Below are 57,671 nucleotides of genomic sequence, written 5' to 3' on the forward strand. Positions count from 1 at the left end.
TCAGCAAGAATGGCATCAAAACCATCAGAGTCGTTACTTGCAGTGAACTGTGCAAACTCATGACTGGCAGCGATGTCCAGTGTGGCTTTAGAAACATCAATTCCCACACAGAGTGGATTTGGCAGACTCATTATTACCCCTCCTTGCAAATACGTTATGGAATACGGACAACTGTTCGGGTTTCAGATGAGTGGCTGGGTGTATGCGCCAATCGCTTACAGACGGGCTAGGAACCCTAGGCGGCATCAGGCTGCATACACCGCACCAAATCTAATCGTATTTATTTTAACCTACATTTAAGATACAAGGCGGTAGGTAATGCAATTCAATATTAAGGACATACGCAATATCTTTTACCCACTCTGCCCGGTGGTAACCCGCTCCATCCAGAATAATATGGGTTTTTTGCGAAAGCGGATAAGGTTCCCGGATTGTCCCGAAAAAATACGCGATGTTTTTAGCATTGATGCTCGGATATTCACGGATCACCGTGTCTTCAATGCGTTGTCAATTGAGGGCACCCAGAATATTGAGACGGGTACGACTGCCGGTGGTTTCGACCACTTTTACCTGATTTTTTCTTGCTTTCATCCAGCCATAGCTGAGCTTTGTGTACTGGGAAGGATGCACCGCATCAATAAATAGGATCAGTTCACTCTAACCTACTCCGTTTTTCAGAGGCGGGTAGTCATCAATAAATTGTTGCTGTTTATCTGCATCGAATTTATGTGAAACCTTCTTCCCTTTTTACTTTTTACTTTTTACTTTTCCCAGAAGCCTAACCAGTTATCATAATCAGCAGGTGGTTTTTTATTTGACGTGTTATTTTTTTACTTTAAAACAAGACATTTTATTACCCCTTAAATATATCGATAATTTACTAGCTAGATCGAAAGAATTAATATTAACAATCGCTTACGCATAAATAGTGTGTATTATGAATTTCATTGCATTGAATCTAATGCTGTTTGGTGCATATAAATTGCAGTAAAATCTTAATTGTAGAGTTGTATTGCAATCACAGTTTTCAACACATTAAATATATAATTAAATTATAGATACTTTTGTCAATCAAATAATAAAAATTGAAATTTAACCCCATAAATGTGTCGGCTAATATAATTGATAAATAAGAATTTATTCTGCAAACAAAATGAGGTTAAATTTACAATGGAATTGGAAAATATTATAGATACACAAGACAATAATGTTAAATTGCATATTTTGACTTTAGAAGCATTAAACATGATTAAAACGAAAGGTTTTAATCAACCAACTTCCGCATCTCCACTAAGTGTCGTATCCACCGTATTAAGCATTTTATTAAAACTGACTTACAAAAAATTGACAGAGCCTAAGGAAGTTGATGTTATTGGAATTATTCAGGATACATTAATTAAATATACCAGTGAATGGTTAGAGTCAGAATATCAAGCTGTAAGAAAAGATGCAGAAAGCTTACAGGATGCTATCTCCGCTTATCAAAAAAATCCAACAGATGAAGCAAGGCAGCTTATTGTCGTTCGTAATGAGATCTCAATATCCAATATGCGTCGTTTATGCATTCTCAGCATTAATACTGCTAAAAGTCAAAGCATTCCTCAATTATCAAGTATTTGTGCTCTTTCCTGCTTATTGTATTTCTTTACATTAAGAGACACGATAGTTAATGGCGCTGAATGGGGTTATGCACCTGATAATCTTGAAAAATACAGTAAATCACTAACTGAGCAAGCGGATATTATGTTCAATGATATCCTCATTGCTGCTCTTAATAATTATAATGGTGATGATCTTTATGAGCCACAAACCCAGGCAAAACGTTCAATGATATATTGGACAAGTGACTATACTAATATCCAATCCCATTTGACTTTTGGTGCACAAAGAAAGCCTTCACGGGTTTGTTTAGATCCAAATGACACAGACAATTTATTTATCGACCATAACTATAATAATATTTTCCTCGGTGATGTATTCCTGAATGGTGGTCGTTCATCTAATGACGGGAGCTATAATTATCTTTCAGCAACAGAACGGAGAAGTTATGAGAGAGGCCCGACTACAATCACCTTACAGGTTAAGTCAGCAGGCCGCTATCGTTTACGTATGTATTATGCTTATATGTCAGATTCATTCAATTTTGATTATGCAGTCAAAATGAAGCTGCAACAATCTCGTCTTATTTTTGATCAAAATATCAAGTTCTTTGAAGAAAGAGTGTTAACACCTTATAAATCAGGCTCAAACTACGGGCCGGTTGTATATCGAACAACTGAGGTTGATTTAGAAGCAGGAACTTTAGAGTTAACATTACATGAAGATAATTATCTATCTGGTAAAGGATTCATTCAGCATATTGAGTTTTTAGGTCTATAATGTAGCAGATTCTAATGAAGCATGAGAGTTATCAACTTAAATTTAAAATCTTTTAATCGAAGTTGGTAACTCATTTATTTCCAAGTTGAAATTTTTGGTTATGTATTCAATGTATGTATTCTAGTTTTATAAAGTCAATTTTAATGCCGAACAAAGCCAGTAGAATAAGACAATTGAACTAATCGAATGCTATCGTGTGTATTGCTATATCAACAGATTGAATACTTGACCAATTTATCAGATTAAATCGAAATTTATTTTTAATTCATAATATTAGAATAAGTAGTAGTATTTATTCAAGTATAAAAATTAAACGGACTTAAAAACAGAATTTGGTCACGTATTAAACCCATTGATTAGCACTCTGACCTCATTTTTCCTCTGTGGGGTAATCTGTTTCCCCACACCTTCACCTACATTTACTCTTTTTAAGATGCTATAACGGTATTTACTTTGTTACTATGCTTTACCGTGTTTTAGTGCTCGTGCAATGAATTGTGGGGTAATGTGCGGGGTAATAAAATGATTTTTCCTCATTATGTAGAACTAAAACTTATTAAAATTCAACAGGAAATAAAGTAATGTTAAGTTATCGCCACAGCTTCCATGCCGGCAACCATGCTGATGTGTTAAAGCACACAGTGCAAAGCCTGATCATTGAATCAATGAAAGAAAAAGAAAAACCTTTCCTGTATCTGGATACTCATTCTGGCGCAGGCCGTTTTCAATTGAGTGGGGAACATGCTGAGCGCACGGGAGAGTATCTGGAAGGTATTGCCCGTATCTGGCAGCGTGATGATATTCCGGAAGAATTGGTGACGTACATAAATGCCGTGAAAGCACTGAATCCGTCTAGCTCTCTACGCTATTACCCGGGTTCTCCGCTGATTGCTCGTCACTTATTGCGGGAATATGATGAGCTTAATCTGAGTGAATTACATCCCAGTGATTTTCCTTTGTTGCGTACGGAATTCTCCCGCGACAAACGCACCCGTGTCCTGCGGGAAAATGGTTTCCAGCAGTTGAAATCAAAACTGCCACCACGAAGCCGTCGTGGATTTGTGTTGATTGACCCATCTTATGAATTGAAATCGGATTATCAAAATGTCGTTCGGGGCATTCAGGAAGGGTATAAGCGCTTTGCGACAGGCACTTATGCACTGTGGTATCCCGTTGTTCTACGTCAGCAGATTAAACGCTTGGTCAAGGAGCTTGAAGCAACGGGCATCCGCAAAATTTTGCAAATTGAACTAGGCGTGCGTCCTGACAGTGATCAACGTGGTATGACGGCATCAGGCATGATCGTCATTAATCCACCGTGGAAATTGGAGCAGCAGATGAAGGCTATATTGCCTTGGCTGCATCAGGTGCTGGTTCCTAAAGGTACAGGGCATACATCAGTAGAGTGGATTGTACCTGAATAAGGCAAGGGTTCCGCATGGCGTTATCATTAGATGTATTTCATTAAATATATTGTTATTCAATGGATTATCTCTGAATACGTTATGGCGTGATATCACTCAATAGGCGTGGCCTATGGTAATGAGAGTTAGAATCGTCCTCCGTCTGTGATAACTTTTTGTAATAATAGACGCCAGGTTGAACTTTAGCAGTAACTTAATTGATTAGACGGAAGTGACCTAAGATGAATAAACATTATGATTATATTGCAATTGGTGGCGGCAGTGGTGGCATTGCTTCCATTAACCGTGCTGCCATGTATGGGCAGAAATGTGCCCTGATTGAAGCAAAGGCATTAGGTGGGACATGTGTTAATGTGGGCTGTGTACCGAAGAAAGTGATGTGGCACGCTGCTCAAGTTGCGGAATCTATTCATCAATATGGTCCCGATTATGGTTTTGATACCACCGTTAATCGTTTTGACTGGAAAAAACTGATTGCCAGCCGCACTGCCTATATTGATCGTATCCACCAATCTTATGAGCGCGTATTGGGGAACAATAAGGTAGATGTCATTCAAGGATTCGCCCGTTTTGTTGATGCACATACTGTCGAAGTTAATGGTGAAAAAATCACAGCTGACCACATTCTGATCGCAACAGGTGGTCGCCCAGTACGCCCTGATATTCTCGGTGCAGAATATGGCATTGATTCAGATGGTTTCTTCGATCTTGATGAAATGCCGAAGCGTGTTGCCGTAGTGGGCGCTGGCTATATTGCGGTTGAAATCGCCGGTGTTTTGAATGCGTTAGGCAGTGAAACCAATCTATTTGTCCGTAAACATGCCCCTCTGCGTTCTTTTGACCCGATGATTGTGGAAACATTGCTGGAAGTCATCAAAAATGAAGGGCCGATACTGCATACGGAAGCAATATTACAATCCGTGATTAAAAATAGTGATGGCAGCCTGACAGTTAAATTGCAAGATGGCCGGGAGCAGACGGTTGATACGTTAATCTGGGCGATTGGGCGCGAACCAATGACGGATAAGCTGAATCTGGCTGCGACAGGTATTGAGCTGAATGAGAAAGGCTATATTCAAGTTGATAAATATCAGAACACGAATGTTAGCGGTATTTATGCGGTTGGTGATAATACAGGGGCGGTGGAATTGACGCCAGTAGCGGTTGCAGCCGGACGTCGTCTGTCAGAACGTCTGTTTAATAACAAACCGGAAGAGCACTTGGATTACTCTAATATACCAACCGTGGTATTCAGCCATCCACCCATTGGCATCGTGGGATTGACGGAGCCACAGGCCAAGGCCGAGTATGGTGAAGATCAGGTTAAGGTTTATACATCATCATTTACCGCAATGTATACTGCCGTGACACAATACCGCCAGCCATGCTGCATGAAACTGGTCTGTGTGGGTGCCAATGAGAAGATAGTAGGCATCCACGGTATTGGCTTTGGAATGGATGAAATGCTGCAAGGTTTTGCGGTTGCCCTGAAAATGGGAGCAACGAAAAAGGATTTCGATAATACGGTTGCGATCCATCCGACTGCGGCGGAAGAGTTTGTTACCATGAGGTAATTTTGTAAAAAAGCCGCTGTCATTGCTTTTCAAATAATAACAATCTGGGATTTTGATAATTAGGTCAGATGATTTAGTGCTCTGACCTTTTTTGCATTTATGAAAGAGGCGTTAGGCTTAGACTTGGAAGAAGAATTCAAAGCTGGCCGCATGCATATCATTCTTGATGGTTAGGAAATTGAATCACTTCTTTTCGCTGATGTCTGATCCAAAACTGCATTTATAAACGTCAGTCAGGACAAGATATGGTGTACTCTTTCGTATAATAAATCCGTTTTAGTCGGGTTTTTAACCTAAAGCCCGGTTTCACCGGTTTTGTTCGCACTTCCATTTCCAGCACTTTATAGACCCGTGGCAACAACGTGCCCCGTTTGCGGTTGGCCAGGAAACCGTAATAGCGCACCATTTTAAAGTGGCAGGCCGGAATGTGGCTGGTATAGCGGCGCAACATCTCTTCCTGTGCTATCTCCCGTGCCCGATGCGGGTCATCAGGATCAGTGAGGCCATAACGGGCGTCAAACGACAAAAACGTTGCCAGCTCATTCGGTCAAGCAATTGATATTCCATCTTTTCATCGGAAAGGTTATGGAAATGTTTCAGGATAATGATACGAACCATCACCTCTGTGGGTCACGGCGGGCGTCCCCCTTTAGGAGAAACAATGCGGGGCGGCCCGCGATATCTTACGCGACTATGTGACTGAACATCTGGGCGATGAGCAAGGTAACTACATGTAAATGAAACTATATAATTTCTAATTATAAAAAAAGAAATAAAGTCATATTAATATAATGTATTATTTAACTAGATTTTTTAAAATTATTAAATAACAAGAAGTTAAGGTAATCATGTTAAATATATTTAATTAAAATAACCAAATATATTGATTGTATTTTTCTTGTTTGTTATCCTTATGTAAAGTCAAGCTTTTTGTTAAAAACCTGTTTTTAGTATTATAAAAATAAAAGGAGTTTTGAATTGGGCTCTGAATTTTGCTTTATCAAATATGGCACTGATAAAAAATCGAATAAACTAATAAATGATTTTGAATTTCATGAGTTATTTACTGGAATTATATTATTTCGTGATAAAACGAATGTATCAAAATTTGAAAATGAAAAATATAATGCTTTTTTGATTGGTAATATATATAACATATCTACCATTAGATCTATTCTTGGAACATTAGATGGAAGATCTAGTGTGCTAAGTGATGTTGAGGTTGTATTATCAATTAGAGAAAAATTTGGCAATTCTATTCTTTCTATAGCAGAAGGAGACTACTGCCTTTTTATTGAAGATAAAAAAGGAAATCTAGAAGTAATTACAGAGTCTCGAGGATTAAATTTAGTAAATTTAGTACAAACTGATTCTATTTGGATTACTAATAGTTTAAAAATTGTTGGTATAGTAGAAGAAGAAAAAGCTTTTGATTTTAAGCCTGAAATAGAAATTGTTAGAAAATCATTAAAGCCAGATAATTTTTCACCAATAAGAAATGTATCCAGATTAAAACCTGGAACAATAAATAAATTAGCATTTGATACACAGGGATATCCTTATTTAGAAGTAAAATATATTGCATCTTCTGTAGATGAAAATTCGTTTGATATAAAAAGAAGCGTCCTTTTGGATATAATTGATTCGGAATTGAGAAGTTCAATCTCTAGATTGTCTAAAAATAACGAAACTATAGGTATTCCATTATCAGGTGGATTAGATTCAAGCTTAGTTACTGCTTTATCATCACAGTATTTTAATAAAATTAAAACATGGTCTATAGGTACAGAATTAAGCAATGAATTTGAATTTTCTCAAATTGTTTCTGATCATCTTGGTACCGAACATGAAATTAAAATTCTTAGTGAAGATGAAATTATATCAGGTATAGTAAAGTCTATTTATCATAATGAAATATTTGACGGACTATCTTCTGAGATTCAATCAGGACTATTTAACATTTATGAATTAGCAAAAGGAAAAGTTAATTCGCTGATAACAGGGTATGGTTCTGATCTATTGTTTGGAGGAATATTAGAACCTAGAAAATTCTATATTGAACCAAATAAAATATTGTCTGAACAAGTTTATAGAACTAAATGGACTGGGGAGTTTTCAACTCATGGAGCTGTAAATTATGGATTAAATGTTTACCACCCATTTTGGACTAACAACCTTATATCTTTATGTAATAACTTAGACCCATACTATAAAATTAGAGATAATGAGGTGAAAAATATTTTGCGTGAGTATGCTGATAGTATAAATTTGCTTCCAAAAGAGATAGTATGGAGAAAAAAAATAGGTATTCATGAAGGATCATCTGTTAATAAATCTTTTGCAAAAATAATAGGAACTGAGGTAAATAATTACCAAGATAAAACAAGGTTTAGTTACTCTATATATAAAGAATTTTTAACAGGAAGGCTATCAATAGAGGAAGCAAATCAAAATAAGTTGCGTGAAATTATAAAAAGGAATTAATATGGTTATAGAAAGAGATTTTAACTCAATTAGAGTAATTATACTTAATCATACGAATAAGCATAATCCATTTAGCGAACAATTAGAAAATTCAATTAAAAAATCTTTAATTAAAGCTGAACAAGATGTGAATGTAGAAGCCATTGTTGTCTATGGTGGAAAAAATCGTTCTTTTTCTTCTGGTGGAGACTTCAACGAAGTTAAAAATCTATCAGGAGAAAATGTAGAAACATGGATAGATCGAGTAATTGATCTATATTGTGCAGTTTTAAAAGTAAACAAACCAACAGTAGCGGCAGTAGATGGTTACGCTATAGGGATGGGATTTCAATTTTCTTTAATGTTTGACCAAAGAATTATGTCAAATGAAGCTAAGTTTATAATGCCTGAATTAAAACATGGGATTGGTTGCTCTGTAGGTGCAGCTATACTTGGTTTTACACATGGGCATAATCTAATGAGAAAAATTGTATTTGAATGCGAAGAGCTTTCATCAGAATTATGTGTTAAATACAACATTGCAAATCAAATAACAAATAAAGAAATTCTTTTAGAAGCAGCAATAGAACGTGCTAATTCACTAGCAAAATATCCCAAAACAGCATACTCAAACACAAAAAAGTTCATGAATAAAAGATTTATTGATATATTAGAAGAAAATAGAAAAGAATCAAAATTAGTTCACAAAAATTCGTTTAGTTCTAGGGATTCTCAGAGGCATTTTAAAAAAGTACTTGGTGAAAAATATTAATAAGGACAATTAAAATGAACAACTATTTACAATGGTCACCAATAATGAAGTCTGGCTTTGGTGCTAAAATTAGTGCAAATGACTTTTTAAAATCTTCTGCAGAAGAAGTTAAAAACATTCTTATGAAGCAAGGTTTTGTCATAGTTAATCAAATAAATCTTGATGCTGACGAATTTCGTGATATTTATAGTAAATATGGAAAAATTGTTGAGTATGCAGATGAAAAGATAGATGTTGGCTTCGGATATCGTGATACATTGAAACTTGAAGGTGAAAAAGGAAAGATTGTCACTGGCCGTGGACAACTTCCATTTCACGCTGATGGTGGATTATTATTATCTCAAGTAGATCAAGTTTTCTTATATGCTGCAGAAATAGAAAACATGAAATTTAGAGGAGCTACTACTGTTTGTGATCATGTTCTTGCATGCAAGGAAATGCCTAAGCACTTATTAAATGTTTTAGAAAATGAAACTTTTGAAGTTCGGGTGTTGGAATATGGCTACTATGTAGATGTTTCTCCTGCTGGATGGTTTAAAGTTCCTGTGTTTACTGACCTTGGATGGGTAAGAAAAATGCTAATATATTTTCCATTCGATGAAGGGCAGCCAGCTAGTTGGGAACCTAGAATTGTTGGATTTACAGCTGAAGAAACAAAAAGGTTTTTCACCGAACTTACTCAATTTATGAAAAATCCTCGTTATTATTATAAGCATTATTGGGAGAAAGGAGATTTAGTTATAATGGATAACAGAAGAGTTATTCATGAAAGAGAAGAGTTTGATGACGATAATATAATTCGTCGTCTTTACCGCGGACAGACTGCTGAAATTTAAATTATCTTTTTTTAGTAGTGGATCTTTCACTGACCCACTACTAGGAACTGAAATTTAAATAATTCATAAATTGTTTAATATATAAGCTATAAATAATGAATGATAATAAATTGAAAAATAATAACCTATTAGAAGATAATATATCATTGTATTCTAGATACAGCGTATCAACTCTTTTTTTAAAATTCTTTGTTACTTTATTATTAACAAATAAAATCACAAAGAGTGTTTCTTTGAAAATAATCAGATTCACCTTAATTAAAAACAATAAATTTCTTATTGGTTTTTTAAATGGAGTTTATTTTGGAGGGAGGAACATAAACGAGGTAAGAAATAATGTAAGAATTTTATCAAAAAATAATATTTACAGTGTATTAGATTATGCAATTGAAGGGGAAAATGATGAGATTTTCTTTGATAATGCTGTTGAATCAACATTGAAATTGATTGATCTTGCTAGTGAAGAAAAAAACATACCGTATGTTGTTATTAAACCCTCATCATTAGGTTCAATTCATGTTTACGAAAAAAAAGCAAAAGATATTAATTTTTTTGGAGAGAATATAAATTCTTGGGATAGAATATTAAAACGTTATAATAAAATATTTTCTTATGCAGAACTCAAGTCTGTTAGAGTAATGATCGATGCAGAGCAGTCTTGGATTCAAACAGCAGTGGATAAAATTGCAATAGATTGTATGATTAAATATAATAAATCTTCACCTATTATAACATTGACAATACAGTCTTATAAAAAAGAAGCAGTTGATCTTTTGACGATGATTCACAGTATTGCTATTAATAACAATATTAAAGCTGGTGTTAAAATTGTCAGAGGAGCTTATTTAGAAGAGGAAACTAACAATAAAGAAAAATCAGTTGGAACATTCTTTTCAAAAAAAGAAGACACTGATTCAAATTACCATTTTTTAGTTAAATTTATTTCAAAAGAAATAGATTTTTTTTATCCTTTCTTTGCAACTCATAATGAAAAAAGCATATCAACTATATTAAATGAAAATGAATTGAAAAATAGATCGTTTTGGATCGGACAGTTATATGGAATTAGAGATGATATTTCATCAGAACTAGCTTTTAATGGTATTAAAACATGCAAATATTTACCATATGGTCCAATTGATAAATCATTACCATACTTATTAAGAAGAATTAACGAAAACGCAGTTGCTACTGATACTTTCGTTAAAGAGAATAAAAATATAAGAAAAGAAATAATTTCAAGATTAAAACATAAATTAGAATGGCAATGAATATGTTTAAGCTAAAAATAGGAAATGATGTTCTCGATATCTCATCTGATGAAACAATTTTAAAATGTGCTTATAAGAATGATATAAAATTAAAGTATCATTGTGCCTCTGGATATTGTGGGAAATGTAGAGTTAAACTTGTTTCTGGTAAGGTTAACTTAGAGCACTCAGGAGGTATATCTAGAGAAAAAATATCAGAAGGATATATTTTGACCTGCTGCTCATATCCCATTAGTAACATTGAAATATAAAAATTGGAAATAATAAAATGAAATTTATTGTTTTATTTTTATCTATAGTTATGTCAGTGAAATCATATTCGTTTAATGAAATTAAATTTAGTTTTGTTGAAGGAGGTGATTTTTATGTAGGTAATGTATTTGGTGTTCAAGATTATGAATCTAATTTTAACGTTAAATTAGATTCATTTTATATAATGAAAAATGAAGTAACCTATTCACTATATAAAGAAATATATGAATGGGCAATATTAAATGGTTATGAATTTGATGATGGCTGTAATGGTGCATCTTATGAAGATTGTCTTCCCTCTGAACAAGATAATGGGAAACATCCTGTAACTAATATTGAATGGTTAGATACTATTATCTTTTCAAATGCATTAAGTGAAAAATCAAATCTCAACCCTGTATATTTACAAAAAGGAAATGAAATTATTAAGAAAAAAAAAGAATTAAACATTTATATAAATAAAAAAGCTAATGGTTATCGTTTACCTACATTAAATGAATGGCATGTTGCAGCAAGAGGTGGAAAGCCTGCATTACGATTAGGAAGATATGGATATTATCATTCAGGGAGTAATGACCCCAAAAAAGTAGCATGGTATCCTGAATTTAATCTAAATCATTTTGGCACACAGATAGTAGGTAAATTATCTCCAAATGATTTAGGTTTATATGATATGAGTGGAAATGTTTCTGAGTGGATTTACCACATTTATGATTTTAATGGAACTAAAATGTATTATTTTTGTGGGGGTAGTTATCTTTCTCACTCAAAGAGTTTATCAAGCTGTGATATGCATAGTTCAAATTATTTTCTTCCAGATGTTGGATTTAGATTAGTAAGGAGTTACTTAAATGAGAATTAAATATTATTTCATCTTTATCTTTATCTTTTCATTTGATACATTATCTTGTAACGGGAGTAAAGTAAATCTAAATAATGGTGCTAATTTTTTAGATTTAAATGGAGATGGAAAAAAAGATGTGGTTTTTTATGCGGAATTTGAAAATAACACATCACATCCAAGCAACACTTTAACAATCTTTATAAAAAATAAAGATAAGATATTTAATATAATTCCTGTTCCAAATGATAATACTTTCACCTGGTTTGATTTTAAATTATCTTCATCTGAAATAAAAATACAAGATTATGAACTAAGAGTCAAGAACGGGACTTATTATATGATATTATCAAAGAAAAAAATTAATAAAGAAGATGTATTTGGAGAATCCCCCGTTGAGTTCATTACATATGAGATAAAATATAATAATGAAGATGCTGGTATTTCTGATTATTATTGGGATTATGTTAATGAATTTATTACAAAAAATAAATATAAAAGTGTTAGTGATGCTATTTCAGAATTCGATGAGGAATGTAACTAATGAAAATAATTTTTTTGTCTTTTTTGTCTTTTTTGTCTTTTTTGTCTTTTTCTTGCCATTCAGAAGAACTTAAATTTTATATAAACAAAGTGCAAGAAGAAATCGATAAAAAAATTGATTTATGTTTAGGAGAAACTGAATGGCCAGCTTCAAATAGTGATAATTCTATATGGGTCAATGCTAGAATGGAGTCTCTTGTTGATTCTGGTTTAGTTAAATCAAATTTAAAAGGAAAGAATAAGATATGGATACTTACTGATTTAGGAAAAAAAGAATTTAATAGAAATGGTGATTTCTGTTACGGTAGAATGATGGTAAAAGAGATTTTGAATATCACTTACGTGAATAAAAAAAAGGTTTCATAGTTTTTAACTATTACATAGACTTACTGCCAAATTGGGCTAAAAATAAATCAATAAGATTCGCGTATACTTATCTAGATAATATTATCTCAGGCATTAATACTGAAAAATATCAAGTCGAATTTGAAAAAACCAACACTGAGATTATTAAAATAATAAGTGATCCTGTGCAAGTTGAAATTCTTTACTAATTAACCCGATATATGGACACTGACTTAATTCAAGTGGGTGAGTGAATTTTTCTGACAACGTAGTCGCAAACATATATTCGGCTTCAGTGAGCCATTGTCATTTTTAGAAGACGACTGCACCAATTAATAGGGATTAGAGCCTGGTGTGTATATGACTTCTGATAAAATAATGTCAGAAGTCGGCTGCACTAAACACGATTATACTCAGTATTCGTGTGCACTAAAGTGAAGTGTGAGCATGTTAGACACACCACAAATTACCGAGCGGGGCGTGATGACATTGCCTGATAAGGCATGGCAAGAAGCTCAACGCAGAAATGAGGTCATTGAACCACTGGCAGTGCTTAATACGGTCGGTCATCAAGCCGCTGATGCTGCTGTTCAGACATTGGGTTTATCCCGGCGGCAGGTATATGCCCTGATTAGCCGAGCTCGGCAAGGCTCTGGTCTTGATGGTTAGGAAATTGAATCACTTCTTTTCGCTGATGTCTGATCCAAAACTGCATTTATAAACGTCAGTCAGGACAAGATATGGTGTACTCTTTCGTATAATAAATCCGTTTTAGTCGGGTTTTTAACCTAAAACCCGTTTTTTAGGCACATTGATCCTAAGAAGACGTTTGCAGCCATCGTTTTCGCTCCATCCGATGAAGCCTCTCTGACAGTAATTCCGCCGCCCTCAGCCCCCTCTGGGTGCCCGCAAAACGCAGACGGTTACCACACAAGAGACATTGATAAGGAACGGTGCCCAAAAATCCCTTCATCAGCACCGCGAAGCCCGGTTTCACCGGTTTTGTTCGCACTTCCATTTCCAGCACTTTATAGACCCGTGGCAACAGCGTGCCCCGTTTGCGGTTGGCCAGAAAACCGTAATAGCAAACCATTTTAAAGTGGCGGCCGGAATGTGGCTGGTATAGCGGCGTAACATCTCTTCCTGTGTCAGCTCCTGCTGTCGGTGTTGCTGTGTCCGGTGATCGTAATATTGGTGCACGACCGTCCCTCTTTTGGCGAAGTACACTTTCCAACGGCGCTGATATTGCGCTTCCAGGTAACGACACCACTGGCGATAATCGCGTATATGACCCAGGCCGGGGCACAAAGCGGGAGCTGCCCTGTCGTAGCGGGTACGCAGCAGCCTGACGACGGCTATGCACTAGATAGACTCCACGACCTTTTTCTTAAAAAACAGCCTGCGCCAGACCCCTGTTTGAGATCCAGGCCACCTTGGGTCACCGACAAATGAATATGAGGATGCTGGTTCAGCTGACGACCGTAGGTGTGCAGCGCACAGAAAATTCTGATTTCAATGCCCATTTTTCGGGCAAAGCGGAGCATCGCTTGGGTGGCACAACGAAACAGCTCATTGAGCAGCGGCAGTTGTCGTTGAAGAAAGGCCAGAGTACATGGGGCATCGTAAAGGTGATGTGCTGCCAGTCACAATCAGGCAGAATGTGCTGTTGTTCGGCAATCCATTGTTCGGTCGCTTTAAGCTCGCAGGCACTGCACACTTTGGACTTACAGCTCTGGCAAAAAAAGTTACCAAGAACGAAAAGCGTAATCGGGTTAATTTCGAACAACAAATTTTGGTTGATAGTGTTGTATACGCTGACGTAACATTCGTGGCTACTTATTTAATAAGTGGGCGTCCAACAGTGCCTGAAATTGTTATGAATGCCATTGTTGATTGATTGTTTTCAAACAGAAAAATATCGCTATGCAAGGATGTAGGATGTTTAGCAAATGCTTGGTCAGTAGTATGTCTTTATCATAACAGAGCAAGCCGCCCTACTTGCTCTGTTATGCTTGTTAATAGAGATTACAACCCCGGCGCTTTCCACAATGAAGTCGTTAACCCATCATCCACCAGATGAAGTTGGTCTGCATATACCGCTTGCCAATCTTTCTTCGCTTTTTGATAAACCTCGCGGTGGCTTAAATTCGGCTGGTATTCCCGCTCCCAACGTACCAATTTTTCTCCTGTGGCGGGCAGTGAGTTATATAACCCAACGCCAACACCTGCGGCAATCGCACAACCCAGAGCAGTTGCTTCTTTAACCACGGGTACTCGTACTGGCAGCCCGGTAACGTCAGAGAGAATTTGGCTCCAGAGTTTGCCTTTTGAGCCGCCACCTGCAAATACCAGTGAATCAGGTTGAACGCCAGAGAATGACGAAACCATATCGAGGTTGCACGCTGAGACAATAGCCGCGTTCTCTTCCAGTGCGCGAAATAGCGTTGCCTTATTGCATTTTTCCGGATCAATCGAGAGGTTGAGGAAAGACGGAGCAGCGTGATACCACGATTTAAAGCGCATGACATCGGAGAAAATCGGCATAACACCATGTGCTCCGGCAGGAACCCGCGCTGCCATATCTTCCAGCAGATTGTAAGTATCAACGCCCAATCGTTCTGCCAGCAATTTTTCTTCTGCGCAGAAAGCATCACGGAACCAACGCATGGTGAGGCCAGTAAAGAAACTGATGGATTCTGCCTGTGCCATGCCGGGGATAACATGCGGGTTGATGCGGATATTCATGTTTGGATCAGTGATCGGTTCCGGCAGGTTAACAACTTGCTGCCAGAATGTTCCGCCGAGTACTGCAGTTTGGGCGGGTTTGACGACACCAATACCAAGACAGCCGAGTTGAACGTCCCCACCGCCCATAATCACGGGTGTACCGCTGCTCAGGCCACATTCTGCCGCTGCTTGTTCCGTGATATAGCCGAGCAAGGTTCCTGTTTCTTTGACGGGGGAGAGAATATTGGATCGCAGTCCGGCCATTTCCAGCAGGCTTGGGCGCCAATTGCGGCTGACTAAATCCAGCATGCCTGTTGTGCCCGCGTTAGAGGGGTCAACGGCCAGCTCACCGCTTAAAATATAAGCCAGCCAATCACTGATCATGGTTAAGGTGCTGGCTTGCCGATAGATATCGGGACGATGATGCGCCAGCCAAAGCAGGCGCGGCATTGCCCCCAATGCCAATGTTTGGCCGGAGTAGCGGTAGACGTCATACTCAAAGGTATTGTTGTAAAGCTCTTTCAGCTCGCTGACTTCATGACTGGAGCGGGCATCTACATTGGCACACGCCCAGATAGGATCGCCACTGCGATTATAAAGGACAATGCCTTCTCGCATTGAACAGGCGGCAACGCCCTGAATCGCGTTGGCAGGCAGTTCCGCCTTTTGCAGTGCCTGCCGAATGCATTGGCAGGCCAGTTGCCAGTTGTTTTTCAGATCAAATTCCATCGAACCCGCAACATTCGGTACAGGTTGGTGTATCCACTCAGTTTGCCCAACGGAAACCTGATTCCCTTCGAGATCAAATATAACTGCACGGATACTGCCAGTTCCTGCATCAAGCGCCATCAGATACTTCCTTGATGGGTGAACATGAGCGCGTTGATTCATGATGCTATCCTCGTCTGTTGTTATCTTCTTTTTATTCGATATGGCACAGGGGATGGGTGGCGATTATTAGTTGATCAAATTAGCATAGCTCTCGCAGTCTGTTCTTCTGTCACCAGTGAATTGATATGGCCTCCGTTCAGCGCAGCAACGATAGCGTCTGCTTTTTCGATGCCACCCGCTACACCAATCACATTCGGGATGTTTTTCATCTCTGGCAAGGAGATACCGATCAGTTCCTTATGGATATCAATATCACTGACCAATTCACCTTCCATGTTGAAGAAGTAACCAAGAATGTCTCCGACAGCACCTTTGCGGCCAAACATCAATTGTTCGCCATCACTAATATAGCCGGAACGCATAATTGTTGCGTTTTGCTTCTGTTTGATAGCGCCAATCCCGACAATGGCAGTATCGGCTGCACAAGCAGCCAAAATCACGTCCCGTACACTGCGTTCTTCGCGGAATGTTGCCGCAACTTGATGTGTGGAGGCTCGCAGTGGTGCAGGAATGATGCTGACAGGACAGGCTGCATCAAGTTGACCGATGCCAGTCATATAAGAGCCAACACCTCCCGATAGCGTCACCAGTCGAATTCGCTGGGATGAGATAAAACCGCTCAGGTGCTGTAAAGTGCACATGGGAGTTTCGCCAAATCCAATCGCCAATAGCTGATAAGGCTCAATCAGCGCCATCAACAGGTGAGCGGCTCCGATACCGAGACGGGCATTCAGATTCATGCCATCAAGGGTAGGTAATACGCGAATCTGTCTGAGATTAAAGCGTTTTTGCAAGGTATCTTCCAATTCCAAACACCCTTCATAGCGTGAATTGATCTGAACGCGGATCACGCCAGACTGCCGTCCTTTCTCTAACAGACGGGAGACCTTGAGGCGATTGAGGCCAAGCAATTCACCGATGTCCCCTTGCGTCAGACCATCGTGATAGTAAAACCAGGCAATTCGGGCCATTAGTTCTTCTTCACTTATGCTATTTCCTGGATAGTTGTGACTTGAATAGTCAGTTTCTTCAGATAACATATTTCTCTCTGATACTAATTGTTTCTTAGTTGATTTGGTCGACATTTTTATCCACAAAGAAAGAATAAGCACGAAAGCTCCTGATGCGCCAGAGTCTTTTTGTGAAAATTTGAACATATTTTCACATAATTTTAATTTTTCCACAGAGTGTGATCAAAATACTGCAATAATTCCAAATTATGAATTAAAGTTTTGAACAAAAATACTTTTAATAAATAAATATTCATACTTAGTTGTATTAGTGTCAAAAACGAAAGCTCAGAATTCCATAAATTACAGTGATGTTACACGGTGATGCTATCACTAATACAGATGATCCGTTTTTCCTGAAACTGACTATGAATTTTACTGATAGTGCACCAGTCAGCCTTGTCCTACTGGTGACGTTGGCACTGGATAGGTGTTTGAACAGGGTCGTTAAGCTGATTATCTCAGCAACGTTACGGCTGGAACGGTGCTATTGGTGGCGTAAATACTGCTTTTTGACATGGTTAATCTATGGATGCTGGATCTTAATGTATTGTTGTTCAGTGCCAGTAATTTTATCAGTATCGTTACCAAATTTGTGATTAGTAGCAACACTGGTAGTCTTCTGTTTTACAACAACATATTTTTGGAACGTAAAAGACACTCCTGAAAAGTATTGACGTGGGATTCAGATACATCACCAGAATGTCGTTCTATCTATATCACCCAAGGAACTTCAAAACAGTTGGGGGAGCTTTTGGTGGATATGGCTGCCAATCAGGTAAAAAAAGAGAAAGCGAAAGTGGCATTTTTCTATTCAAGCCCGACAGTGACGGATCAGAACCAGTGGGTGAAAGAGGCCAAAGCGAAAATTGCAAAGGAACATCCGAATTGGGAAATTGTCACCACTCGGTTTGGGTATAACGATGCCACTAAATCTTTGCAGACAGCGGAAGGCATTTTGAAAGCATGGGAGGATTTGGATGCGATTATTGCTCCTGATGCCAACGCTTTGCCAGCGGCAGCTCAAGCAGCAGAAAACCTGAAGCGGCAGGATGTTGCGATCGTTGGGTTCAGTACCCCAAATGTAATGCGCCCTTATGTTGAAAATGGTACGGTCAAACAGTTCGCTCTGTGGGATGTGGTCAAGCAGGGCAAAATCGCCATTCGTGTTGCTAATGAGATATTGCAAAAAGGCGATTTGAATGTGGGAGATAAATTGAATATTCCTGATGTTGGCTATGTTGAAATTTCACCTAACAGCGTGCAGGGATACCGTTATGAAGCGAAAGGCAACGGTATCGTTGTTATGCCGGAGCGGGTGATTTTCACCAAAGATAATATCAATCAGTACGATTTCTAATCAAGATGATTTCTGATTCATGGGGCTGACATGCAGCCTGACTCTGACACCTTTCTGGAGGAAGAAATGGCAGATTTAGATGATATCAAAGACGGTAAAGATTTTGGCATTGATACACCGCAAAAGAACACGCTGTTTGAACTGAAAGGCTGTGGTGCGTTGGATTGGGGTATGCAGTCCCGTTTGTCTCGAATTTTCAATCCCGCTACCAATAAAACGGTGATGCTGGCATTTGACCACGGTTATTTTCAGGGGCCAACAACGGGTTTGGAGCGTATTGATATTAATATCGCCCCGCTATTTGAACATACCGATGTGCTGATGTGTACCCGTGGTATTCTGCGCAGTCAGGTTCCGCCTGCAACCAATAAACCTGTGGTCTTACGCGCGTCTGGTGCCAATTCCATTCTGACTGAGCTATCCAATGAAGCGGTTGCGGTGGCAATGGAAGATGCACTTCGTCTTAACGTCTGTGCGGTGGCGGCACAGGTTTATATCGGTTCAGAGCACGAACACCAATCCATCAAGAATATTATCAAGCTGGTGGATCAGGGGATGCGTTATGGGATGCCAACGATGGCAGTGACGGGGGTCGGTAAAGATATGGCTCGTGACCAACGTTACTTCTCGCTGGCGACTCGAATTGCAGCCGAAATGGGGGCGAACATTATCAAAACCTATTATGTTGATAGCGGTTTTGAGCGGATTGCAGGAGGTTGTCCAGTGCCGATTGTCATTGCGGGTGGTAAGAAATTACCGGAGCTGGATGCACTGAATATGTGCTATCAGGCGATAGATCAGGGTGCATCTGGGGTAGACATGGGGCGCAACATCTTCCAATCGGAAGCGCCTGTTGCAATGCTGAAAGCGGTGCAGGCAGTGGTGCATCACAATGAGAAACCCGCTCAGGCTTATGAAATTTTCCTGAGTGAAAAAGCCAAGGGGGAATAATATGCATGTCACATTCGTTGAGATTAACGTTAAAGCCGACAAGATAGACGAATTTATCGAAGTATTCCGGGATAATCATCTCGGCTCTATTAAAGAGCCGGGCAATTTACGATTTGATGTACTGCGTGATGAAAATATCCCGACTCGCTTCTATATCTATGAAGCCTATAACGATGAAGAGGCTGTTGCGGCGCATAAGAAAACTCCTCATTACTTACGTTGTGTGGAAAAACTGGAAGCATTGATGACTGAGCCACGGAAAAAGACCTCATTTATTGGTTTGATGCCGGAAGGTAAGTAAGGCAAAGGTATATCAGGATAAATGGCAGGTGATTTTTCACTTGCCATTAAATGGAAAACAGGATTACTTTACCCTCTATTTACCTCTAATAAAAGTAATATCAGATGGTAATAGTAATGATTGAAAAAAATTTAGATTATAACTTCATCGCTGATCGCTATGAACATTTTATGAAGGCTGCAGCTCACATTAAGGTAGAAGTACGTACTATCCTCGATAATGTACATGGTAAATCAGTTCTGGATATAGCTTGTGGAAATGGGTATTTCGGTCGGAAGCTTCGCAATTGTGGGGCAGCAAAAGTTGTCGGTATAGATATCTCAGAAAAAATGATAGAGTTTGCCAGGGCAAAATCGAAACAATCTGGTAATGATCTCGAGTTTCATATCCGAAATGTTTGCGATATGGAATCATTTGACAAGTTTTATCTCGTTGTTGCAGCTTGGTTGTTTAATTATGCTGAATCGCTCAAAGATCTTGAGAGCATGTTCTATAACATTGCTTGTAACCTAAAACCTTCGGGTAAGTTAGTGGATTATACGATTTCACCAGATTATCGGTTAGAAATGGGCAACTATGATGTTTATGGCATAAATATCTTAGGCAAAGAACCTATGATTTCACGCCCTTGATATGACTATCAGGGCGTTTGGATTTTTGACAATATAATTTCTGCTGTCATATATAAGGCAGATTTTAAACAGCCTGTTGTTTAATCTCGCCAATAGCGGTAGAAATTGCTTTCAAGCTGCGTTGAATATCATCTTCTGTGGTAGCCCAGGAGCTGACGCTGAGACGAATGGCTTCTTGCCCTTGCCACGTTGTTTGTCCAAACCAGCATTCACCGGATTGCTGTACTTTGTGTAACATTGCGCGCTGCAAATGGGTATCGGGGAAGCAAGCTACGACCTGATTAAGCACTATGTCATTGAGAATGGTAAAACCGAGTGACTCCAGCCCTTTTGCCAATATTTTTGTGTATAAACAGCAGCAATCAACCAGTGCCTCAATTCCCTGTGAGCCAAGCTCTGCAATTGCCGCCCAAACTTCAACTGCTCTCGCTCTGCCGGAGAACTCTGGCAGCATGTCTTTTGCCTGCCACATATCTGGCGTCTCCACATAGGCAGCCGAGGTTGTCATGACTTCTCTTTGCATTTGCTTGTTACGTACGATACACATGCCACAATCGTACGGGGTATTAAGCCATTTATGAGCATCCACCGCCCAAGAGTCAGCAGCTTCAACGCCTTTTACTAAAGCGGATTTTTCCTTTGATGCCCGCGCCCAGAGTCCAAAAGCGCCATCCACATGTACCCAACAACCCGCTTTTTTGTGCTTGGTTAACTGCCTATCATCCTCAATACCTTCTGGTTTTTTGTGAGTACAACCATTCAGCAATAAAGACTGTGATCTGTTCTGGTTGATTGATATCGAGCTGTGGAAGTGATGTTTCCAGTGGAATGTCACTGGCAATGGCGAGTACATAAGGATCTAGGATTTCATCAAAACCAAGGTTTATGCTATTTCGGCTTAGGCTATTTCGATACAACGCGATTTTTGGGATCGGTTCTTGTTTGAATCCTTCCACCAGAATCAGATCCAGTGAATTTGCATCAAATCGACTGGCGAGGTAGTGAAGATTTAGCTCTGGCAAATCTGGAGTCTCAGTCATCAATGCCCAACGTTGCTGGCTGGCGACCAGCGTCTGAGTCGCACCCGCTTTGCACAGTTCATAGCTATCTTTGCCCGGTTTATCAACATCCATATTATGGTGAGTATGCTTAATCAACCCAACCCGGATGCGCTGTTGGCGCAATAGTGGAATGACCTGTTTTAATAGCGTCGTTTTTCCGGTTCCACTATAAGCAGTAATACCCAGAATGGGCAGTGTAGTGTCAATGGTATTGATATTGCGATTCATGCTGACTCCTGAAGGAGTTCCCTATATTGGTATTCCCAGTTACGGTGATCTTCAGGTGTATTTAAATTGATGAAAGCGTTAGGCGTGGGGAAATAGACCGCTTTTGCCTTAATCATCTGCATAAAGAACATCAGTTTCCGATCCCCCAATGCGAGGTAACTTTCCAGACGCGGTATCAGGTTGCGGTGCATTAATGCCAAGGTAGGATGTGCGCGCTCGCAATCATGTGCATAAGCGGCCCAAGCGTTTTGTTTGTAGTGCCACAGTTTTGCTACGAGGTCTTCAGGGTAATCGGGAACATCGCATGGAACAAACACCACCCATTCATTGAGGGCTTTTTTTAAAACTGCCAGCATACCAGCTAGTGGCCCAGAAAAATCGGTAATAATATCCGGTATGATTGGATAGCCACTCTGCTGATAAATCCCCAGATTGCGATTGGCGTTAATCAACAACTCATGAACCTGTGGCTGCAACTTTGTAGCGATGTGTTGGTATAGTGGTAAGCCATCGAATTGTAGCAATCCTTTGTCATTTCCGCCCATGCGGGTGGATAGCCCTCCAGCCAGAATTGCGCCACTGATTTTTGGATGCGTCATGTTAAATCACCTGATATTGGGCAATGAAATATTTAATGTTTGGGTATATAACATTTTTAAATCAATATCTAACCATGCTGCTTTGAAGTGGCAGTATAACTTTACACTGATTGACAGACCAATGCTTTCTCAGAGCCATTAACCTTGCTAATTTGTTTAGTTATTTATAAGGAACTAAAAATAATGAAGTATCACCACCTCAATGAAGTTATCGAACTTTTACATCCAGTATGGAAGAATGAGTCGGATTTAAATTTGGTGGAGCTTTTGCAAAAACTGGCTGATGAAGCGGGATTCAAGGGGCAGTTGTCTGAATTAACGGATGATATTCTTATTTATCACCTGAAAATGCGTGGTACGGATAGCCATGCAGAAATCCCCGGATTGAAAAAAGATTATGAAGAAGATTTTAAGACCGCGTTACTGCGTGCCCGGGGCATTATTAAAGATTGATGAAGAGAGAACTGTGTTGTGACGGAAGAGAAAGCTTTTAATTTTCAGAATATTACACCAGATTTAATTATGGATGCGTTGGTGCAGTCTGGCTTGTATCTTGATTCTGGGCTGACCGAACTGAATAGCTATGAGAATCGTGTATATCAGTTCATAGATGAGAACCGCAAACGCTATGTTGTGAAGTTTTATCGTCCCTTGCGTTGGAGCCAACAGCAAATCCAAGAGGAACATGATCTTGCGCATGAATTGCAGCAAGCCGATTTGCCAATAGCGGCACCGTTGAAGTTTGACGGACAGACCGTACTGAATCATGGCGGTTTCTTTTTTACCATTTTCCCCAGTGTGGGAGGTCGCCAGTACGAATTAGATAATTTTGAACAATTGGAAGATGTTGGTCGATTGTTGGGAAGAGTGCATCAAATTGGAGTAAAAAAAACATTTTCGGCGCGTCCCACTCTTAATTTGAATGAATATTTATATCAGCCGTATCAATATTTGGCTGAATGTGAGCTAATCCCAGCTCGGCATAAACAGGGCTTTTTGGCTGCGCTGGATGAATTAAATCAGGCAGTAGCAAGCCAATGGCACGATAACTGGCAAGTATTGCGGCTGCATGGGGATTGTCATGCTGGCAATATCTTGTGGCGCGATGAAGCATGGTTTGTAGATCTTGATGATGCCCGTAATGGCCCTGCTGTTCAGGATTTGTGGATGTTGCTCAATGGCTCACGGCAAGAGCGACTGATCCAGTTGGATATTTTGCTGGAGTCATATGGTCAGTTTATGGAATTTGATTCCAAGACATTGGCGTTAATAGAACCTCTGCGTGCTATGCGAATGATCTATTATTTAGCTTGGGTTGCTCGTCGCTGGCAAGATCCCGCTTTTCCAAAAGCGTTTCCGTGGATGGCTGATAGTGATTTTTGGCATAAGCAAGTGGGCCTTTTTTCTGAACAAGTCCGGTTGTTGCAGGAACCACCTTTACAACTCAATCCGATGTATTAATTTTTTTGGAGACCACTATGAAAAAATTTTGGCTATTATTGGTAGGAGCGTTCATGGTATTTAATGCATCCGCTTCCGGTTTTTCTGAAGGCAAACAGTATACTGAGTTAAGAAATCCGGTTGCGAACCAGCCTCAGGTGTTAGAGTTTTTCTCTTTTTATTGCCCTCACTGCTATCAGTTTGAAAACACTTACCATGTTCGTTCAACTATCAAGAAAAATTTGCCAGCTGGTGTGACGAATGAACGTTATCATGTTGATTTTCTGGGGCCTTTGGGTAAGGAATTGACTGATGCTTGGGCCGTCGCTATTGTCATGAAGGTTGAAGATAAAGTCACACCAATTTTGTTTGAGGGTATTCAAAAAAATCAAACCATCAAGAGTAAAGAAGACATCCGTAATGCTTTCATCAAAGCGGGTGTATCTGGTGAAGAGTATGATGCAGCATTGAATAGCTTTATTGTGAAATCTGTGGCAAATAAAGAGCGTCAGGCGGCTAAAGAACTTGGTTTGAGAGGTGTTCCGGCTGTCTTTGTTAAGGGCAAATATTTGATTAACAATGCCGGCATCGAATCCAGTTCCACTCTGGATTATGGTCAGAAATTCTCTGAGGTAGTGAACTCTCTGGTGAACAAAAAATAAGTCACAGGATGGTGACGTAAGAAACAAGACGCGAATATTAATATAAAATAATATAGGTATTGTGCCAGCCATAATAAGGTTGGCACAATACTTGCCAAAAAATACATTTCATAACATAAACTCCGGTAATATCCACAACTCAGTGATTTTAAAACGGTTGTAATATTTCTTTAATTTTCCGCGTAATTCATTGATTTTAACCTCCTGTTATTTACTTTTTACGGTTATAAACATAAATCTGTTTTATGTGCCATTTTTTGTGCACAAAGTTATCCACAGCGTATTCATCAAAATATTTGTCATAATATGCAAGTCAGTACGAGAAAATTACCGCAAAATTCGTTTATAGCGACGCAGTATGGCATTCTATTCTTTAATCATCTCACAGAACGACGAAGAAAATTTTATGGCACAGATAGCAGACAATCCCCTGATTTTGGTTGATGGTTCTTCATACCTTTATCGTGCATACCATGCGTTTCCTCCACTGACAAACAGTTCAGGAGAACCGACGGGCGCCATGTATGGCGTGCTGAACATGCTGCGAAGTTTAATCATACAGTACAAACCGAGTCATGTGGCGGTTGTATTTGATGCCAAGGGCAAAACGTTCCGTGATGAACTATTTGCTGAATATAAATCTCATCGACCGCCAATGCCGGATGATTTGCGTTCGCAGATTGAGCCGTTGCACAAGATGGTCAAGGCAATGGGGCTGCCAATTCTGGTTGTTCCGGGTGTTGAGGCTGACGATGTTATCGGTACATTGGCCTTGCAGGCTGAAAAAGAGGGCCGTTCAGTTCTGATCAGCACAGGTGATAAAGATATGGCGCAATTAGTTACGCCAAATATCACGTTGATTAACACTATGACTAACACCATTTTGGGGCCAGAAGAAGTTACGGAAAAATATGGTATTCCTCCTGAACTGATTATCGATTTTCTCGCCTTAATGGGGGATTCTTCCGATAATATTCCGGGTGTGCCGGGAGTGGGTGCAAAAACAGCTCAGGGGCTATTGCAGGGTATCGGTGGATTGAATGAGATCTATAACCGACTTGATGAAATCGCTGCACTTGGTTTCCGTGGAGCCAAAACATTGGGCGGTAAAATGGAGCAGCATAAAGAGGTGGCTTTTCTTTCCTACCAACTGGCGACCATCAAAACCGACATTGAGCTGGATAAAGCCTGTCTGGCGCTTTCCGTTATGCCGCCGGATACGGATGAATTGTTGACACTATTCAGTCATTATGAGTTTAAACGTTGGATCAGTGACGTACAGAATGGTAGTTGGCTGGAAAGGAGCGGACAGAAACCCGCCGCAGGCGCTATTAATAAATCAGATAAATCAGAATCAGTGTCAATTGAACCCACTGCTGTCAAAATTTCGCCGGAAAGCTATCAAACCATCCTTGAACGCCAATCCCTTGATGAGTGGATTGAAAAACTGAAACAGGCTCCGGCATTCTCTTTTGATACTGAAACCGACGGTTTGGACACCCTGACAGCCAATCTGGTGGGAATGTCTTTTGCCATTGCCGTGGGGGAATCAGAAGCAGGAGAATCAGAAGTTGAAGCTGCTTATCTGCCATTGGGACACGATTATCTGGATGCGCCACAGCAATTGGATCTACATGAAGTTCTTGCCGCATTAAAGCCGCTACTGGAAGATGCTAACTTGCCTAAGATTGGTCAAAACCTGAAGTTTGATCGTGGTGTTCTGGCGCGTTATGACATTGCTTTGCATGGCATTGTTTTTGATACCATGCTGGAATCGTATGTTTTGAACAGTGTCGGCGGTCGGCATGACATGGATAGCCTTGCTGATCGTCACTTAGGCTATAAAACTACGACATTTGAAGAAATTGCGGGCAAGGGCAAAAAACAACTTACCTTCAATCAAATTGCATTAGAGGAAGCCTCAAAATATGCAGCAGAAGATGCGGATGTGACTTTGAGACTGCATCAGGCCATGTATCCTCAGTTAGAAAGCGTCCCAACCCTGAAAAAAGTTTTCCAGAAGATCGAAATGCCGCTGGTGCCGGTGCTGTCCCGTATGGAAAGAACGGGGGTATTGATCAACGCTCAAACGCTGGCAGAACATTCAAGGGAAATCACTGCACGTTTAGATGAATTGGAAAAATCCGCTTATGAGTTGGCAGGGGAAGAATTCAATCTGGCTTCGCCAAAACAGTTGCAAGTCATTCTATTTGAAAAAATGAACTTACCTGTGCTGAAAAAGACGCCGAATGGCGCACCATCAACGAATGAAGAAGTGTTGGAAGAATTGGCGGAGAACCATGCATTGCCAAGAGTGATTCTGGAGCATCGTGGTCTGGCAAAACTGAAATCCACTTATACGGATAAATTGCCTCAGATGGTGAATCCACTGACAAATCGTGTTCATACTTCTTATCATCAGGCGGTAACTGCGACAGGGCGTCTTTCTTCCCGCGATCCGAATTTGCAAAACATTCCTGTCCGTAATGAGGAAGGACGACGTATTCGTCAGGCATTTATTGCGCCGGAAGGCTACCGAATTATGGCGGCGGACTATTCACAGATTGAACTGCGCATTATGGCTCATTTATCACAAGATAAAGGGCTGCTAAAGGCATTTGCACAAGGTAAGGATATCCACCGTGCGACTGCTGCGGAAGTGTTCGGTGTGCCATTGGAACAAGTGACCAGCGAGCAACGCCGCAGTGCTAAGGCAATTAACTTTGGCTTGATTTATGGCATGAGTTCGTTTGGTTTATCCCGTCAGTTAGGTATTCTGCGTGGCGAAGCACAACGCTATATGGATCTCTATTTTGAGCGCTATCCGGGTGTATTGGCTTATATGGAACGCACACGCCAGCAAGCGGCTGATCATGGATTTGTCGAAACACTGGAAGGTCGTCGGTTGTACCTGCCGGATATCAAATCGCGTAATGCCATGCGTCGCAAGGCATCAGAACGTGAAGCCATCAACGCACCGATGCAAGGTACGGCAGCGGATATCATCAAATTGGCGATGATTGCGGTAGATGACTGGATTATCAGTGAGCAGCCAAATGTACGCATGATCATGCAGGTTCATGATGAACTGGTATTTGAAGTACATGAATCAGAGTTGGAGACCGCAGAGCAGAAGATCCGAGAGTTGATGGAACAAAGCATGCTGCTTGACGTACCGTTAAAAGTGGATGTTGGGATTGGTGATGACTGGGATCAGGCACATTGATATGCCTTTTATCTTAGAACCGTCATCTTAGAAGCTGAAAAAGAGCCGCAAAAATGCGGTTCTTTTTTTATTACTGAATTTTGTAGTAGTGGTTTTTTATTGAATGATTTTTATGAAATCACTGTTTGTTTAATGAACTGAGATAAGCTAAATCACACCGAGAAGAGGCTTGTGACAAGAATTTAGGTTAGGTTTTATATTAGATCTAGATCCCATAAATATGTAATTAAACTACATGAATGATGTCAAAGTAACCTATTTTACTTAAATGTTAGTGGCTTTATCGAGGTATTTTGTGAAAATTAATTACAAAAAAGTCTTTTTTTGATTAAAGGAATAGGTTAAAGTTATCGGCGTAGGGTACAGAGGTAAGATGTTCTATCTTTCAGACCTTTTACTTCACGTAATCGGATTTAGCTGAATATTAGCTGCCCCAGTCATCTTTTTTGACTGGGGCGTTTTTTTATATCTGGTTTATGGGTGCGTGATAAGATCAAGCGCGGATATTACTCCGTTTCAATGGCAGGTTGATTGAACCAAAGGTCAAGTTTTTGCTCTAGTTTATCGATGCCGATTTTTTTCAAAGTGGAGAAATACTCGATCTGAACATCACCATCCAGAGAGGCTAATTCCTGACGAACTTTCGCCAATTGACTTTTACGAGCACCGGATGCCAGTTTATCGGCTTTAGTCAGCAATACCATGACAGGTACCTGCATCACGACAGCCCATTCGATCATTTGCATATCCAGATCTTTCAGTGGATGGCGGATATCCATCAAAACCACCAACCCTAACAGGCATTCGCGTTTCTGGAGATACTCCCCTAAGGCTTTCTGCCATTTGCGCTTCATCTCTTCTGGTACTTCAGCGTAACCATAGCCCGGCAAGTCGACCAGGCGAACCCCTTCTTCGACCTCGAACAGGTTAATCAACTGAGTACGGCCAGGAGTTTTACTGGTACGCGCAAGGCTCTTTTGGCGGGTCAGTGCATTCAATGCGCTGGATTTACCCGCATTTGACCGACCGGCAAACGCGACCTCAATGCCCACATCTTGAGGTAGGTGGCGAATATCAGGTGCGCTCGTAATAAAATGAGTCATATGATAGTTGTAGTTTTTGATGGTCAAAATGGTTATCTCCCCGAGGAATACACAAAAATAGCGTGGTGATTATACCGAGAGCAGCTGCTTGTGGACAGGCGTAACTTTATTCCGATAAAGAACGGCATTCCGATAAAGAACGGCGAAGGTAGTCGGCGAAAAGTGAATATAATTCCCCTTGAGCTGTGGTCATAATGAAATAGACACCTTCTAAAATTGGCTTCAGTAAGCCAAAACAAGCTGAATTGCTGGGCACACTATGCTTGGAAGGCAATATATATAAAGCATCAGTCAATTAAAAAAGTCTGAATCGAAAAACAATAGGTTACTCCATATCGGAAGAAATTCACGATAAGATCTTAGGGACTTTCATTGAGCGTGAACACTACATTTGATAGCCAATCTAACCTTTAAATATATGCCCCGGCGTTTCCCTTTAGTACAACTTTGATGAAGTAAAAGGGAATATATTAGATAATGTATTTTCAAAGTTAATTCTAAGCAGTATTAATTTAAATTACTATTCACCTTTGATATTTTTTATTCGTTCAAAAGATTTTCTTGGGAATTAAGCGTATTTTGCATGGGCACTCTCTAAAATAAAAAATAATTTAGGTGGATAATATTTCATAATAGCGCTACCCATTTTTTATGTATAATTCTAAATTCTTTAATGTAATATATTATAAGGTTTTAATATTTGCATGTTAAAAATGTGATCAATATTCCATCTTAGTGTTTTTTTTATAAATCATGTTGTTTTTCCTAATGTTAGGAGGGTAAGATTCGGAAAAATTTACCCATGCATCATAATCCTAATCAAAAAATAAAAAAGAATTACTACAACAAAAATTATTTTTATTTAAATAAATTTAATATCATAATTATTTTTATCTTAGCCAGAGCAGATTAATAACTTCTAGTTATTGATAAAAAACCTGATTTTTGTTTTTGCATCTGTAATACTCTGTTTCAATAATAAGTATTGTACCCATAAAGAGAATGTTATTTCTAAGGTAAATTACAGCTATGCCGAAAATTATTTCTATTATTTTACTTGCTCTAGCATTATTTACAGCGACATTTGCTGTAAATCTTCAAACACCATTATACGGAGTTTATGCTGCTGGAAACAATATGAAGGCAACTGCCGTGACTGTCGCTTTTGCTGCTTATGTGGCAGGCCTGATGCCAACACTACTCTTATTAGGTGGTTTGTCGGATCGAATTGGTCGACGACTACCTATTACAATATCTCTGTTTCTTGTAACAATTGCTACGCTTCTTTTAGTCTTATTTCCTAACTGGGAAAGTCTTTTTGTTGCACGGGTACTACTTGGTATTGGTACAGGGTTAGTGACGACAGCAGGTACGGCCTACATGGTCGAGATTATGGGGAATGATGATGCTCGGCGTGCTGCCCTGATCGTAACATCTTCTACATCTCTCGGTTTTGGTGGGGGTGCGTTGGCCACAAGTTTAAGTTTAGGGATACAGGGGCCAACCCTTATTCCCATTAGCTTTATTGTGCTATTTGTAATAGCTCCTATTCTTGCCATTATTGGACTTAAGATGCCACGTGTTGATGTACCTAAGCGCGTTTCGATCATCAAACTTCCAGTGTTCCCGCCTAGAACATGGGTATTTGGTATTGCCATGGCCCTGGCATGGTCAACAACTGGAATGATAATTGCGGTAGTGCCATTAGAACTAAAAACTCAGGATCTTGATGGTTGGACAGGCCTTGTCATTTTCTTAGCAATCTTTATAGGCTTTCTCTGCCAACCTATTGCACGTCGGATGGCTAATCCAAAAGCACTAGCTTTAGGATTGTTACTAACTCCTCTCGGTTTCCTTGTTCTTCTTATAGGATTCTGGATTCAATCAATAACCTTAATACTGCTAGGTACCTCTATTACTAGTGCAGCAAGCTATGGCTTTACCTATCTTTCGGCTTTATTCGAATTTTCTTCAAGAGCTCTAGATAATCGAGCTAGGGCAACAGCGGGTCTTTTTATTTATGCTTATATTGGATTTTCTCTCCCGGTCATTGCTAGTGGAGCTTTAGCTGATATGTTCGGCTTATTGCCCGCAATGGCAATATTCTCAGTGACCCAGATAATCATCACCTTAATTACTATTTGGCTCTGGAAAAAACATTCAGTCCTCTAAATAGATAAGATTTTGACAGCCATAGATTCGATTTCAAAGGTAGTTCGTAAGAAAACTATTTTTTCATTGATGAAGGGGCGTTTAAGTGAGTATTTTAGATAAAAATCATAATCTTAATGTGTTAATTTCTCAGCAGCAATTAAATAAAAGTGGAGTAGATTGGCACCATGCTGTTTTTAGAGATATTGAATCTCGGCTTAGTGATGTCGATTTCCCCTGCGTTTTCTCGAAAAGAGCATTTAGAAAGAATCTGTTGAAATTCATCTTCATAGAAAATTTTGATACAAGTGGTGTCCAACATCTGGGAAATGGAATTAAGGAATATGTTGAAATCTCGAAGAATTGGGATGGTGACCTAAATACAGCGTATCCACTTATTGTGGCATTCTCACAGAGTGTCATAGATGCTCAGTCTGTTGATGATTATCATGCGTTTGGTTGGAAAGTTCTTCAGAATTTACATTATATTGACTCTGTACCTTGGCCAGAGAACGTTAGTAAAGATCCTAATTCTTCATCTTGGTCCATGTGTTTTAACGGAATGCAGTTATTCTGCAATATGAGTAGCCCTGCTAACCAAGTTCGCCGGAGCAGAAATCTTGGTAAGCACTTTATTCTAGTTATTAACCCGCGTGAGCGCTTCGATATTGTTGCTGGTGACACACCAGCTGGTCGTAGGGTTCGTTTCAATATCCGTGATCGCATAGATAAGTATGACGGCCTTCCTCGTTCCTTACAACTTGGTTCTTATGGTTCCAATGCACTCGAGTGGCAGCAGTATGGTCTCTTGGAAGAAAACATTGAGAATACAGGTAAGTGTCCATTTTTGTTTAGGAAAAAATGAGCTTAGCACATTTTTTGCACATGATGGCAGAAGGTTTTAGGTAACCCAAAGTCTCCACTGACAATAATGAAAAGGAAATATTAATCCATGATTGATCTTATTGTTTCTCAGGGGCGCGTAGCGGATAGAGCTGCACGTATGATTGAAGGTGCTGCACGTACAGCGAAAGCATTAGAAAAACGCTATGGTACTCAAAGCTATTTCATTGGAAAAAGTGCACCACCTGCCAATGATGATTGGAGTATCAGTCTTCCTCAAGCGAAGGAAACACTGGTTGAATTAAGGCAAGCAATTGAAACAAGTATCAAGGGCAACAACCGTACGGTTATGCTTGCCAATACATGTTCGGCAAGTCTTGCTTCATTGCCAATTGTGGCAAGAGAGCATCCTGAGGCTGTAGTGCTGTGGATTGATGCACATGGGGATTTTAATACCCCAGAAACGACAAAATCAGGCTACCTCGGAGGTATGGTACTTTCTGCTGCTTGTGGTCTTTGGGATAGTGGGCATGGCTCAGGACTTTGCTCTGAACAAGTCATTCTAGTTGGTGCTCGTGATATAGACCCTGCTGAATATGAGCTTTTACAGAAAGCTGGTGTTCGGATTATCCCGCCAACAGAAGCAACACCTAGAAACATCTTGAATGCCATTGATGGTTCTCCTGTATGGATACATATTGATTGGGATGTACTTGAACCAGGTTTTTTGCCCGCCGATTACACGGTTCCGAATGGTATGTTGCCGTCACAAATTCAAACAATATTTGAAGAAATTCCTTTGGAGCAAATTTTAGGAATAGAACTGGCAGAGTTTAATGCTTCAACCGATGAAGAAAGTAATGAAAAAGCGCTTGCAATTATTCTCGATATTGTTGCTCCTGTGTTTAAGATGTTAGAGAGGGCTAAATAATGGTTGATTGTGTCATACGGAAATATATCCATATCCTTTTTTCATACGAAGTGTTTTCGCCACAATTGCTCAGACTCTGTTAAACAATCTTAATGCCAATCTATTGTATTTTTACGAAGGATAATTTTCTGATGCCACTTTACAATAGTATTCTTGATACAATCGGTAATACACCTATCGTTAAGTTAAATCGTCTTGCGCCTAAGCATGTCACAGTCTATGTGAAAGTAGAGTCTTTCAATCCTGGTGGTTCGGTAAAGGATAGGCTTGCCCTTGCAGTGATCCTTGATGCAGAGTCTAAAGGATTACTGAAACCCGGTGATACAATCTGCGAATGTACCTCTGGCAATGTAGGTATTGCGTTGGCAATGGTGGCAGCAGCACGCGGCTACAAGTTTGTAGCGGTGATGTCTGATACCTATTCGGAGGAACGACGTAAGCTAATGAGAGCCTATGGAGGAAAAGTTATTCTCTTCCCTGGTTCCGAAGGCAGTAGTGGCGGAAATCGTATAGCTGATGAGTTAGCAAGAAAATATGGTTGGTTTCGATCTAATCAGTTCAAAAATCCAGCCAATCCGGCCTATCACCGTGAAACTACAGCAGCAGAAATCCTCAGTGATTTTGCAGGAAAGAGATTAGATTACTTTGTTACTGGTTTCGGTACTAGCGGAACTCTTACTGGCGTCGGTCAGATGCTAAAACTTGCACGGCCTAATGTACGCATCATTGCTACCGAACCAGAAAATGCAGCCGTGCTATCAGGTCAGACATGGAATGTACATCAAATTCAGGGCTGGGCCCCTAATTTTATACCGGAAGTACTCGATTCTACAGTTATTGATGAACTTCTGACGATTGATGAAGTCTCTGCTCGTGATACAGCGAGGCGTCTCTCCACTGAAGAAGGTATATTTGTGGGTATTTCAGCAGGAGCTACTTTGGCTACAGCACTTAATGTAGCTAAAAGCGCCCCAGAGGGTTCTGTATTACTCACAATGCTACCAGATACTGGTGAACGCTATCTGTCTACTTTCTTGCTCGAAGGAATTAATGAAGGCTCGGATGATGAATGGTTAGCTTCTTTAGGATCTTCCCTTAACGACTCTTAATTTGGGGAGGTCTTCCTTCTGAAATTAAACAACTGTGTTGTTTCATATCGTTTTTTTATAAGAAAAAATCATGTAATTGGAGTGAATATATGAGGGAGTTCATACCAATAACTACTCGATTTATCAACCTGCCTAATGAATTTACGATGAAGCGTGGAGGTGTGATAAAGGGTGCACGCATAGCTTATGAGGTTTTTGGGCAGTTAAATGCACAACATAATAATGTCATCTTGATCCTTGCTGGTCTTTCACCTGATGCTCATGCAGCTTCGCATGCGGACGATCCAACGCCTGGTTGGTGGGAAAATATGTTAGGGTCAGGAAAGCCTATTGACACAGATCGTTGGTACGTGATTTGTATCAATCCATTAGGCAGTTGTAAAGGTTCAACAGGTCCGGCCTCAGTCAATCCAAATACAGGCAAACCCTATCGACTGGATTTTCCTGAGTTATCTATTGAGGATATGGCTGATGCAGCGGCCTTTACTGTATTTGCATTGGGCTTTGAATATTTGTCTTGCGTGGTAGGTGCTTCTATGGGAAGCATGGTTGCTCTGGCTTTGTTATATCGGTATCCCTATCTGGCACGTAACCATATTAATATCTCTGGAGCGGTGCATTCTCTTCCGTTTTCTATTGCAATCCGCTCTTTGCAACGTGAGGCTATCCGGCTTGATCCGAATTGGAGGAAGGGCCAATATGATGAGGAGAATTATCCGATAGACGGCATGCTTATAGCTCGTAAATTAGGCATGATAACTTACCGCTCAGCTCAAGAATGGGACAGTCGTTTCGGTCGTAATTACTTAAATTCTAGTCATCACGTAGATGAGAAACCGTTTGGTTTAGAATTTGAAGTGGAAAGTTATTTGGAATGTCATGCACATCGCTTTTTGCGAACTTTTGATCCCAATAGTTATCTCTATCTGAGCCGTAGTATGGATTGGTTTGACCTTGGTGAATCTTATGGTAATGCTGCTGCTGAAGCTTTGTCTCGATTGTACATTGAGAAAGCTTTGGTGATTGGTGTACAGACTGACATTTTGTTTCCATTATGGCAACAGCAGCAGATTGCTGAGGGGTTGAGTGCAAGTGGTGCTAATGTACAGTTCCTGCCATTGGAATCACCGATAGGACATGATGCTTTTCTGGTTGATATAGACCGTTTCGGGCCACCTGTAGCGACTTTTTTAGCGAAGCTATAATTTAATTTGGTAAGCAATCAGCGCTTATCATTTTTTTTCTTCCTTCAAAATGGAGGATTTGATTTGTCCGCATATCCATTCAAAATTGCTCTTGTTACTGGTGCCAATCGTGGCATTGGATTCGAAACAGTACGCCAACTTGCTGAAAACGGAATCCATGTATTGTTAACTGGTCGCAATCATGAGGAAACTACCAAAGCAGCGATTAAATTGAAGAGCGAAGGCCTTAATGTTGAAGCTTTAATACTGGATGTAACGAAGACGGATAGTATCTTTGCCGCTGTCACAGAAGTAACTAGAAAATACGGGCGCCTTGATATCTTGATCAACAATGCAGGCATTCGAATTGAGGAGTATGGTAAACAACCATCAGAACAGCCATTGCAACAATGGCGGGAAACATTCAACACTAATCTATTCGGTATTGTTGAAGTAACTACTGCTTTTCTGCCACTAATTCGTAAATCTATAGCAGGGCGTATTGTTAATGTTTCTAGCCTGCTCGCTTCACTAAGTATGCATAGCGATCCAAGCTCTTATTCTTATAGCCCGATGTTTAAATCCCTTCCAGCCTATAGTGCCTCCAAAAGCGCTGTCAACTCTTGGACAGTACACTTGGCTTACGAATTACGCGAAACACCGATCAAGGTAAACTCTGTACATCCTGGTTATACCAAGACTGATATGAATGAAGGTTCTGGTAAACTGGATATTTCGACAGGAGCTAAAACAACTGTCAGCATGGCTCTGCTCGATAGTAATGGACCAACTGGTAGCTATATGCATATGGGAGAAATTGTGCCATGGTAATTAGTTTCTTCGAGATTTGCATCGCTGAAAAATGAGAATACCAACACAATAATCTTTTTTTGGATCAAATATTGGAATTGTTCTATGAATATTATTGCCTTGATTACCGATGAAATCAGTCTTCCAAACGATTATGATATGCCATTACTGCTTGATGCCTGCCAAACAATTGGTCTCACCGTGGAAGTATGTTTTTGGGAGGATAGGTCCATTGATTGGTCACGCTTTTATGCTGTTTTATTGCGTTCTCCTTGGAATTATGTAGACCAATTACCTAAGTTTCTAGCTTGGTGTGAACATATTACACGTTTAACACACCTGTTTAATCCTTTATCGGTAGTACGATGGAATCTTGATAAATTTTATCTGGTCGATCTTGCAGCACATGGAGTACCGATCGTACCGAGTAAGTTTATTAATTCCAACACAAACATACGGCAGGCTCTACGGGAATTTTTCACTGGGAATCCTGAAATCAAAGAAATTGTGATAAAACCCACAGTTGGTGCTTACTCGAAGGATGTTAAACGCTATGCACGACAACTGGAAGATAAGGCTATTAAACATATTAATAGTCTAATAGAAAAGGGTCATCATGTAATATTACAACCCTATTTGGAGTCAATTGATAGTGATGGGGAGACTAACTTGTCTTATTTTGACGGTGTTTATAGTCATGCTATCTGCAAGCGCGCTCTACTTATGCCAGATGGTACAGTGAATTCACCATTACAAGAATTTCGTAAGGCACGCTCTGCTGATGAAGATGAACGTGCGGTTGCTACTGCTGTTCTCAATGCTGTAACATTACACTTACACCTTGAACAACCTCTTCTTTATGCGCGTATTGATCTTATTCGTGGCAATAATGGTCAGCCGATGGTATTGGAAGTAGAAATATGTGAGCCTTCTTTAAATCTGCCTTTTTCTGAAGGTAGTGCAATACAATTTGCAAAAGCGTTGGCTAAACGGATAGGTTGTTGAAACGTTGTAGTTATCCAGAGAGCTTTGGCATTATCTTAACTGTTATTAGCAAAATCTGCCGTAAACCCTCGCCCAGAGCGAGGGTGTCGTAAAAGGGTTGAGGTCATTTTTTCAACGCGTCAAGTTGAGCCCATATCACATTTTTTAGTGCCTGTTATTTGTACGAGTAACAATACTAAAAAATGTATACGGGCACACTCTCAGAAGCCAAGTGCGCAGATTTTGAATGAATATCATCATACTGTCGAACATGCATTAGTTCCCAGTTTATGCTCCTTGGCGTGGAAAGCGCATCAATATTGAGGTTATTCACAAAATGACCATTATCAAAATGTGCGAATATAAACGTCGTATCAATGGAATTCCCCTCTGTTCACCTAAAATACTCGTAAATGTAGGTAAATCTTTGGAACTTAATGCGATAGGGAATTAAACTTAAAAAGTTTTGTTGTTATGAGTTTTATTGTTGACCTCAAAAATAAAGGAATCATTAATGTTTAAACGTATTTTTGTGTCGCTTATGACGGCATGTGCTATCAGTGCAATTGCTGTCCCAGCATTGGCCGCTGAAACTCACGTGAAGTTGGTAACATCAGCAGGCGAAATCGAACTTGAGTTGGATAGCAATAAGGCACCAATTACTACCAAGAATTTCGTTGAGTATGCCAATGAAGGATTTTATAACAACACTATCTTTCACCGTGTTATCCCTGGTTTTATGGTTCAGGGTGGCGGTTTCACAAAAGATATGAAACAGAAGGCCGCCAGGGCTCCAATTAAAAATGAAGCCGATAATGGTCTGCGCAATCTTCGGGGCACTATTGCGATGGCACGTACCGCAGATAAGGATAGCGCCACCGCTCAGTTTTTTATTAATGTGACTGATAATGCTTTCCTTGACCACGGACAGCGTGACTTTGGTTATGCAGTTTTTGGGAAGGTAGTAAAAGGTATGGACGTAGTTGATAAAATTTCTCAAGTCAAAACAGAAAATGCCGGCCCTTATCAAAATGTGCCGGTGACACCTATTGTGATTTTGTCTGCCAAGATTGAGCCTTAATAATTTGAACTGACATAATACGGTATTCGGATAATCATTAATGGTTGTTTGAATGCCGTCCGTTTTCTCTCCATCATCTTTCTCTCCGCCATTTCTCTGTACCTCTATTTTAAAAATGCGTCTGTGGTATGATGACTCCCCCCGTTGGTACTGATTTACCTGATTTTACCGTAATACAGAATGCATAATATCCCAATGGGGTAGGACAACTTATAAAACTATAAAATCAGTAGGATATACTCCTATGTTATTAATAATAGATAACTACGATTCTTTTACATTCAATTTATATCAATATTTTTGTGAATTAGGGACAGAGGTTTTAGTTAAGCGTAATGATGAGCTACAGCTTGAAGATATCGAAGATTTGGCGCCGACACATTTAGTTATTTCTCCTGGCCCTTGCACCCCAAATGAAGCTGGGATCTCGTTGGAAGCGATTTCACATTTTGCAGGGAAATTGCCTATCCTCGGTGTATGCTTGGGACATCAGGCGATAGGTCAGGCTTTTGGAGCCAGTGTTGTTAAAGCCCGTGAAGTGATGCATGGAAAAACCAGTTTGCTCCACCATAGCCAGCAAGGAGTATTCAAAGGGTTGGATCATCCATTAACTGTCACGCGTTACCACTCTCTGGTTATTGCCGCAGAAACGCTTCCCGCTTCATTTGAAGTGACGGCATGGAGTCAGCGTAATGGTGATGTGGATGAAATCATGGGAATACGTCACCGTACTTTGCCACTGGAAGGAGTGCAATTTCATCCGGAAAGCATTCTTAGTGAGCAGGGACATGAGTTATTGAATAATTTCCTCAAATATTAATCAGATACCATTACACTCCCTCATTCGGTTGTTTTTTTATTTGCTCTTGCGTGATTTTTTATTCATATTAAATGACTATTATTTCACTTTGAAATGGCAAATATAAAAATAAGGTGAGGGAAGTGATAGAAAATAAAGCAATAAACCGAAATACCTATGATCAGGTGATGTTGCCTATTTATGCACCAGCAAATTTTATCCCTGTCAGAGGGCAAGGAAGTCGATTATGGGATCAACAGGGTAAAGAATATGTTGATTTTGCTGGTGGTATCGCTGTTTTGGCTCTGGGGCATTGTCATCCTGTCTTGGTAAATACTCTGAAACAGCAAAGTGAAAAACTGTGGCATATCAGCAATATTTTTACCAATGAACCCGCCTTAACCTTAGCGCAAAAATTAATTGATGCAACCTTTGCGCAGAAGGTCTTTTTCGCTAATTCAGGAGCAGAAGCTAATGAAGCGGCATTCAAATTAGCGCGTCGTTATGCGATTACTCGTCATCATCCCACTAAGACCCGAATTATTGCTTTTCATCAGGCGTTTCATGGGCGCACTTTTTTCACTGTTTCGGTAGGAGGACAGCCGAAATACGCCGAAGGATTTGGCCCCAACCCTGCTGATATTGTTCATGTGCCTTTTAATGATCTGGATGCCGTCAGGGCAGTAATTGATGATCGCACCTGTGCTGTTGTTTTAGAGCCGATTCAAGGGGAAGGCGGAGTCACTCCCGCGACAATGGAATTTCTGCATGGGGTGCGTGAATTATGTGATAAGCATCAGGCTCTGTTGATCTTTGATGAAGTTCAGAGTGGAGTGGGACGCACAGGCAAGTTGTATGCTTACCAGCATTATGGTGTGCAGCCGGATATCCTGACGACAGCAAAAGCTCTGGGAGGTGGCTTCCCGATTAGTGCGATGTTAACGACAGATGCAATAGCGGCTGCAATGGAAACGGGCGCGCATGGAACGACTTATGGCGGGAATCCATTGGCTTGTACTGTCGGTTGTGTCGCGTTGGATATCATTAATACTCCGGAAGTGCTGATGGGGGTAGAAAAACGTCATGATATGGTCATTCAGGCCTTGGAAAAGATTGACCAAAAGTATGGCATCTTTCAGGAATTTCGCGGAAAAGGCTTACTTATTGGAGCTGTGTTGAAAGCAGAATATCAGGGTAAGGCCAAAGAAATATTGCAGCAAGCGGCGGAACAAGGATTGATATTATTGAGTGCGGGAGACAGTATCTTGCGTTTTACACCATCATTGATTATTTCTGAGGATGAAATCACAGAAGGTATGATGCGGTTGGATATGGCAATATCCCGGTGGTTGAACAAATAGATGGCTGAAAAAATAGATGGTTGGAAAAATAACAGTTAGGTGAAGTAACAAAAAAGCCAGTGCGAATATAAAAGAGCGCTGGCTGGATTTCAGGTTTACTGGGAATTAACGTGTCCCATAAACGACGATGGTTTTACCGTGTGCTGAGATCAGGTTTTGATCTTCCAACATTTTCAGAATGCGACCAACTGTTTCACGGGAGCAACCCACAATCTGCCCAATTTCCTGACGAGTGATTTTGATTTGCATACCATCAGGGTGAGTCATTGCATCAGGCTGTTTAGCCAAATTAAGCAATGTTTGGGCGATACGGCCTGTAACGTCCAAGAAGGCTAAATTACCTACTTTTTCGGAAGTGGTTTGTAGACGACTTGCCATCTGAGCAGATAAACGCATCAGAATATCAGGGTTAACCTGAATTAACTGGCGGAATTTTTTATAGGAAATTTCAGCCACTTCACAGGCACTTTTAGCTCGTACCCATGCAGTACGTTCTTGTCCCTCTTCAAACAATCCAAGTTCACCAATAAAATCTCCCTGATTTAAATAAGAGAGAATCATTTCCTTGCCTTCTTCATCTTTTATTAGAACAGCAACTGAACCTTTAACAATATAGTAAAGTGTTTCTGCTTTCTCACCTTGATGAATAAGCGTACTCTTGGATGGATATTTGTGAATATGGCAGTGTGACAAAAACCATTCAAGAGTAGGGTCTGTTTGTGGCTTGCCGAGAACCATTCGCTTTATCCTCTGTTGTTATTTTTGCCTTTATGAAGTGAGAAACTGGGTTTCTCTTCAGGCTAGCTTTATAAAGTCAATAGATTAACATATTAATTTGCTGAAAAACTGACAAGCTGGAATTTTATATGAATTATAAAGACGTCAGAGTGCTGACATATTGATCTAAAACCATATCCCTTGCCAGCTCACGCTTGTAACTTTGTTTGTAACACAGGAAAACGTTTCTGTCTTCTCCTGTATCGCTTCAGCATGTTAAATTGACTGCCAGATTATAAAAAATCTGTCATAAAGGACGTTTATTTATAAAAGAACAAAAATATACTGGATACTAGCTGAACAGTAATTCTGTTCGATGTTGTTTTTTTTACCAGTTACTGCATTTTAGGAAGTCTGATTTTTATCATCTGATTTATCATTATAAAAATGGCTCATTTATTTTAATAAAACAAGTAACGTTATTTTTTGTTGCTTGTTTTATTAAAATAAAATGCTGTTTAACTTAAATTATGAAATTTTTTTTCCTTCCAATAATTGTTTAACGAGAGGAGCCATAATTAATTCCATCGCCAGTTCCATTTTTCCGCCCGGAACGACGAGAGTATCTATGCGGGAAATAAATGAACCCTGAAGCATTGCCAGTAAATAAGGAAAATCAATTTGGGTCAGACCGCGAAAGCGAATCACGATAAAACTTTCGTCCAGCGAGGGAATCGCTTTGGCAGAGAAGGGGTTGGAGGTATCAACGGTGGGAACTCGCTGGAAATTGATGTGAGTGCGTGAAAACTGAGGCGTGATATAACGAATATAGTCATCCATCGAACGTACAACGGAATCCATAACGGCCTCTCTGGAATGTCCGCGTTCACTCGTATCACGGATGAGTTTCTGTATCCATTCCAGATTGACGATAGGTACGACACCAATCAACAAATCAACATGGCTGGCAACATTATGTTGCGGAGTGACAATACCGCCATGTAAACCTTCATAAAACAGAACGTCTGTATTGGTTGGTAAGGATTCCCACGGCGTAAAAGTACCCGGAAGTTGGTTATAAGGTACGGCTTCATCGTAGGTATGGAGATATTTTCGACAGCGGCCTTCCCCTGTTTTCCCATAGTCAAAAAACGTCTTTTCCAGTGTACTGAAATCATTGGCCTCCGGCCCAAAGTAACTGATATGTCTGCCTTGTTCCTTCGCTTTTCGGATTTCGGCATCCATTTCAGGACGAGTATAACGATGGAAGCTATCCCCTTCTATCTGTGCGGCAGTGACATCAAGTTTCTGGAAGATTTTTCGGAAGGCGGCACTGGTCGTGGTTGTTCCTGCTCCACTGGAGCCAGTAATGGCGATGACAGGGTGTTTGGCAGACATGAACAGATCCTTATCAATAAAATTGGGGATTATATTTTTTTAATCAGTCTCTTAAAGTGAACAGAAAAAATCAGGCTTTATGGTGGAGCATATCTTTGGGCATGATATTGACGGTTTCATGTAATTCAGACCATACCAGCAGAACCTCACCTCGTTCAAGTTGACGTTTGATGTCCTGTACTTTCTGTTCGAGAGTTTTTTCCTGTTCGCCGTAATCAGTACCCTCCCGTAAGACAAAACTTTCAATCAGGTTGAGGAGGGTATCGGTTTCCAATTGTTGCCACGGGATAATCATTGTTATTGCTCCTGATAATGCTGTAATGGTTTTTAGAACGACGGTCTTAGAATGACAGTTTTAAAATGGTAGTTTTTAGAATGATGGCTTTGAAGATAGATGTTCTAAATATTCCGGCTCTAAATGTCCCGATTCTAACTGCACCGATTCTGAATGCGCTGATTCTAAATAAGGCGCTAACCATTTCGGAATACGTTGTTCCAGCCACATTTGTGGTTTTTTCAAAGAACCGCTAACGAAACCAACATGACCACCATGTTCAGTCATCTGATATTCAATATTGGCTGGTAAATTCTCTGGTTCAGGGATAACTTCCGGAGCCATGAAAGGGTCATCCTTGGCGTGGATAATCAACAATGGTACCGTGATATTCGGTAAACGAGGCAGCGCACTGCACTGGTGATAATAATCTGTTGCGTCTTTAAAACCGTGGATTTTAGCGGTGATGGCATCATCAAACTCACGCAGTTTTTTCATTGAGTTAAGTTGGCTAAGGCTTAAAGGTAGAGAGTTGGGATAACGCAGCAACTTGCGGGTAGCATTATTTTTCAGCTTGCTGAGCAAATAGTACTGATAAAACTGAGAAAATCCTTGTTCGATTCGTTTTGAACAAGCTTCCAGCATAAATGGTGCTGAGACAATAACCGCTGCATTTACTTGGGCACGTTCTTGCTCTTCTGCCAGATAACAGGCCAGCATATTGCCACCAAGGGAATAGCCGACAGCAGCGGTGGGAACTTCACCATATGTCGTTTTTAGCCAGTTGAGAAAATAGCGGGCATCACTGGTTTCTCCCGAGTGATAAATGCGTTGTTGGCGGTTAGGCTCACCGCTGCATCCACGAAAATGCATTACAACACCAAGCCAGCCTTTTTTCTGACAGGCACTGATCAGACCGTGGGCGTAAGGGCTTCTGAATCCACCTTCTAAACCATGGAAAAGAACCAGCCGTGGTTTGTGGGCAGCGGTTTCAGGATCTTCACTCCATGCCAAATCAACAAAATCATCATCGGGTAAATTTAGCCGTTGCCAATGCGGTTGCAATTTCGGGCGGTGCCGCAAAATACGGGGCAAAAGAGTTTGTAGATGGGGATTGCTCACCCCACTTAAAGGATAAAAGTTATCACTCATAATGAATCGATTTCATGATTAGTCATCTTGTGTGTGGAATGACATACTGTTATTTTCTCGAAAGGAAATGTCAACTCTTTGGGTGAGGGGAGTCTACCCATGACTGTAAGTCTGCTATTTTCGCTTAGTATATTTATGTTTATTTCTGCTGTTACACCCGGCCCAAATAACTTGTTGCTGACATCATCAGGAGCGAATTTTGGTCTCCGTCGTTCCATGCCACTTTATCTGGGTATCATATTGGGAATGCAGACAATTTTGTTGTTGTCTGCGTTTGGTGTTGCTGCTCTGCTACTGATTTATCCTGCCATGCATACTGGCCTGAAAGTGCTCGGAAGCCTGTATTTATTATGGCTGGCCTGGAAAACTGCCATTTCACATTATAAACGATTGGACACCATAAAATCGGTAGGGAAGCCAACCAGAATTTATCAAGGCTGGCTATTGCAGTTCCTGAACCCGAAAGCATGGTTGATGGGATTGGGAGCCGTCAGTAGTTACAGTTTGTCCGAGCCGTTATATAACCACTCCATTTTTGCCATTAGCATCGTGATGTTAATCGCTAATACACTTGCTGGCGCAATTTGGCTTGTTCTCGGTTCACTGATTGGTCAGTTATTGAGAAGTCGCCGCGCATGGTTCATGTTCAATATCACAATGGGTATTCTGACTGCTGCCTGTGTGCCTTTAATCTGGTTTGGCTGAATCAACTTAAATCGATATTTTTGCTCCCGAAGAATAACGTTAGCGTGAAGCCCGCGATATAAGAGATAAATAACCCGGCGGCATATATAGCCATGCCCGTGAAAATGCCACTGTTGGATGTCATCAGTGGCAGGGCGACCAGCCCTGAAGGGCCGAAAACGCTGTTTAACCCGACAGGCCATCCCCACCAAGCAATCAGGCCGACAAAAAATCCACCCACAGCGCCTCCGAAACAGGCGGTGACAAAAGGTTTGATGCGTGGCAGTGTTACGCCATAAATCAAGGGTTCTCCAATTCCCAGAAATCCAGGAATAATGGCACCTTTGATTTGGGTTCGCAGTAGAGAACCTTTTTTCGCTTTCACATACAAGGCCAATGCAGAGCCAACCTGACCCGCACCTGCCATCGCGAGAATGGGGAACAGGGAGTTAAAGCCTTGTGCATCCATCAAGGCAAAATAGACAGGTACAAAGCCTTGGTGCACACCAAACATTACGGCAATTAAGAACAATCCCGCCAAGATTGCTGTACCGAACGGGTTGCCATTTAAGTTAATGAACAGCCATGACATCGCGGTAAATAGATAACTTCCGACAGGCATGATAACAATAAAGGTAACGGCACCCATGATAAGTAAGGTGATGGCGGAAGTCAGGATCATATCCAGATCGGATGGCATAATTTTGCGGATCTGTCTTTCGACCCAAGCGCCGAGGATACAGGCTATCAGTACCCCGATAATATTGCCCCGTGGGTCGATGGTGAAGCCAAAAAAATTACTGATACCCGAATAGAATCCACTAGTGGCTTCGGCGTTATATCCCAGTATAAATAGGGATGCGATAATGGCGCCATTAACTCCTGACCCTCCAAATGCCTTTTGTGCATTATAGCCAATCAAAATGCTCAGGAAGCTGAACATGCCTTTACTGAAGATTTTCATATAGCCGATCATTTCAACCAATACGGCATGGGGATGAGAGACTTCTTTGATAAAAACCTGTTCCAACAGAGTCGCGAAACCCAATAACAGGCCAACGGCGATAAATCCGGGGATCAGGGGAGTAAAGATAGTGGCGAATTTAGCCAGAAATTTATGGATTGAGCTGGTTTGTTTTTCTTTAATATGTTGTTTATTGGAGATGGCAATCTCTTTTAGCTTATCGGAATGATGTTCTGCAGCAGGCGCTTCTGAACTGCGGAGATGATGTGATTCACTTAACCGTGTATTCATCATTTCTGCGGCTGTTTGTGCTTTGCCGGAGCCAAGTACAATCTGGAGCTGGTTATCACTTTCTATGATGCCTAAAACCCCTGCGATTTTTTTCAATCTGGTTTTATCGACAAGCTCATTATTATACAGAGTCAATCGTAGGCGAGTCATGCAGTTGCCACAATGTACAATGTTACTCGTTCCACCGATAGCATTGAGTATTTCGATCAGCATTTCCTGATTAATTTTAGCCATTTATAACCTCCTTTAAAGAGGCAATGATTATTGGTTTATCGAAATATACTCTTCATCTTTTTTTGATGCATTAGGTATAGCTGGTCGGATAAACCCGTGGTGTTTTGCCAATAAAGCTTTGGCTTCTTCGGCACTGACGCCCGATAAAATCATGACAATAGCGGTCTTGCTGTGACCACCACAGGCATTGAGGGCTTGCTCTGCTATTTCCTTGCTGCACTCAGTGGCGGTCATGACAATATTTTTCTGGCGTTCGATCAATTTGGCATTGGTGGCTTCCACATCTACCATCAAATTGCCATACACTTTTCCCGTACGGATCATGGCACCTGTTGTGATCATATTCAGTATCAGTTTTTGCGCTGTTCCTGCTTTCATGCGGGAAGAGCCTGTCACCACTTCAGGCCCGACTATGGGAGTAATGGTGATATCTGCCAACTGTGTCATCGGGCTGTCTGGGTTGCAGCTGATACAGGCAACGGTAGCGCCCACTGATTTGGCATATTCCATTGCACTCAATACGTAAGGTGTCCGGCCACTGGCGGCGATCCCTACCAGAATATCTCTTTGGCTAAAGTGTAGTATCTTAAGGTCATTGATGCCTGATTGCCTGTTATCTTCCGCATTTTCGACAGCTTTCAAAATGGCCTGATGCCCACCGGCAATTAAGCCGATGACTTGTTCTGGTTTTGTGCCGTAAGTCGGTGGACATTCACTGGCATCCAAAATTCCCAAACGCCCGGATGTTCCGGCTCCAATGTAGATTAATCGCCCGCCCTGGCGAAATGTGTCGGCAACTTTATCAACCAAATCGGCAATTTGAGGCAGGTTTTTTTCGACGGCGATGGCCACTTTTTTATCTTCATCGTTGATAACACGCAACATGTCGAGAGTGGATAACGTATCGATATGAGTGCTGGAGGGATTGCGACTCTCAGTTACCATATTACTTAGGTCGATTTTCATTATTTTTTCCTGCTATGTAGTCAGAATAGAGTTGTAGTCAAAATAGAGTTGTAGTCAGAATAGATTTATCGATTACTGATTATCGTACAGTTTATTAGTTTTATACCCAATATATTTCTAACCGCATCGCAGAAGCCAGTAGGTGCCCTCCTTATTATTTATATAAGTCTAAATTATTTATATGAACGTAAATTATATGAATATAAAAAATAATTTTGAATTTTAACTCCGGAAAACGGATTTATATTCAATATGTGATAACCATTGTTTATCAGGCGATAAGAATATTTCATTAAGCACTTTGCCTAAAAGTTTCCTAATGTATTTTAAGTATGTGTAAGTGTTATTTTTTTCTCTAAATTTGGACATCAATGCTTAATTGCTGGAAAAGAACCATATTTTATGAGGTACTCATATATGGACTCGTATATTAGTAAAAAGTTCGTTAGATTTTTAGTCTTTATATATTCGATACTTATATTTCCACTCACATCATTGAGTGCATTTGCTGTGGATGGAAAAAAATATGAACATCAATTGCAAAAAAAACTCTTAGAAAATCAGGAGAGTGAAAATAATCTCAATGATAAGGAAAATGAAACAGCGGGTTTGATTGCCAGAAATATTCGAACTGTTAGCAATGTGTTGTCATCATCACCGTCTGAGCTTACTGAACAAGCTAAAGCTTATGCACTGGGAAAAATAAATAGCGCGGTAAATAGTGAAGCACAAAAGTGGCTATCGCAATTTGGTACAGCCAAAATTAATTTTTCTATGGATAGAAAAGGAAAATTAGATAACGGATCTTTGGACTTATTGTTACCACTTTACGATAACAAATCCGATTGGCTATTTTTTTCACAGTTGGGTTATCGCAATAAAGACAGCCGACATACTCTGAATTTAGGATTTGGTGGGCGTTATTTTACACCAAGCTGGATGTATGGATTGAATTCTTTCTATGACTTTGATGTCACGGGTAATAATAAACGTATCGGTTTAGGGGGCGAGGCATGGACAGATTATGCCAAGTTCTCTGCCAATACTTATTTGCGTGTGAGTGACTGGCATGATTCACCACATGAAAAAGGATGGGAAGAACGCCCTGCCAACGGTTTTGATATCAATGGTGAATTCTTCCTGCCTGTTTACCCGAATATTGGCGGTAAGTTAGCCTATGAACAGTATTTTGGCGATCAAGTCGCTTTGTTCAATCGTGATACCAAGCAGAAAGACCCAAGTCTGGCTCGATTTGGGGTGAACTATACACCTGTTCCACTGGTGACCATGGGAGTTGATTATAAACTTGGCAGTGGCGGACACAGTGAAACGCTGTTCCAAACCAATCTTAATTACAGATTCGGCGTACCGTTTGAAGCCCAGCTATCATCAGATAGCGTTGCATCTATGCGTACATTGGCAGGCAGCCGCTATGATTTGGTGGAAAGAAATAACCAGATTGTTCTTGATTACCGTAAGAAAGGTGAAAAAGAAGTGTTGCTGAATATTCAGCAACAGAATATTACGGGATATAGCTACCAAAGATGGGCTCCGATACATGCCACTGTCACACCTAAGGACGCGAAACTGGAATGGCAGCTAAATGATTCATTCGCTCATGCGCAGGGAGAAGTTACTGAAGGTGTGAACCCTATCGGGCTGACACTGCCAAAATATGACCCTGACTCTAAAACTGACAATACCTATGTGCTCAGTTTTACGGCGAAAGACAGCAATGGCAAAGAATCTAAACCCAGCAATATAACCGTCAAAGTTGAGCCATTTGTTTTAAAAGAAGATGTGACGAAAGAGGTGGTTAAAACCGGCAAGACTGATGAAGTGGCCTACAAATTGCTGGCGACCATCACTCACGGTACAAAAGATAAGGACCCCCTTGCTAAACTGAAAGTCAGTAATTTGCAGTGGTCTGTCGATGAGCCTAACACTGACAAAGTTAAATGGGTGCAAAGTGACACAACGAATGACAAAGGGCAGTTAGAGGCAACGGTAAGCAGTACACAACTGCTTAAGGATGTGAAGGTTTACCTGACAATGGACGGAATGCCTAAAAAAGAAGTCAATAATCTCAATTTCGCGAAGGTAGCTGAATCTAAGTACAAAGTTAAGGTTGAAACTAAAGAGAGCGGTCCGTTGGTGGTTGGTAAAAACGAGGGTTACATTTTTACTGCAACTGTAACTGACGCAGCTGGCAATCTTCTGAAAGGGAAAGATGTGAAAGTTGATTGGAGCGTTAAGGGTGGCCTTCCGGATGGTGTGACATGGCTAAATGAGAAAAAAACTGATAAAACGGATGAAAATGGTCAAATATCAGCGACTTTAGTCAGTAATAAAGCTGCAAAAGATATCATTGTTGAAGTGACAATAGATGGTGCTGAGAAAGCATCTGCTAAACCTGTAGAATTCACTGAAGATGATTCTGCAACAAGCGGTATTACCTGGACAGGAGCGCAGGAATATGAGGCCGTGAAAGGTAAGCAGCATGTGGTTGCTGTTAACATCCAGGATATTACTAAGTTTAAACCAGAGTACACTTATAATATAACCTTCGACAAGGACAAGTACCCTGGCCTCAAGAGTGCCAAATTATCGTCCCCTACTACTCTTAGGAAGCAGATGACTTTCACTTTTGAAAGTACCCAAGAAACCGAACCAGGAGTGATAGAGCTTACCCTCACAGAGGCGCAGAGTGGTAAGACAGTCAAAATTTCGTCACCTCCGATATCCTTTAAAGCAGGACTTAATGCTATTAAAGTTGGTTCGTTTGAAATGGTCAATATCAATACGAATAATTACAAGGCGGATGGGCAAGATAAGGTTAACTTGAAGATAAATGTTAATTATTCAGCTGGTGGTCCGGCAAGAAATCTCAGTATTGATCCTAGCAAAATTGAGTGGTCGACTGACGTCGTCGATAAGCTTAAAGATAAATTCACATTCACAGTTGAATCGCCAACAACAAATGACCGTGGGGAACTGTATGCCAACATGGTATCTAATGTAAGTATTTGGAAGCGTGGGAATGGCGTTAAGCCGAAAGTTAAATTACCTACTAGTGATGCAAACGGTGGGCAGGAAGTCGACCTGAAAGATGATCGGAGTATACTCTTTAATCCAATTCCGAAACGTGCGCAGCTTCATGTATTTAATAAAGATAAGACCGAAGTTAATTATACCTATAAAGCCGATAAACATGGGCCTAGTAACGTTTTCAACTCGCTACAAGCATATCTACTTTATGAGGAGGATGGGAAGCGCCTGCCAGCTAATGGTACGGAGTTTGATGTTACCTATGAAGCTGATGAACACGATTCTATAGGTAATCGTTTTATAGATAAGAATAGTGGCTTAATTTCTTTCAATATCACACCTAAAGATCGGTTCGAGTACGTAGTACTGGAGGAGCGGACGTTCAGGGCAACGTTAACGGATAAGAGCACATTCGAGAGGACTGCGTACGAATACCATTGGAAACCTGAGCGCTGGTTCCTGCTGATGGGAGTGGAAGCGCAGGCGCTCAACCAGACTAAGAATCAATATTGCCCTACAAGAGAGGGGCTTGAGGATGTAAAAGAAACTGATGTATGGAACTATAATGAGATGGGAGATGGAGAGACACTATTGAATGAATTCGAGGAGATAGTGGATTGGGGCTTCTTTACAGTTTCAGTAAAAGGGAGCTACCAACCCAAACCAAGTGGGACAACTTTCATAAATGTTCTAAAGATGGATAAAGATAAATTTAAACCAATCGATCTTACAAACATAAACGAGATTGGCAACCCTGATATTCCGCAACCAGTTGCTTGTTTATTAGGGATAAAGAGGTAGGTAAGTAATAAGTTTATAGTAATAAAAACACAGGCTCAATATTGAGCCTGTGTTTTTTAATGCATGATAATTTTTTATTTGATTATCTTGTAATGATTAAATGAAGAATGTCTGGTGATACGCTAACGGATAAATAATTTGAGAGTAGGGGAATCCAAGAAACTCTAAGCTGGTTAATTCATTAATATGAAATTATCCTTGGGTACATAAATCTCAGCATGGTGTGTTCCACAGAATATCATCCCAATACAGAATATTCCGATATCAAAAAGCTTCATAATTTGGAATAAGACTAGATGGATTTTATCAATGATAACACACTAAAAACCTGCCATTACACGTATTGTTATTTATCAACACCATATTTCCGAGTAAGTTTCATACTCGTTTTATGATAGTGAAAATCATTATTATTATATTTGATGCAGTGCTTTTAATTAAAGTGAGTCATTATTAACGCGTAATAAGAGTAGGTTTTAAAGTAGCCATAAAAGTAAATATTTGACTAAGGAGGAGTAATAAAATGAATGTGGATTATCTGATATTTATTTCACTATGCGAGTAAGTCAGCTATATATGCTTTTCTTTGCATCTAAGAATTAAATTATTCACACAATAGTTTCTTAGTATGATATTTTAACTTTCATGGTTTTTTGGTATTTCCATAGATGGGTTGCCAATAAATGAAAGTTATCAATTGATAACTTGTTGCTCATTATTTTTTCTTAGTGGTAGCCCTAACTTTAGGACATATAACCTAGCCAGCAGTAGGTTTATTTGTATGTTTTACATCTGTTCACTCTCAAATTTTAGCATAATAAGTTAAGCCAAAATTTGAAAAATGAAGGGGGATTTGTATACCCGATAAATTTCAGGTTATATCACAGCCAACAGAGAAATAACTTGAAAGATGAAGGGTATAAATGTGGATAACAAGAGGTCATTTTAATCTGTATTATAAAATGTAAACTTTGTTTTAGTTGCATTGGGTATTATTTCTATACGTCATTAATTCGCAATAATAATAAATCTTTTGCTTATTGTACCCTTATTAACTAACATTTTATTAGTTAACATTTTGACAGTTGACCAGATAAAACCTTTGGCAAAACGTTAAGTTAAAATGCTATCACCATGAATCTGTAATGTTTTGTAGTTATTTAACAATCATTGGGCGAAAGAACATGGATATACGCAATCTTGAAGCTTTTATCGTTTTGGCTGAGACTCTTAATTATCATAAGGCTTCTGAGAGGCTTTATCTTTCTCAGCCAGCCTTGACGAAGAAAATACACGGGTTGGAAGATATTCTTGGTGCTTCACTATTTACAAGGGGGCCAAATGGAACAAGATTGACAGATTTTGGGCATAAGACGCTGGATAATGCCAGAAAATTCTTAACACACTATGAACGCTTCAAAAGTCAGGTTCATTTTGATTCAAAAGAAGATTTGGTCAGGCATTTATATGTTGGCTCATGTTTTCCTATCCATAATTATTCTCAAATAGAGAAACAGATTGCGGGGAATAAAGGAAATGTTGTATTAGCATTGGTGACCGGGCTGTCTGTTGAGCAGCAGATAAATTTATTGAATGCGGGAATGTTACATGTTGCTGTGATACCTATGGCATCCATTGCGCAGTTAGAGCCTAAAAAGACGTTTACAGAACGGTTAGTTTTTATCTTTAGAAAAAAGAGTAACTTGATCTCTAAGTTCAGGATAGCTTTTAGTCAATATGGCAATGGGATTACTCCAGCAAATTCATCAGAAAAAAATGAGGTAATTGAGTTAACGAATTGCCTTAATGTTTTCCCTATTTATACCGGTGACAATATGAATTTGTTATTAAAGACAAATGATATCATGTTGATAATTGAGATGGTGACAAAAAATAATTATTATACTTGGGTTCCTGAACGAATTATTAGTTCGATTCCTGATTATTATATGAATTTGTTGGAAATTGTTAAAACAGATAAAAAAATTGATCTCGGTGTGGTTTGGGGGAAATCAATAGACGATCATCTGCTTGACGACGCAGAAAGTTTTTCTACGTTGGTTGCGAGTGTATAAGTAGGATATCTGTTATCTAATTTCTATATTATTATGGAGATTAATGTATAAATTATAAAGAAACTTTTTCAGTAAGGAGCGCAAAATGAGAACGTATATATCCACTTAATTTGAAGATGCCGGTTTCAGGATTTGAAAATTATCATTTAATCGGCAAACGAGAACGTTATCTGTCAGCGTTCCCAATTAAATGAAATAATGGATATTTAATTGGGAATGCTTCATGCAAACAAAAAGGCCACGCGGATGCGCAGCCTTGAATTCGGGATGTAGATTTTGGGGATTTAGTTATCACGCTAAATTAAGGAAAAGCGCTTAGTTTGACCTGTTTGTTTCAATATAGCACCTAATTTTTGTGCCTCAGCTCCCTCCATATGAATAGTAAATATAATGTGATAACCAACGTTTATATAGGTACAATCAGATGCATCAATTCCTGTCTGACCTAAATTATAAGATATGTCATCAACAATTACATAAAGGTATTTTGCCAGTCAATTTTACCTAAGATGGATTTTTATCTCAATTTAATAACGATAAACAGAATTAATACGCATTAAAATATGGCTGCGCATTATAAAATCTGTCTATTGGTCGAGTGCGTGATTCACTGAGTTGTAAATTCGAAATTTGCTGCTGATAAATGCCATATCAGCCATTAGCCAGATGATAACTATTGTCTGAAAACGGAGAATATGGGGTTATCTATGGGGATCGAAGTGCTGATCATACCACCAAAAACAAAGTTAACATATTTATTTAACAGAAATATGAGATAACGACTGACTCCGATCAGTTATCCAGCTTAACTGAATTACTTGAATTTGTGCCGATATCGAGAATTTTAACTACTGCATTTTTTGCAGGAGTTGGATTGTAAATTCAAAGTATTACTAACCATATAATCTTTAATAACCAACTTTATTTATCTTTTATTAATATTTTATTCGAAATAAATCGGTTCTGGTTTTAATTTCGTTTATTTAAGTATCTATATAATGCTTGATATTACACCAGAATAATTCTAAAAACACCATTACTAATAAGCCATTATTACATGACTTGAGAAAAGAGAAAAGAGAAAAGAGGAAAATGGTTTAAAATCTATCGGGATGGTGTGGTTAACGGCAAAAAAGTGTCGCTTCATTATTTTGCCCATGAAAGTGGTAGTCCAGTATATGGGCTGAAAATCGCTTCTAACTGGAGTAATAAGACCAGCAGGCTTAAATCATAATTCCATTTCACTCTTGGGTATGTTATATCCCCCATAATAAAAAATGAATATCATTGGTGAAGTGGAGGAACAAACATGGATTTTGATTATCGCCTTCAAGATAAACATGCGGCCAAATTTGTTAGCTTTATAATCTTGGGAGTATTGTATTCTCTCGATAAAAAACTCATCTCTATTGATGAGGCAGAGGGATTTATATTTATGCCTTATGTTTCCAAGGTAGTGAAGCAAACAAAAGTCCCGGGTGCATTAAGTGATGTTGATGCAGTCGTTAAGATTATTAATGCCGCATGTGAACTTGACGATTTAGAAAGGTTACGTCCCGAGTTACTGTCAGAGTCTATTCAAACGTTGATAGAAGAAACATTCTTAGTTATTAAAAACAGTAAAGAAATTGAAAGATTGGTAAACAAAGATGTCAGTATACTCAAATGAAAATAAATTATGCAGGCTGCAATATAGCCCGCTTAAACACAATGTAACAGTCACCCGTTTTGTTTAGTTATTTCAAAGCGGGTGACATCATTTGCAAAATTAATTTATTGACTGGCATTAAATGCTTCGGCCATCTGCTCGATTTGTTCCTGAATATTCAACCATTCCATTTCAATATCTTCGAGCCTGGACTTTGTTTGTGTCTGCTGATGAAGGCATTTGGTTAATTCAGCCTTACGATGATTTTCGTAAAGCGTGTTGTCTGATAGTTCTTCTTCTAAACCCGCTAATTCAGTACTCAATTTTTCCATTTGTTTTTCAAGAGCTGTAAGTTGTTTACGTAGTGGTTGAGTCTGATTGCGAAATTCGGCTTCACGCCGTTTTTGATCTTTACGCTCTTGGGCACTGTAATTTTGTGTACTGTTATTTGACGCATTGGTGTTTGACGCATTGCTATCTGTTCGTTCTTTTTCTTGGCTGTCACGCACTTGCTGGCGTTGTAGCTCGGTCAGCCATTGCTGGTAATCTTCTAAATCACCTTTAAACACTTCTACTTTGCCATCATGTACCAGATACAGCTCATCTGTGGTAGAACGCAGTAAATGCCTGTCATGCGATACGACGACCAGAGCACCTTCGAAATCAATAAGTGCTTCAGTCAGTGCTTGCCTCATGTCCAGATCAAGGTGGTTGGTCGGTTCGTCGAGCAGCAGGAGATTAGGGCGCTGCCAGACAACCAGAGCCAATACTAATCGGGCTTTTTCTCCACCGGAAAAACGCCTGCTCGGATCGGTGACTTGATCGCCTTTAAAACCAAATCCACCCAGATAATCCCGCAGTTGTTGTTCCATCTCTTGTGGCGCTATTCGGGCTAAATGCTGTAATGGCGATTCATCTGCCCGCAGGTATTCCAACTGATGCTGTGCGAAGTAACCCAGTTTAATACCTTTTGATAAAGCGATTTTTCCTTGCTGGGGTGCAAGCTCGTTGGCCAGCAATTTGATCAACGTGGATTTACCCGCGCCATTGCGACCTAACAAACCGATTCGTGAACCCGGTACCAGATTTAATTTGATCGAATTCAATACAGTTTTTTCACCATAACCTGCACTGACTTCTTCCATGCTCAATAGCGGATTTGGCAGGTTGTCCGGTTGGCGGAAACTGAAATGAAAAGGATTATCGACATGAGCGGGAGCGATAAGCTCCATGCGTTCCAGCATTTTGATGCGACTTTGAGCCTGTTTAGCCTTAGAGGCTTTGGCACGAAAACGATCAATGTAGCTCTGCAAATGTGCCACTTTTTCCTGTTGGCTTTGGTATAGCGCTTGTTGCTGGGCGAGCTTGGTGGCGCGTTGCCGCTCGAAGGAGGAATAGTTGCCGGTATATTCGTATAGATTCAGTTGTTCAATGTGCAGAATCTTATCAATGATCGGATCGAGGAAATCGCGGTCGTGGGAAATTAGGATCAAGGTACCGGTATAATTCTTTAGCCATTTTTCGAGCCAGATAACGGCATCCAGATCAAGGTGGTTGGTCGGTTCGTCGAGCAATAGCAGATCAGAACGACAAATCAGCGCTTGTGCCAGGTTGAGGCGCATGCGCCAGCCACCGGAAAATGAACGTACAGGGAGTTCTAGCTGAGCTTGGGAAAAACCCAATCCGTGCAGCAAGCTGGCTGCTCGTGCGCGGATTGTCCATGCCTGAATGGTATCAAGCAAGCCATGAAGATGGGCAATGGCATGTCCATCATTTTGTTCGTTGGCTATTTTTAGTTTTTGTTCCAGTTGCCGGAATTCGCGGTCACCATCAATTACATATTCCAGCGCGGATGTCTCCAGAGCAGGTGTTTCCTGATTCACCCAAGCCAAAGCCCAGTTGTTGGGAAATGTTACGGAACCATTTTCGGCCTGAAGCTCATCCTTTAGTAATGCGAGTAGGGTCGATTTACCACAGCCATTCTTGCCCACTAATCCGACTTTCTGTCCGGGATTAATGGTTGCGCTGGCATTGTCCAGCAGGACGCGAATGCCACGACGGATTTGCAGTGAAGAGAAAAGAATCATAGATGTTGTCTATATATAGTATGTTGAGTTAATAATTAGGTTAATATCTTTCAAGTTGCTGTTGTGTTGATACCACCATGCTGCAATTTGAAATGTATTGGGTATTTATTCAATTTGATTTAATAGCTTGTCGTGCATGGTAGCGGAAAATATGTGCCCTGACACGTCCAGGAGAGATTGATGTTGTTATCTTCTAACATATTGCCGCCTAAAGTGTTGCTGATATATACCCATCCGGAATCGATGAATTCAGTTGCTAATAAAATGTTATTGTAGTTGGTGCAGAAATTAGGTATACGCATGTTGCATGAATTGATGCCCTGTCTGCATGAGGATCTGGCACAGATATCCCGCGTAAAAAAGGCTCGCAGGGAATTGGAAGAACTGTTTGAACGGGAAATGATTAATGAGTGTCGCCGACCGGAAGGGTGGGATGAACATGAATAGCGTTGGGGGGAATTATGTCAGTTAGTCGTAAGCGTTTTATCGCGGGAGCTGTTTGTCCAAAATGTCAATCACAGGATACGTTGGCAATGTGGCAGGAGAATAAGGTTGATGTTGTTGAGTGTGTCCATTGTGGTCACATACAAAGGCAAACGGATGAAGCTGCCGCATCTCATGTCAGGGAACAGGAACAGATTATTGGGATCTTTACGCCACAATAAATCAAAACACAATAATAAATCAGCACACACAATAATAAATTAATATACATACAATAAATTGTGGATAAATTTTATCGTCGCTAGGTACAGCGACGTAGAATTCCGTTACAATCAGCAGCATTTTTTGAGCTGTAAAAATTTCCCTCACGGGTTTTCTCCCCTCTCGGGTATGTAGGAGTTGTCATGAAAGTAGCAAAAGATTTGGTGGTCAGCCTGGCTTATCAAGTAAGAACAGAAGATGGTGTTTTAGTTGATGAGTCTCCGGTGAGCGCACCGTTAGACTATCTGCATGGTCGCGGTGGTCTGATCAGCGGATTGGAGAAATCATTGGAAGGTCGTGAGGCGGGTGAACGTTTTGATGTTAGCGTAGAAGCAGATGACGCATATGGTCAGTATGATGATAGTCTGGTTCAGCGTGCACCAAAAGATGTGTTTGTTGGTGTGGATGATCTTGAGGTTGGCATGCGTTTTCTGGCTGATACGGATCAGGGGCCTATCCCAGTAGAAATCACCGCGATAGAAG

General features: G+C 40.1%; 51 protein-coding genes and 7 pseudogenes (1 of these 58 running past the window's edge). 39 read left to right on the top strand and 19 right to left on the bottom strand.

Annotated elements, in window-relative coordinates; translation table 11 throughout:
• Both BM135_RS17420 and BM135_RS09195 read right to left on the bottom strand, forming a co-directional pair.
• Window positions 1-131, bottom strand: a pseudogene (locus tag BM135_RS17420) (IS110 family transposase); the annotation flags it as partial.
• 175 nt (window positions 132-306) lie between these two features.
• Window positions 307-735, bottom strand: a pseudogene (locus BM135_RS09195) (transposase); the annotation flags it as partial.
• A 435-nt stretch (window positions 736-1,170) separates the two neighbouring features.
• Between BM135_RS09195 and BM135_RS09200 the strand changes: the two are divergent.
• The 3 genes from BM135_RS09200 (at window position 1,171) to gorA (ending at window position 5,377) form a co-directional block, all read left to right on the top strand.
• Window positions 1,171-2,379 carry an insecticidal delta-endotoxin Cry8Ea1 family protein gene (locus BM135_RS09200; RefSeq protein ID WP_245737351.1) on the top strand — a complete coding sequence of 403 codons (1,209 nt, stop codon included), beginning with the start codon at window positions 1,171-1,173 and terminating at the stop codon, window positions 2,377-2,379.
• Window positions 2,380-2,960: 581 nt separating this feature from the next.
• The gene (locus tag BM135_RS09205) at window positions 2,961-3,803 is read left to right on the top strand and encodes a 23S rRNA (adenine(2030)-N(6))-methyltransferase RlmJ (protein WP_092519462.1); all 843 of its coding nucleotides are present in this window, start codon (window positions 2,961-2,963) and stop codon (window positions 3,801-3,803) included.
• Between the two features lie 221 nt (window positions 3,804-4,024).
• Window positions 4,025-5,377 carry a glutathione-disulfide reductase gene (gene gorA / locus BM135_RS09210; protein ID WP_092519463.1) on the top strand — a complete coding sequence of 451 codons (1,353 nt, stop codon included), beginning with the start codon at window positions 4,025-4,027 and terminating at the stop codon, window positions 5,375-5,377.
• Window positions 5,378-5,708: 331 nt separating this feature from the next.
• Here the strand turns inward: gorA and BM135_RS16630 are convergent.
• Together BM135_RS16630 and BM135_RS17190 are read right to left on the bottom strand one after the other, a co-directional pair.
• Window positions 5,709-5,858, bottom strand: a pseudogene (locus BM135_RS16630) (transposase); the annotation flags it as partial.
• A 35-nt stretch (window positions 5,859-5,893) separates the two neighbouring features.
• Window positions 5,894-6,055, bottom strand: a pseudogene (locus BM135_RS17190) (transposase); the annotation flags it as partial.
• Window positions 6,056-6,355: 300 nt separating this feature from the next.
• Here BM135_RS17190 and cpmA point away from each other — a divergent pair.
• The 9 genes from cpmA (at window position 6,356) to BM135_RS09265 (ending at window position 13,369) form a co-directional block, all read left to right on the top strand.
• The gene (gene cpmA, locus BM135_RS09225; protein ID WP_092519465.1) at window positions 6,356-7,861 is read left to right on the top strand and encodes a carbapenam-3-carboxylate synthase; all 1,506 of its coding nucleotides are present in this window, start codon (window positions 6,356-6,358) and stop codon (window positions 7,859-7,861) included.
• 1 nt (window position 7,862) lies between these two features.
• Window positions 7,863-8,612, top strand: a complete 750-nt coding sequence (gene cpmB, locus BM135_RS09230; RefSeq protein WP_092519466.1) for a carboxymethylproline synthase — start codon at window positions 7,863-7,865, stop codon at window positions 8,610-8,612.
• Window positions 8,613-8,626: 14 nt separating this feature from the next.
• Window positions 8,627-9,448, top strand: coding sequence for a TauD/TfdA dioxygenase family protein (locus BM135_RS09235; protein ID WP_092519467.1), 822 nt, complete (start codon window positions 8,627-8,629; stop codon window positions 9,446-9,448).
• A 95-nt stretch (window positions 9,449-9,543) separates the two neighbouring features.
• Window positions 9,544-10,719: a proline dehydrogenase family protein gene (locus BM135_RS09240; RefSeq protein WP_092519468.1), complete on the top strand. Its 1,176-nt coding sequence runs from the start codon at window positions 9,544-9,546 to the stop codon at window positions 10,717-10,719.
• Between the two features lie 2 nt (window positions 10,720-10,721).
• Complete coding sequence (locus BM135_RS09245; RefSeq protein WP_245737352.1) at window positions 10,722-10,970, top strand: 2Fe-2S iron-sulfur cluster-binding protein; 249 nt, start codon at window positions 10,722-10,724, stop codon at window positions 10,968-10,970.
• 17 nt (window positions 10,971-10,987) lie between these two features.
• A complete protein-coding gene (locus tag BM135_RS09250) occupies window positions 10,988-11,833 on the top strand; it encodes a formylglycine-generating enzyme family protein (RefSeq protein ID WP_092519469.1) in 846 nt (281 codons plus the stop codon).
• On the top strand, window positions 11,823-12,356 hold the full coding sequence (locus BM135_RS09255) for a carbapenem self-resistance protein CarG family protein (RefSeq protein WP_092519470.1): 534 nt from the start codon (window positions 11,823-11,825) through the stop codon (window positions 12,354-12,356). Before BM135_RS09250 ends, BM135_RS09255 begins: the two co-directional genes overlap by 11 nt.
• The gene (locus BM135_RS09260; protein WP_092519471.1) at window positions 12,356-12,721 is read left to right on the top strand and encodes a hypothetical protein; all 366 of its coding nucleotides are present in this window, start codon (window positions 12,356-12,358) and stop codon (window positions 12,719-12,721) included. Before BM135_RS09255 ends, BM135_RS09260 begins: the two co-directional genes overlap by 1 nt.
• A 426-nt stretch (window positions 12,722-13,147) precedes the next feature.
• A complete protein-coding gene (locus BM135_RS09265) occupies window positions 13,148-13,369 on the top strand; it encodes a hypothetical protein (RefSeq protein WP_425445176.1) in 222 nt (73 codons plus the stop codon).
• A gap of 148 nt (window positions 13,370-13,517) precedes the next feature.
• Here BM135_RS09265 and BM135_RS17960 read toward each other — a convergent pair.
• The 3 genes and pseudogenes from BM135_RS17960 to lsrR all read right to left on the bottom strand — a co-directional run.
• Window positions 13,518-14,444: pseudogene (locus BM135_RS17960) on the bottom strand (IS91 family transposase); the annotation flags it as partial.
• A 281-nt stretch (window positions 14,445-14,725) separates the two neighbouring features.
• Window positions 14,726-16,318, bottom strand: a complete 1,593-nt coding sequence (lsrK, locus tag BM135_RS09280; protein ID WP_175486050.1) for an autoinducer-2 kinase — start codon at window positions 16,316-16,318, stop codon at window positions 14,726-14,728.
• A gap of 74 nt (window positions 16,319-16,392) precedes the next feature.
• On the bottom strand, window positions 16,393-17,358 hold the full coding sequence (gene lsrR / locus BM135_RS09285) for a transcriptional regulator LsrR (RefSeq protein ID WP_245737357.1): 966 nt from the start codon (window positions 17,356-17,358) through the stop codon (window positions 16,393-16,395).
• 637 nt (window positions 17,359-17,995) lie between these two features.
• On the opposite strand from lsrR, the pseudogene lsrB reads away from it, so the two are divergent.
• From lsrB to BM135_RS09305, 4 genes and pseudogenes are all read left to right on the top strand, one after another.
• Window positions 17,996-18,688, top strand: a pseudogene (gene lsrB, locus BM135_RS09290) (autoinducer 2 ABC transporter substrate-binding protein LsrB); the annotation flags it as partial.
• A 66-nt stretch (window positions 18,689-18,754) separates the two neighbouring features.
• Entirely contained in the window at window positions 18,755-19,639 is an 885-nt protein-coding gene (lsrF, locus tag BM135_RS09295) for a 3-hydroxy-5-phosphonooxypentane-2,4-dione thiolase (RefSeq protein WP_092519511.1), read from the top strand.
• 1 nt (window position 19,640) lies between these two features.
• Window positions 19,641-19,940, top strand: a complete 300-nt coding sequence (gene lsrG, locus BM135_RS09300; protein WP_092519473.1) for a (4S)-4-hydroxy-5-phosphonooxypentane-2,3-dione isomerase — start codon at window positions 19,641-19,643, stop codon at window positions 19,938-19,940.
• A gap of 116 nt (window positions 19,941-20,056) precedes the next feature.
• Complete coding sequence (locus tag BM135_RS09305; protein ID WP_245737355.1) at window positions 20,057-20,572, top strand: class I SAM-dependent DNA methyltransferase; 516 nt, start codon at window positions 20,057-20,059, stop codon at window positions 20,570-20,572.
• Window positions 20,573-20,636: 64 nt separating this feature from the next.
• On the opposite strand, the gene BM135_RS09310 is transcribed toward BM135_RS09305, so the two are convergent.
• The 3 genes from BM135_RS09310 to mobA are packed head-to-tail and all read right to left on the bottom strand — an operon-like array spanning window position 20,637 to window position 22,460.
• Complete coding sequence (locus tag BM135_RS09310; RefSeq protein ID WP_175486052.1) at window positions 20,637-21,338, bottom strand: pyridoxal phosphate-dependent decarboxylase family protein; 702 nt, start codon at window positions 21,336-21,338, stop codon at window positions 20,637-20,639.
• Complete coding sequence (gene mobB, locus BM135_RS09315; RefSeq protein ID WP_092519475.1) at window positions 21,298-21,861, bottom strand: molybdopterin-guanine dinucleotide biosynthesis protein MobB; 564 nt, start codon at window positions 21,859-21,861, stop codon at window positions 21,298-21,300. Before mobB ends, BM135_RS09310 begins: the two co-directional genes overlap by 41 nt.
• On the bottom strand, window positions 21,858-22,460 hold the full coding sequence (gene mobA, locus BM135_RS09320; RefSeq protein ID WP_092519476.1) for a molybdenum cofactor guanylyltransferase MobA: 603 nt from the start codon (window positions 22,458-22,460) through the stop codon (window positions 21,858-21,860). Before mobA ends, mobB begins: the two co-directional genes overlap by 4 nt.
• A gap of 183 nt (window positions 22,461-22,643) precedes the next feature.
• Here mobA and BM135_RS09325 point away from each other — a divergent pair, with 183 nt between their 5' ends.
• From BM135_RS09325 to spfP, 5 genes are all read left to right on the top strand, one after another.
• The gene (locus tag BM135_RS09325; RefSeq protein WP_092519477.1) at window positions 22,644-22,913 is read left to right on the top strand and encodes a YihD family protein; all 270 of its coding nucleotides are present in this window, start codon (window positions 22,644-22,646) and stop codon (window positions 22,911-22,913) included.
• Window positions 22,914-22,931: 18 nt separating this feature from the next.
• Complete coding sequence (locus tag BM135_RS09330; protein ID WP_092519478.1) at window positions 22,932-23,921, top strand: serine/threonine protein kinase; 990 nt, start codon at window positions 22,932-22,934, stop codon at window positions 23,919-23,921.
• 17 nt (window positions 23,922-23,938) lie between these two features.
• The gene (gene dsbA, locus BM135_RS09335; RefSeq protein ID WP_092519479.1) at window positions 23,939-24,562 is read left to right on the top strand and encodes a thiol:disulfide interchange protein DsbA; all 624 of its coding nucleotides are present in this window, start codon (window positions 23,939-23,941) and stop codon (window positions 24,560-24,562) included.
• Between the two features lie 406 nt (window positions 24,563-24,968).
• Entirely contained in the window at window positions 24,969-27,788 is a 2,820-nt protein-coding gene (polA, locus tag BM135_RS09340) for a DNA polymerase I (protein ID WP_092519513.1), read from the top strand.
• Between the two features lie 373 nt (window positions 27,789-28,161).
• Entirely contained in the window at window positions 28,162-28,209 is a 48-nt protein-coding gene (gene spfP, locus BM135_RS18105) for a small protein SpfP (protein WP_438361642.1), read from the top strand.
• An 85-nt stretch (window positions 28,210-28,294) separates the two neighbouring features.
• On the opposite strand, the gene yihA is transcribed toward spfP, so the two are convergent.
• Entirely contained in the window at window positions 28,295-28,918 is a 624-nt protein-coding gene (gene yihA / locus BM135_RS09345) for a ribosome biogenesis GTP-binding protein YihA/YsxC (RefSeq protein WP_092519480.1), read from the bottom strand.
• Window positions 28,919-29,190: 272 nt separating this feature from the next.
• Here yihA and BM135_RS09350 point away from each other — a divergent pair.
• From BM135_RS09350 to BM135_RS09400, 11 genes and pseudogenes are all read left to right on the top strand, one after another.
• Window positions 29,191-29,286 (top strand): annotated as a pseudogene (locus tag BM135_RS09350) (IS1 family transposase); the annotation flags it as partial.
• 634 nt (window positions 29,287-29,920) lie between these two features.
• A complete protein-coding gene (locus tag BM135_RS09355) occupies window positions 29,921-31,063 on the top strand; it encodes an MFS transporter (RefSeq protein ID WP_092519481.1) in 1,143 nt (380 codons plus the stop codon).
• Between the two features lie 85 nt (window positions 31,064-31,148).
• Complete coding sequence (locus BM135_RS09360; protein WP_217644295.1) at window positions 31,149-31,907, top strand: YqcI/YcgG family protein; 759 nt, start codon at window positions 31,149-31,151, stop codon at window positions 31,905-31,907.
• An 87-nt stretch (window positions 31,908-31,994) separates the two neighbouring features.
• The gene (locus BM135_RS09365; RefSeq protein WP_092519482.1) at window positions 31,995-32,816 is read left to right on the top strand and encodes an arginase family protein; all 822 of its coding nucleotides are present in this window, start codon (window positions 31,995-31,997) and stop codon (window positions 32,814-32,816) included.
• Between the two features lie 131 nt (window positions 32,817-32,947).
• Window positions 32,948-33,925, top strand: a complete 978-nt coding sequence (gene cysK / locus BM135_RS09370) for a cysteine synthase A (RefSeq protein ID WP_092519483.1) — start codon at window positions 32,948-32,950, stop codon at window positions 33,923-33,925.
• A gap of 89 nt (window positions 33,926-34,014) precedes the next feature.
• Window positions 34,015-35,130, top strand: coding sequence for a homoserine O-acetyltransferase MetX (gene metX / locus BM135_RS09375; RefSeq protein WP_092519484.1), 1,116 nt, complete (start codon window positions 34,015-34,017; stop codon window positions 35,128-35,130).
• A 63-nt stretch (window positions 35,131-35,193) separates the two neighbouring features.
• Window positions 35,194-35,940 carry an SDR family oxidoreductase gene (locus tag BM135_RS09380; RefSeq protein WP_092519485.1) on the top strand — a complete coding sequence of 249 codons (747 nt, stop codon included), beginning with the start codon at window positions 35,194-35,196 and terminating at the stop codon, window positions 35,938-35,940.
• A gap of 84 nt (window positions 35,941-36,024) precedes the next feature.
• Window positions 36,025-36,924, top strand: a complete 900-nt coding sequence (locus BM135_RS09385; protein WP_092519486.1) for an ATP-grasp domain-containing protein — start codon at window positions 36,025-36,027, stop codon at window positions 36,922-36,924.
• Between the two features lie 493 nt (window positions 36,925-37,417).
• Window positions 37,418-37,984, top strand: a complete 567-nt coding sequence (gene ppiA / locus BM135_RS09390; protein ID WP_092519487.1) for a peptidylprolyl isomerase A — start codon at window positions 37,418-37,420, stop codon at window positions 37,982-37,984.
• Between the two features lie 244 nt (window positions 37,985-38,228).
• A complete protein-coding gene (locus BM135_RS09395) occupies window positions 38,229-38,804 on the top strand; it encodes an aminodeoxychorismate synthase component II (protein ID WP_086109818.1) in 576 nt (191 codons plus the stop codon).
• Between the two features lie 167 nt (window positions 38,805-38,971).
• On the top strand, window positions 38,972-40,144 hold the full coding sequence (locus BM135_RS09400; protein WP_245737359.1) for an aspartate aminotransferase family protein: 1,173 nt from the start codon (window positions 38,972-38,974) through the stop codon (window positions 40,142-40,144).
• Between the two features lie 105 nt (window positions 40,145-40,249).
• On the opposite strand, the gene crp is transcribed toward BM135_RS09400, so the two are convergent.
• From crp to BM135_RS09420, 4 genes are all read right to left on the bottom strand, one after another.
• Window positions 40,250-40,882 (bottom strand): cAMP-activated global transcriptional regulator CRP, encoded by a 633-nt coding sequence (gene crp, locus BM135_RS09405; RefSeq protein ID WP_004240730.1) that lies wholly within the window; start codon window positions 40,880-40,882, stop codon window positions 40,250-40,252.
• A 507-nt stretch (window positions 40,883-41,389) separates the two neighbouring features.
• Entirely contained in the window at window positions 41,390-42,259 is an 870-nt protein-coding gene (locus BM135_RS09410; RefSeq protein ID WP_092519489.1) for a phosphoribulokinase, read from the bottom strand.
• 70 nt (window positions 42,260-42,329) lie between these two features.
• Window positions 42,330-42,554 (bottom strand): YheU family protein, encoded by a 225-nt coding sequence (locus BM135_RS09415; RefSeq protein WP_092519490.1) that lies wholly within the window; start codon window positions 42,552-42,554, stop codon window positions 42,330-42,332.
• Window positions 42,555-42,629: 75 nt separating this feature from the next.
• Window positions 42,630-43,685: a hydrolase gene (locus tag BM135_RS09420; RefSeq protein ID WP_092519491.1), complete on the bottom strand. Its 1,056-nt coding sequence runs from the start codon at window positions 43,683-43,685 to the stop codon at window positions 42,630-42,632.
• A 99-nt stretch (window positions 43,686-43,784) separates the two neighbouring features.
• On the opposite strand from BM135_RS09420, the gene BM135_RS09425 reads away from it, so the two are divergent.
• On the top strand, window positions 43,785-44,390 hold the full coding sequence (locus BM135_RS09425; RefSeq protein WP_092519492.1) for a LysE family translocator: 606 nt from the start codon (window positions 43,785-43,787) through the stop codon (window positions 44,388-44,390).
• Between the two features lies 1 nt (window position 44,391).
• Here the strand turns inward: BM135_RS09425 and murP are convergent, their stop codons facing one another.
• A complete protein-coding gene (gene murP, locus BM135_RS09430; RefSeq protein ID WP_092519493.1) occupies window positions 44,392-45,858 on the bottom strand; it encodes a PTS N-acetylmuramic acid transporter subunit IIBC in 1,467 nt (488 codons plus the stop codon).
• A gap of 27 nt (window positions 45,859-45,885) precedes the next feature.
• On the bottom strand, window positions 45,886-46,824 hold the full coding sequence (murQ, locus tag BM135_RS09435; protein ID WP_175486054.1) for an N-acetylmuramic acid 6-phosphate etherase: 939 nt from the start codon (window positions 46,822-46,824) through the stop codon (window positions 45,886-45,888).
• A 417-nt stretch (window positions 46,825-47,241) separates the two neighbouring features.
• Here murQ and BM135_RS09440 point away from each other — a divergent pair, with 417 nt between their 5' ends.
• Together BM135_RS09440 and BM135_RS16635 are read left to right on the top strand one after the other, a co-directional pair.
• Window positions 47,242-50,673 (top strand): inverse autotransporter beta domain-containing protein, encoded by a 3,432-nt coding sequence (locus BM135_RS09440; protein WP_175486056.1) that lies wholly within the window; start codon window positions 47,242-47,244, stop codon window positions 50,671-50,673.
• Between the two features lie 1,184 nt (window positions 50,674-51,857).
• Window positions 51,858-52,748, top strand: coding sequence for a LysR family transcriptional regulator (locus BM135_RS16635; protein WP_139204096.1), 891 nt, complete (start codon window positions 51,858-51,860; stop codon window positions 52,746-52,748).
• Window positions 52,749-53,044: 296 nt separating this feature from the next.
• Here BM135_RS16635 and BM135_RS18110 read toward each other — a convergent pair whose 3' ends face one another.
• Window positions 53,045-53,242: a DUF7823 domain-containing protein gene (locus tag BM135_RS18110; protein ID WP_479688440.1), complete on the bottom strand. Its 198-nt coding sequence runs from the start codon at window positions 53,240-53,242 to the stop codon at window positions 53,045-53,047.
• A gap of 815 nt (window positions 53,243-54,057) precedes the next feature.
• Here BM135_RS18110 and BM135_RS09455 point away from each other — a divergent pair.
• Window positions 54,058-54,417 (top strand): DUF3969 family protein, encoded by a 360-nt coding sequence (locus BM135_RS09455; protein ID WP_092519497.1) that lies wholly within the window; start codon window positions 54,058-54,060, stop codon window positions 54,415-54,417.
• Between the two features lie 104 nt (window positions 54,418-54,521).
• Here BM135_RS09455 and BM135_RS09460 read toward each other — a convergent pair whose 3' ends face one another.
• Entirely contained in the window at window positions 54,522-56,483 is a 1,962-nt protein-coding gene (locus BM135_RS09460) for an ABC transporter ATP-binding protein (RefSeq protein ID WP_092519498.1), read from the bottom strand.
• A gap of 300 nt (window positions 56,484-56,783) precedes the next feature.
• Between BM135_RS09460 and BM135_RS16965 the strand changes: the two genes are divergently transcribed.
• The 3 genes from BM135_RS16965 to slyD form a co-directional block, all read left to right on the top strand.
• Window positions 56,784-56,930, top strand: coding sequence for a potassium transporter KefB (locus tag BM135_RS16965; RefSeq protein ID WP_175486048.1), 147 nt, complete (start codon window positions 56,784-56,786; stop codon window positions 56,928-56,930).
• A 14-nt stretch (window positions 56,931-56,944) separates the two neighbouring features.
• Complete coding sequence (locus tag BM135_RS09470; RefSeq protein ID WP_092519499.1) at window positions 56,945-57,148, top strand: YheV family putative zinc ribbon protein; 204 nt, start codon at window positions 56,945-56,947, stop codon at window positions 57,146-57,148.
• 183 nt (window positions 57,149-57,331) lie between these two features.
• A protein-coding gene (slyD, locus tag BM135_RS09475) for a peptidylprolyl isomerase (RefSeq protein ID WP_092519500.1) crosses the window boundary here: on the top strand, window positions 57,332-57,671 show its 5' portion. 191 nt of this gene lie beyond the right edge of the window; 340 of the gene's 531 nt are visible here — the first part of the coding sequence; its start codon is at window positions 57,332-57,334; its stop codon lies off the right edge, out of view.

It is taken from the genome of Xenorhabdus japonica, assembly GCF_900115195.1.
In the GTDB taxonomy this organism is placed as follows: domain Bacteria; phylum Pseudomonadota; class Gammaproteobacteria; order Enterobacterales; family Enterobacteriaceae; genus Xenorhabdus; species Xenorhabdus japonica.

What these genes read in the sequence shown, in the direction of transcription:
- BM135_RS09200 (WP_245737351.1), top strand. Translation starts at nt 1,171, where the DNA reads ATGGAATTGGAAAATATTATAGATACACAAGACAATAATGTTAAATTG.
- BM135_RS09205 (WP_092519462.1), top strand. Translation starts at nt 2,961, where the DNA reads ATGTTAAGTTATCGCCACAGCTTCCATGCCGGCAACCATGCTGATGTG.
- gorA (WP_092519463.1), top strand. Translation starts at nt 4,025, where the DNA reads ATGAATAAACATTATGATTATATTGCAATTGGTGGCGGCAGTGGTGGC.
- cpmB (WP_092519466.1), top strand. Translation starts at nt 7,863, where the DNA reads ATGGTTATAGAAAGAGATTTTAACTCAATTAGAGTAATTATACTTAAT.
- BM135_RS09235 (WP_092519467.1), top strand. Translation starts at nt 8,627, where the DNA reads ATGAACAACTATTTACAATGGTCACCAATAATGAAGTCTGGCTTTGGT.
- BM135_RS09240 (WP_092519468.1), top strand. Translation starts at nt 9,544, where the DNA reads ATGAATGATAATAAATTGAAAAATAATAACCTATTAGAAGATAATATA.
- BM135_RS09245 (WP_245737352.1), top strand. Translation starts at nt 10,722, where the DNA reads ATGTTTAAGCTAAAAATAGGAAATGATGTTCTCGATATCTCATCTGAT.
- BM135_RS09250 (WP_092519469.1), top strand. Translation starts at nt 10,988, where the DNA reads ATGAAATTTATTGTTTTATTTTTATCTATAGTTATGTCAGTGAAATCA.
- BM135_RS09255 (WP_092519470.1), top strand. Translation starts at nt 11,823, where the DNA reads ATGAGAATTAAATATTATTTCATCTTTATCTTTATCTTTTCATTTGAT.
- BM135_RS09260 (WP_092519471.1), top strand. Translation starts at nt 12,356, where the DNA reads ATGAAAATAATTTTTTTGTCTTTTTTGTCTTTTTTGTCTTTTTTGTCT.
- BM135_RS09265 (WP_425445176.1), top strand. Translation starts at nt 13,148, where the DNA reads ATGTTAGACACACCACAAATTACCGAGCGGGGCGTGATGACATTGCCT.
- lsrK (WP_175486050.1), bottom strand. Translation starts at nt 16,318, where the DNA reads ATGAATCAACGCGCTCATGTTCACCCATCAAGGAAGTATCTGATGGCG.
- lsrR (WP_245737357.1), bottom strand. Translation starts at nt 17,358, where the DNA reads ATGTTATCTGAAGAAACTGACTATTCAAGTCACAACTATCCAGGAAAT.
- lsrF (WP_092519511.1), top strand. Translation starts at nt 18,755, where the DNA reads ATGGCAGATTTAGATGATATCAAAGACGGTAAAGATTTTGGCATTGAT.
- lsrG (WP_092519473.1), top strand. Translation starts at nt 19,641, where the DNA reads ATGCATGTCACATTCGTTGAGATTAACGTTAAAGCCGACAAGATAGAC.
- BM135_RS09305 (WP_245737355.1), top strand. Translation starts at nt 20,057, where the DNA reads ATGATTGAAAAAAATTTAGATTATAACTTCATCGCTGATCGCTATGAA.
- mobB (WP_092519475.1), bottom strand. Translation starts at nt 21,861, where the DNA reads ATGAATCGCAATATCAATACCATTGACACTACACTGCCCATTCTGGGT.
- mobA (WP_092519476.1), bottom strand. Translation starts at nt 22,460, where the DNA reads ATGACGCATCCAAAAATCAGTGGCGCAATTCTGGCTGGAGGGCTATCC.
- BM135_RS09325 (WP_092519477.1), top strand. Translation starts at nt 22,644, where the DNA reads ATGAAGTATCACCACCTCAATGAAGTTATCGAACTTTTACATCCAGTA.
- dsbA (WP_092519479.1), top strand. Translation starts at nt 23,939, where the DNA reads ATGAAAAAATTTTGGCTATTATTGGTAGGAGCGTTCATGGTATTTAAT.
- polA (WP_092519513.1), top strand. Translation starts at nt 24,969, where the DNA reads ATGGCACAGATAGCAGACAATCCCCTGATTTTGGTTGATGGTTCTTCA.
- BM135_RS09355 (WP_092519481.1), top strand. Translation starts at nt 29,921, where the DNA reads ATGCCGAAAATTATTTCTATTATTTTACTTGCTCTAGCATTATTTACA.
- BM135_RS09365 (WP_092519482.1), top strand. Translation starts at nt 31,995, where the DNA reads ATGATTGATCTTATTGTTTCTCAGGGGCGCGTAGCGGATAGAGCTGCA.
- cysK (WP_092519483.1), top strand. Translation starts at nt 32,948, where the DNA reads ATGCCACTTTACAATAGTATTCTTGATACAATCGGTAATACACCTATC.
- metX (WP_092519484.1), top strand. Translation starts at nt 34,015, where the DNA reads ATGAGGGAGTTCATACCAATAACTACTCGATTTATCAACCTGCCTAAT.
- BM135_RS09385 (WP_092519486.1), top strand. Translation starts at nt 36,025, where the DNA reads ATGAATATTATTGCCTTGATTACCGATGAAATCAGTCTTCCAAACGAT.
- ppiA (WP_092519487.1), top strand. Translation starts at nt 37,418, where the DNA reads ATGTTTAAACGTATTTTTGTGTCGCTTATGACGGCATGTGCTATCAGT.
- BM135_RS09395 (WP_086109818.1), top strand. Translation starts at nt 38,229, where the DNA reads ATGTTATTAATAATAGATAACTACGATTCTTTTACATTCAATTTATAT.
- BM135_RS09400 (WP_245737359.1), top strand. Translation starts at nt 38,972, where the DNA reads ATGTTGCCTATTTATGCACCAGCAAATTTTATCCCTGTCAGAGGGCAA.
- crp (WP_004240730.1), bottom strand. Translation starts at nt 40,882, where the DNA reads ATGGTTCTCGGCAAGCCACAAACAGACCCTACTCTTGAATGGTTTTTG.
- BM135_RS09410 (WP_092519489.1), bottom strand. Translation starts at nt 42,259, where the DNA reads ATGTCTGCCAAACACCCTGTCATCGCCATTACTGGCTCCAGTGGAGCA.
- BM135_RS09415 (WP_092519490.1), bottom strand. Translation starts at nt 42,554, where the DNA reads ATGATTATCCCGTGGCAACAATTGGAAACCGATACCCTCCTCAACCTG.
- BM135_RS09420 (WP_092519491.1), bottom strand. Translation starts at nt 43,685, where the DNA reads ATGAGTGATAACTTTTATCCTTTAAGTGGGGTGAGCAATCCCCATCTA.
- BM135_RS09425 (WP_092519492.1), top strand. Translation starts at nt 43,785, where the DNA reads ATGACTGTAAGTCTGCTATTTTCGCTTAGTATATTTATGTTTATTTCT.
- murP (WP_092519493.1), bottom strand. Translation starts at nt 45,858, where the DNA reads ATGGCTAAAATTAATCAGGAAATGCTGATCGAAATACTCAATGCTATC.
- murQ (WP_175486054.1), bottom strand. Translation starts at nt 46,824, where the DNA reads ATGAAAATCGACCTAAGTAATATGGTAACTGAGAGTCGCAATCCCTCC.
- BM135_RS09440 (WP_175486056.1), top strand. Translation starts at nt 47,242, where the DNA reads ATGGACTCGTATATTAGTAAAAAGTTCGTTAGATTTTTAGTCTTTATA.
- BM135_RS16635 (WP_139204096.1), top strand. Translation starts at nt 51,858, where the DNA reads ATGGATATACGCAATCTTGAAGCTTTTATCGTTTTGGCTGAGACTCTT.
- BM135_RS09455 (WP_092519497.1), top strand. Translation starts at nt 54,058, where the DNA reads ATGGATTTTGATTATCGCCTTCAAGATAAACATGCGGCCAAATTTGTT.
- BM135_RS09460 (WP_092519498.1), bottom strand. Translation starts at nt 56,483, where the DNA reads ATGATTCTTTTCTCTTCACTGCAAATCCGTCGTGGCATTCGCGTCCTG.
- BM135_RS16965 (WP_175486048.1), top strand. Translation starts at nt 56,784, where the DNA reads ATGTTGCATGAATTGATGCCCTGTCTGCATGAGGATCTGGCACAGATA.
- BM135_RS09470 (WP_092519499.1), top strand. Translation starts at nt 56,945, where the DNA reads ATGTCAGTTAGTCGTAAGCGTTTTATCGCGGGAGCTGTTTGTCCAAAA.